The 57,671-nt window shown below is 65.0% G+C and carries 17 protein-coding genes (1 of these 17 only partly in view); 14 read left to right on the forward strand and 3 right to left on the reverse strand.

Annotated elements, in window-relative coordinates; all coding sequences use genetic code 11:
• Nucleotides 1-188 precede the first annotated feature (188 nt).
• The 6 genes from AT302_RS12350 to AT302_RS12375 all read left to right on the forward strand — a co-directional run bounded on the left by AT302_RS12350 (nt 189) and on the right by AT302_RS12375 (nt 5,585).
• Entirely contained in the window at nt 189-1,100 is a 912-nt protein-coding gene (locus AT302_RS12350; protein ID WP_058378701.1) for a LysR substrate-binding domain-containing protein, read from the forward strand.
• Between the two features lie 58 nt (nt 1,101-1,158).
• A complete protein-coding gene (locus tag AT302_RS12355) occupies nt 1,159-2,487 on the forward strand; it encodes an LLM class flavin-dependent oxidoreductase (RefSeq protein WP_058378702.1) in 1,329 nt (442 codons plus the stop codon).
• 8 nt (nt 2,488-2,495) lie between these two features.
• The gene (locus AT302_RS12360; protein WP_058378703.1) at nt 2,496-2,996 is read left to right on the forward strand and encodes a flavin reductase family protein; all 501 of its coding nucleotides are present in this window, start codon (nt 2,496-2,498) and stop codon (nt 2,994-2,996) included.
• A gap of 151 nt (nt 2,997-3,147) precedes the next feature.
• Nucleotides 3,148-3,843, forward strand: a complete 696-nt coding sequence (locus tag AT302_RS12365; RefSeq protein WP_058378704.1) for a helix-turn-helix domain-containing protein — start codon at nt 3,148-3,150, stop codon at nt 3,841-3,843.
• A gap of 66 nt (nt 3,844-3,909) precedes the next feature.
• A complete protein-coding gene (locus AT302_RS12370) occupies nt 3,910-5,181 on the forward strand; it encodes an NAD(P)/FAD-dependent oxidoreductase (RefSeq protein WP_058378705.1) in 1,272 nt (423 codons plus the stop codon).
• Nucleotides 5,182-5,219: 38 nt separating this feature from the next.
• On the forward strand, nt 5,220-5,585 hold the full coding sequence (locus AT302_RS12375) for a cupin domain-containing protein (protein ID WP_058378706.1): 366 nt from the start codon (nt 5,220-5,222) through the stop codon (nt 5,583-5,585).
• Here the strand turns inward: AT302_RS12375 and AT302_RS12380 are convergent.
• Genes AT302_RS12380 through AT302_RS12390 form a run of 3 tightly spaced genes read right to left on the reverse strand, consistent with a single transcriptional unit; the run spans nt 5,528 to nt 10,271 of the window.
• Nucleotides 5,528-7,018 (reverse strand): efflux transporter outer membrane subunit, encoded by a 1,491-nt coding sequence (locus tag AT302_RS12380; protein ID WP_064675077.1) that lies wholly within the window; start codon nt 7,016-7,018, stop codon nt 5,528-5,530. The two genes, AT302_RS12375 and AT302_RS12380, sit on opposite strands and share 58 nt — an antisense overlap.
• 5 nt (nt 7,019-7,023) lie before the next feature.
• A complete protein-coding gene (locus AT302_RS12385; protein WP_237172142.1) occupies nt 7,024-9,084 on the reverse strand; it encodes a MacB family efflux pump subunit in 2,061 nt (686 codons plus the stop codon).
• Complete coding sequence (locus tag AT302_RS12390) at nt 9,078-10,271, reverse strand: efflux RND transporter periplasmic adaptor subunit (protein ID WP_058378707.1); 1,194 nt, start codon at nt 10,269-10,271, stop codon at nt 9,078-9,080. Before AT302_RS12390 ends, AT302_RS12385 begins: the two co-directional genes overlap by 7 nt.
• Before the next feature lie 377 nt (nt 10,272-10,648).
• Here AT302_RS12390 and AT302_RS12395 point away from each other — a divergent pair, with 377 nt between their 5' ends.
• The 8 genes from AT302_RS12395 to AT302_RS12430 all read left to right on the forward strand — a co-directional run.
• Nucleotides 10,649-10,897, forward strand: a complete 249-nt coding sequence (locus AT302_RS12395; protein WP_058378708.1) for an MbtH family protein — start codon at nt 10,649-10,651, stop codon at nt 10,895-10,897.
• A 39-nt stretch (nt 10,898-10,936) separates the two neighbouring features.
• A complete protein-coding gene (locus AT302_RS12400; RefSeq protein ID WP_064675078.1) occupies nt 10,937-11,698 on the forward strand; it encodes a thioesterase II family protein in 762 nt (253 codons plus the stop codon).
• A 13-nt stretch (nt 11,699-11,711) separates the two neighbouring features.
• On the forward strand, nt 11,712-13,172 hold the full coding sequence (locus tag AT302_RS12405) for a cupin domain-containing protein (RefSeq protein WP_058378710.1): 1,461 nt from the start codon (nt 11,712-11,714) through the stop codon (nt 13,170-13,172).
• 215 nt (nt 13,173-13,387) lie between these two features.
• Complete coding sequence (locus AT302_RS27275) at nt 13,388-14,482, forward strand: YqcI/YcgG family protein (protein WP_084656190.1); 1,095 nt, start codon at nt 13,388-13,390, stop codon at nt 14,480-14,482.
• A gap of 91 nt (nt 14,483-14,573) precedes the next feature.
• The gene (locus tag AT302_RS12415) at nt 14,574-42,779 is read left to right on the forward strand and encodes a non-ribosomal peptide synthetase (RefSeq protein WP_084656191.1); all 28,206 of its coding nucleotides are present in this window, start codon (nt 14,574-14,576) and stop codon (nt 42,777-42,779) included.
• A gap of 22 nt (nt 42,780-42,801) precedes the next feature.
• Complete coding sequence (locus AT302_RS12420; RefSeq protein ID WP_058378712.1) at nt 42,802-46,038, forward strand: non-ribosomal peptide synthetase; 3,237 nt, start codon at nt 42,802-42,804, stop codon at nt 46,036-46,038.
• A gap of 297 nt (nt 46,039-46,335) precedes the next feature.
• Entirely contained in the window at nt 46,336-48,537 is a 2,202-nt protein-coding gene (locus AT302_RS12425) for a TonB-dependent siderophore receptor (RefSeq protein ID WP_058378713.1), read from the forward strand.
• Between the two features lie 121 nt (nt 48,538-48,658).
• Nucleotides 48,659-57,671, forward strand: the 5' portion of a protein-coding gene (locus AT302_RS12430; RefSeq protein ID WP_058378714.1) for a non-ribosomal peptide synthetase. The gene runs 4,667 nt beyond the window's last position; the window shows 9,013 of its 13,680 coding nt (coding positions 1-9,013); the start codon lies at nt 48,659-48,661; the stop codon falls past the right edge of the window.

Consider the following 57,671-nt stretch of genomic DNA (forward strand, 5'->3'; position numbering starts at 1 on the left):
TGCCGGGTTTTTGGCTTTGGTGAGGCCACAGCAGATCAACGGGTACTGGTGCGCCGATCGTATGCAGTTTCTGCAACAGCAACGCTTATTGATGCCATTGTCTGCACGGCAGTGCTGCGCCAAGATGGTTTCACGTGCTGCCCCCTGATGCCCCGCACCGCACGAGGGCAAGCCCTTTGGAGTTCACGATGAATATTCGACAACTAGAAGCCTTCCGCGCCACCGTCATGGCCGGCACCGTCAATGGGGCGGCGGAAATGCTCGGGACGTCGCAATCGACCGTCAGCCGGCTGATCGGCCACCTTGAGCGTTCGCTCGCGCTGCCGTTGTTCGATCGGGCCAATGGCCGTCTCGCCGTCACGCCCGAGGGCCAGTTGATCTTCGAGCAAGCCGAGCACGCTTACCGGTCGTACGAGCGCATTCGGGAGTTGGCTGGCGATGTCAGGCAAAACCGCGTCGGCCACATCGCCATCGCGTGCATGCCGGCGTTGGGTCTGAGCTTTCTGCCGGGCGTCATCAAGGCGTTCTGCGAGAAGTACCCGGGCGTGACGATCTCGCTGGAGATCCAGTCGTCGACGCGTGTGGAGGACTGGATTGCCGCGCAGCAGACGGATTTCGGTCTGGCCGAGCTGCCGTTCTCACGCGCCGACGTCGCCGTCGACGAGTTCTGCCGGGTGCCTTACTACGCCATTCTGCCGCCGGGCCACGCGCTGGCGGCCAAGCGTGAGTTGCAGCCGCGCGATGTCGACGGCTTGCCGTTCATCTCGATGACCAGCGTCTGTCAGGTGCGCCATCACGTCGACCAGTTTTTCGACGCGCATGGCGTTCGCCGCGTGACGTCGCTGGAGACGTCCTATCTGCAAGCGGTCAGCGAATTCGTCCATCTGGGCATGGGTGTTGCGTTGGCCGATCCGTTCACAGTACATGCCAATCTCGATCGGGTCGTGGCAAGACCGATGCGTCCAAGTCTCGATTTCGGCGTGGGCCTGCTGTATCCGCGGCACCGGCCACTACCGAAGGTTTGCCGCACCTTCATTGCGTTCATGCGCGACTACCGCGACCGGTGTTTCGCCGAGGTTGCGGCGCGCTGCGGTGTTTAGCGTGCTACCAGTCAATCCATCACCCCCATCCGTCAGCTTTTGAAAAGAGACCGCCCCCATGACGACTGATCGCAAAATAAAACTCGGCTTGTCGATGCGCTACCTCGGCTACCACGTAGCCGCGTGGCGCCACCCAGACGTACCGGCCGCGGGCGCGCTCGACTACCGTTACTTTCTGGCGAATGCGCAGAAAGCCGAAGCCGCCAAGTTCGACATGATCTTCTTCGCCGACGGGCTGGGCATCCGGGCGCAGGACAATCCGCGCGGCGCACTGGCCCGGGACATGCGCAACGCCGAGCTGGAGCCGCTCACGCTCTTGGCTGCGATTGCCGCGCACACGTCCAATATCGGTCTGGTTGCGACCGCCTCGACAACTTACAACGAGCCGTTTCACGTGGCCCGCAAATACGCGTCGATCGACCACATCAGCGGCGGGCGTGCCGGCTGGAACGTGGTGACGTCGTGGTCGAACGAGGAGGCACGCAACTTCGGCCGTGACGAGCATTTGGGCTACGAGGAGCGCTACGAGCGTGCCGACGAGTTCGTCGAAGTCGTCAAATCGCTGTGGCAAAGCTGGGAAGACGATGCGTTTGTCCGAGACAAGGCGAGCGGCGTGTTCTACGACGAAGACAAGCTGCATGTGCCGAACCACGCGGGGAAACACTTTCAGGTCCGTGGCCCGCTGAATTCCGCGCGAACGCCGCAGGGGCGGCCGCTCATCGTACAGGCGGGCGCCTCGGAAGCCGGGCGGGCGCTGGCAGCGCGCGAAGCCGATGTGGTCTACAGCAATTCGCACAACCTCGCGCACGCACAGGCGTACTACCGGGATCTGAAGGGGCGACTTGCCGCCCATGGCCGCGCGCCGGACGATCTGCTGATCATGCCGGGACTGACGCCATTCGTCGGTCGAACCCGGCAGGAAGCACAGGACAAGTTCGACCAGTTGCAGGCACTCATCGACCCGATCAGCGGGCTGGCCAGCCTGTATGACGCGCTGGGCGATTTGTCGGGCTATCCCGTGGATGGACCGGTGCCGCAGGTCGAACCCAGCCGCAACATCCGCAGCATTGCCGACAACCTGCTCGCGATGGCGCGCGACGAGCACCTGACGATCCGTCAGTTGTATCAACGCGTGGCCGCGACTTACACCGTGCGAATGGTGATCGGCACCCCGGCGGATGTCGTCGATCAGATGGAGGAATGGTTCAGCAACGAGGCCGCCGACGGTTTCAATATCTGCCCGGCCACACTGCCGCACGGTATCGACGACATGGCCGAGCTGGTCGTGCCTGAGTTGCGTCGCCGGGGACTGTTCCGCAGCGAGTACGAAGGCACAACGCTACGCGGCAACCTCGGGCTGAAGCCGCTGACGCACCGGCAAGGCTGAACGACATCATGACTTCCACCGTCCAGATCCCAGATTTTCAGCAGGCAATGGCGTCGTTCCCCGGCGGCATCACGGCCGTGACGACGCGTAGCGCCGATGGCCCCATCGGCATCATCGCCACCGCCGTATGCAGCCTTTCGGCCGAGCCGCCGTCGATTCTCGTCTGCGTCCACAAACGTGCGTCGGTGCACGACGTCATTCTCGAGGCCGGGCGTTTTGCGGTGAATCTGCTATCGACTGGCCATCGCGAGCTCGTCGCGCGCTTTCAGCAAGAACGTGGGGCAGCGCGCTTCGAGGCCGACCTATGGACGCAACTCGAGACGGGGGCGCCGATTCTCGCCAACGCTGCGGTGGCGCTCGACTGCACGCTGCTCAATACACACGACGGCTACTCCCACACGATCATCGTCGGCGCGGTCGCGGCCACCCGTGTCGGCACGACGCCGGACGCCAGTTGCCTGCTCTGGCACGACAGAACTTATGCGCAAAGCAAACCGCTGACAGTGTGAGGTGACAAATAACGACAGAGGGGTGGGGGGATCCGGATTGACGCCATATCGAAATCACTCTAATCTTTTTGAAGTGTGATTGAAATTCGTCGGACGTACGTTTCACACGTCCTCGTTTGCGTCTCTCTGGTGTTCCCGATCCCTTTTTGCCATGTCATCGAAGCCGAAAGCCGTCACCGCCGCACCGCTGTCCGCGTTCTCCGAGTCTGACCCCGAGGCGTCCGGCCGTGTTGCCGACGAACTGGACCCCGAGGTGCAGGCCAGCGATATGGAGTTGGGTATGCGTTTGCGTGCGATGCGCACCGAGCGCAAGTTCACGCTCAAGGACCTTGCGGCACGCGCCAACATGTCGATCGGCATGCTGAGCCAGATCGAACGTGGCGTGAGTTCCCCGTCGATGCGCTCGCTGCGTCAGCTCTGTCATGCGCTGGGCGTGGATGGGGCGGCGCTGTTCACGTCGATGCCCGCTGTGGCAGAGGACGCGCCGAGCACCACCACCGAGCCAAGCGAGTTCGTCGTCTGGGCGAGCCAGCGCAAACCGCTGCGACTTGCCGGATCGGGCGTCACAAAGTCACGCATCACGCCGCTCAATTGCGCGTCGCTCGAAGCTTTCATGATGGAGCTCGAACCCGGCGCAGCGTCCGATTCGAACCTGTTGGTGCAAAGCGGCGACAAGGTGGGCTACGTGCTCTCCGGCAAGTTGCGCGTCTTCATCGACGACACCACGCTGGTCCTCGGCCCCGGCGACACCTACGGCTTCACTGGTAACCGCCCGTATCGCTGGGAGAACGCGTGGGACGAACCCACGGTGTTCATGGTCGTGAACAGCAACCACTTCTACGTCTGAGCGCAGTAGCAGTGCAGAAGCTGCGCGAACTCCCGGATTCTTTCTCCTATTGTCGGCAGGTAATTTATGGCTAGCGTTCTCCCCAAACAGGTCGATGTCGCGATCATCGGGGCAGGCATCATCGGAATGAGTACCGCGTGGGCGTTGGCCAAAGCAGGCTTGCGCGTGGCGGTGTTCGAGAAGGGCGTCATCGCGGGCGAGCAGTCGTCGCGCAACTGGGGCTGGATTCGTACCGTCGGCCGCGACCATAAGGAACTGCCGCTGGCGATGCAGGCGATTGGTCTGTGGAAGGAGATTCAGGCGCAGCATGACGTGGGCTACCGCCAGACCGGCGTGGCCTATTTAGCGGAATCGCAGGACGATCTGGATGGCTATCGCAAGTGGCTCGACAAGGCGTTGCCGCTGGGCGTGCCCGCCGAATTACTGAACCGCGACCAGTTGCCCGACTTGTTCAAGTCGCGCTCGGCGCGTCACTGGATTGGCGCGCTGCACTGCGCGTCGGATGGTGTGGCTGAGCCCGAACGCGCGACGCAAGCGATTGCCAAGCTGGCGATCGCGGCCGGTGCGCAGGTGTTCGAACAGACCGCCGTGCGCGGTCTCGATCGAGAAGGCGGACGCACGAGCGGCATCGTCACCGAGCAGGGGCGCGTCGCGGCAGATGCCGTGGTGCTGGCCGGTGGCGCGTGGTCGCGTCTGTTCTGTGGCAATACGGGGGTGAGCTTCCCGCAGTTGAAGGTGCACGCATCGGTGCTTCGCACGACGCCGGTGGACGCCGGGCTCGATCTCGCGATCAACGGCAAGGATTTCACGTGCCGCAAGCGCGCGGACGGTGGCTATTCGGTGTCGCAATTGGGCGCGTCGGTCGCTGACCTCACGCCGGACAGCATTCGTCTGTGCCGCCAGTTTTTCCCGGCATGGCTCTCGGAAAAGAAGTATCTGAAGCTGCGCGTCGGCAAACGCTTTCTCGACGAATTGATGATGCCGACCCGCTTTGGGTCGGATGCCGCGACGCCGTTCGAAGCGCATCGCACGCTTGATCCGGCCCCCGGTATGAAGTCGATTGGCGTCGCGCTCGACAAGCTTAAACAGGCCTTCCCGGAATTCCAGCCCGCGCAGGTCGCGCACGCTTGGGCCGGTTTCATCGACGTGACGCCCGACGCCATCCCGGTGATCTCGGGCGTCGACAGCGTGCCCGGCTTTTATCTGGCATCCGGCTTTTCGGGCCACGGCTTCGGTATCGGGCCTGCCGCCGGTGCACTGATGGCCGATCTCGTGCAGGGCAAGACGCCGTTGGTCGATCCGCATCCCTTCCGCCTGTCGAAGTACGACAGGCATTGATTCCTACGTCATTCCCAATTGATAGAAAGAGGTGAGTTGTGGCCGAAAGTCATTCGCATCTGGTGCGTTTCAGCGCGGGTCCTTTGCAGAACCCAGAGATCGGCAAGCCGCGCCGTCCGATGGAAGGCGATACCGTGTTTCGCAGCATGACGGGCTTCGAGGGTAACGGCGGCCGTGCGTCGTCCGGTATCTGGGAAAGTACGGCGGGCAAGTTTCGCTCGGATACCACCGGGTACATCGAATTCGGGTACATCCTCGAAGGCAAGTGCCGCATCGTCGACCCGGATGGCACCGTGCATGCGCTGAAAGCCGGTGATCCGTTCGTGATGCCTGAAGGCTACAAGGGTCACTGGGAAGTCGACGCGTTCGTCAAAAAGGTCTGGTTTGTCTCGCTGACGAACTGACGAGTTTCACCTGCCGGTGGCGGCTGCCAGCCGCCGCCGAGCGCCTTGTATAACGCGACCGATGCCTGAAGTCTCGCGAGTCGCAACTGCACTTGCAGATCCAACGAGGCAAACAAAGTGCGTTGCGTATCAAGCAATGTGAGCATGGTGTCGGCACCGGCACGGTAGCGCGATTGCGCGAGTGTGAACGCCGTACGCGCCTGTGCAAGCTCGCGTTGCTGTGCCGCTTGCTGACGGTCGATACCGTCGATGGCGTTGAGCGACGCCTCGACGTCACCGAACGCCGCAACGATCGTGCGCCGGTAGTCCGCCAGCAGCGCCTCACGCTGCGCAACCCGCAGATCACGCGCGCCCGCCAGCGCGCCGCCATGAAAGATCGGTGCGCTCAAGGCAGCCGCGACGCTGTACACCGGATTCTCCAGCACCGTATTCAAGCGACCACCCGACAACCCAATGCCGCCCGTGAGCGAGACGGACGGCAGCATGCGCCCGCGCGCTTCGAGCACGTCGGCGTCGCTGGCGGCTAGTAAGGCTTCAGCACGCGCAATGTCAGGACGTCGCGCAATCAGATCACGGGGCAGCAATGCCACCGTGGGCGGCGCCGTCAGTGCGTCCAGCATCGGCGTGCTCAGGGCAATATCGCCGAGGTGGTGACCTATCAGGACGGCCAGCGCGTTCTCGCTATCCGTCGCGTCTTGGTTTCGGGCCGCGACATTACGCAACTGCGCCTCGTAAAGCCCTTCCTGTTGGGCGAGATCGAGGGTTGTGGCCTGTCCGGCCTGCGTCTGCGAACGAATGAGGCGCAACACCTGTGCTGCGATGTCGCGTTGTTGCATGGCGATGGACACACGCTCGCGTGCCGCCGCCAGCGATAGCCAAAGATTGGCGGCGCCTGCCGTCACGGTCAGTCGAACGGTGTCGCGGTCGAATGCACTGGCCCGCAGTTGCGCAAGTGCGCTGTCACGGGCGGCGCGATTGGCGCCCCAGAAATCCAGTTCGTAAGTCGCGGTCAATCCCAGTGCTAGCGTGGTGCCGGTCACGTCGGCCTGCCCCCCCATGCGTCCTTGTCTTGACGCGGAGCCTGTACCGTCGAGCGCGGGCAGCAGCGGTGCGCCCGCAATCCGTGCCAGCGCCAGCGCCTGCCGCACACGGGCATAGGCGGCGGCCACATCGAAGCTGTCGCGCTCGGCGAGCGCCACGACCTGATCGAGCGATGCGCTGCCAAAGGCATGCCACCACATTTGATCGACAGGGGCGATCTGCAACGGCACCGCCGACGTCGCGCCGGACTGCCAGACGACAGGCGTTGCGACTTCACGTGGTGCGGGTGGCTCGTGCAACGCGCAGCCGCTGACAAGCAGTGCCGCGCACGCGAGCGATAGGGGGTGCGCTGTGGTATGGCGAGTGATGAATGAAATGAGCTGGCGGCGCATGGCGGTCAATCGCTGGCAAGCGCGACGATAGGATCGAGGCGTGCGGCCTGACGTGCGGGCATGTAGCCGAACACCAATCCGGTAACGAGCGCGCACCCGAAAGCGGCGAGCATGGCCCGCACGGAGAAAACCAAATCGACGCCCCAGAGAATGAGCGCCACGCCGAAGGCAAGTCCGACGACCGTACCCAGCACGCCGCCAACCGTCGATACCATGACTGACTCTGTCAGGAATTGACGCAGGATGTCGGCCTGCCGGGCGCCCGTGGCCATGCGAATGCCGATCTCACGTGTGCGTTCGCGCACCGTCATGAGCATGATGTTCATCACGCCGATACCGCCGACGACGAGTGAAATTGCGGCAATCAGGCCGAGCGTGAGCGTCAGCGTCTGCTGTGCCTCGCTCTGCGCCTTGAGCGAGGCGGCTTGGTTATAGACCTGAAAGTCCTTCACATGATGGGCGTCTGTCAGCACCCGAGTGATCTCCGCCGCCGTGTTGTCGACCTTGTCGAGATCGTGCACGAGCACAGAGATCCACGAGAGGTTTGCGGTGCCGAAAACACGTCGGCTGCCGGTGCTGGAGGGCACGAGCACGACGTCGTCATCATTCGACTGACCCGATGTCGCGCCTTTTTCCGTTAGCACGCCGATGACCTGAAAAGGCACGTTGTTCACCAGTACATATTGGCCTAGCGGATCGGCCGGACCAAACAACTTCATGCTGATGCGCTTACCCAGTACGGCGACGGTCGCCAGTGTGCGTACGTCCTGACGGGTGAAGAACGTGCCGCGCGACACATCCCAGTTCAGCACGTGGGGGGCGTCTTCGGTCACCGCCCACAAGCGTGTGCCGACGTCGACATTGGCCGCACGAACCGTCGTTTTTCCAGCAAAGAAGGGCATGGCGACATCGACATTAGGCACCTGCGCGAGCAGCGCGGCATCTGCTTCGGACAATGTGCCGCCGGGGCCTCGCTCGGTGTCGCCGCCCGGGGTCACATACATCCGGTTGGTGCCGAAACTCGCAATCTTGGCCATGACGGTGCGTTGCGTGCCGGTGCCGATGGCGAGCATCACGATCACAGACGCCACGCCGATGATGATGCCCAGTAGCGTGAGCAGCGTGCGGAAGCGATTGACGAGCAGCACCTGCCACGCGGCTTGCACGGCTTCATGGATATCCGCCCATGGCGACGCGGAGCGTGAAAGCCCGTGGGCCATGGTGGTGGCGAAGTTCTGCGCGTTGAGGGTCCATCCAGCGCCGTCGCTTGGCGCGGAAGAAGACGACTCGGCAGGCGAGGGGAGGGACTCGGCGTCTCGATTCGCTTCACCGGTGTCGGAAACGATCAGCCCGTCACGAATTTCGATGACGCGTCGCGCCTGACTGGCGACGCCCCGATCGTGCGTGATGAGAATCACAGTGTGACCCGCGTCGGCCAGCTCGCGCAGCAATGCCATGACCTCGGCGCCGCTGCGCGTATCGAGCGCCCCAGTCGGCTCGTCCGCGAGAATGATGCGACCGCCATTCATCAGCGCGCGGGCAATCGAAACCCGTTGCTGCTGACCGCCTGAGAGCTGGTGTGGCCGGTGATGAATCCGCCCGTCGAGACCCAGACGCGTCAACAATTCCGCCGCCCGGCGGTGACGATCCGTGCGGGACATACCGGCGTAGACGGCGGGGACTTCGACGTTGTGCAAGGCGTCGAGCGTGCGAATCAGGTGGTAGTTCTGGAATACGAACCCGAACGCCTCGCGGCGCAACCACGCCAGCTCGTCCGCACGGAACGACGCGATGTCCTGACCGGCAAAGCGGTATTGCCCGGAAGTCGGCCGGTCGAGGCAGCCGAGCAGGTTCATCAGTGTCGACTTGCCCGAGCCAGAAGCGCCGACAATTGCGACGAACTCACCTGCATCGATTTGCATCGATACGCCACGTAGCACTTGTGTTGCCGGTGTGCCGCCGGCGCCGCCGTAACTGCGGCAAATGTCGACCAGTTCGATCAGCGGGATACGTGACGTGAGCGGTGATTCGGCGGTTGCCGCCGGGGCGTTGGTTTCGGTTACCACTGGAATCTCCCGGCGCCCGCGCGGACGTTGCTGATCGAGGTGATCAGCGCGTCGCCCTGCTGGAGCCCCTCAAGCACTTCACCATCGAGCCGATCCCGCAAGCCGATGCGTACCTTGCGCTCGACGCGTTTGCCATCGACGAGCACCTTGGCCGTGAAGAGGCCGGCCTGCGCATTCACGGGGACGAGCGGGGTCATGGGCGACAGCAGCACATTCTTCGCCGAGGCGATGACGAAGAACACCTGTGCCGTCATCTCCGGCATGAGTGCGCCGTCGGGGTTGTCGACGTCGACCAGCACGGTATAGAGCACCACCTTGCCGGTGCTGCCCGTCGGACTCTGCTGCGACGCATCGCCACCGTTCTTGTCGAGTGGCGTGGGCGGCGCGGGCAGCACCTGCCGCACCGCGCCGTGCCAGCGTCGCGGCCCGCCGTCGGTCTGGCCGCCCAGTGTCGTGAAATAGACCGGCATACCCGCTTTCACGTGACTGATGTCGGCTTCGGAGACTTGCGTCCACACGGTCATGTGCGACAGGTCGGCGATGCGCATGATCAGCGGCGTCTGGTAGGTGGCGTTCAGCGTCTGGCCCTCGCGGGCGTCGAGTGTGACCACGGTGCCGGTCATGGGCGCGTAAATGCGCGTGTAGCCGAGTTGGGCCTCGTCCCCCTTGAGCGTGGACGTTGCGCCGTTGATCTGCGCATGCAGGTTGTCGATCTTGGCGAGGGCGACATTCAGGTTGGCTTGTGCGGTCTGAACGTCTTCGAGGCGTGTGGATCCGTCGGCCATCATCTGCTGTTGACGCCCCGAACGCTGGCTAGCCAGCACACGTTCGGCCTGCGCCTGCGCAAGCTGCGCATGCAGGCTCGCAAGACTGGCGCGATCGGCGTCGACCTTGGCCTGCTGGACCGCAGGATCGATCTCGACGAGTAGATCGCCCTTGTTCACGCGCGCCCCGGGCTGCACATGGAGGCGGCGAATGGCGCCGGACGCCTGCGCCCCGACGTCGACGTAGCTGCGCGGGCGCAGATTGCCAAGCGCCGTGACGGTCAGCTCCAGGTTGCCCCGGTTGACCGTGGTGGTTTCGACCTGTTCCACGCTGCGAAATATCGTGAACCACAGCACGAATGCCAGCAGCACAACAACGAGAAGGATCAGGGTGCTGCGAATTCGCTTCGGTTTGAATGGCATCGGCTTCGATAGCGTGCACAGCCAACGCCATCGAGGCGCCGGCAAATCATTTGGATGGCGAAGCGGTGGACGGCAGCGGACACCGCACGAGCGGCGCCAAGTATAGAACGATTCTCATTTACAGAGAAATCCTATCGTGCTTGCAGTTTCGATATCCACGGCGTCTTGTCATAAAAATATGACGAAGATGAAGGATATTTAGGCCGAAATGATCAGAATTCGATTGACAGTCGTGGTGTCTATTTTGTAGATTCACCATCTCTAATGAGTAATGATTCTCATTAACTAGCCATAAATCGTTGGCTGATTCGGTACGTTTCCGGGTGATATCCGGATGTCAAAGTACTAAGGAATTCGAACCTTCTGGGAGCAACGCAATGAGCTGGGACGACGAAAACGCAGAATTCGAAGTTGTGATGAACCACGAGGCGCAGTATTCGATCTGGCCGAGCTACAAGGCCATTCCGGGGGGCTGGCACGCGGTCGGCATGAAGGGCAACAAGGCGCAATGCCTGGCCTACATCGAGGAGCATTGGACCGACATGCGCCCGCTGAGCCTGCAAAAGGCAATGGCCGAGCAGGCTGGCCAGCCGGCGAGTGCCGGTGCTTCTGCCTCGGTGCACTGATTGCGCCCGAACCCTGTCACGCTGACTGGCGCCGCCTGAATGCCTGCTCCTCTCACCTTGTTCTGCCTGCCGTATGCCGGGGGCAGTGCCGCGATCTTTCGCGATTGGTCTCGCTCGCTACCCGGCGCGGTTCGTCCCGTCATGCTGCATCCGGCAGGGCGGGGCGTGCGCCACGGTGACGCCCCGGTGCATCGTTGGCCCGAATTCGTCGACGACATGGTTGCGCAGGCGCTGACGCACCTCATGGTGCCGGGGCAGGCGCCGCTGCCGTTCGCAATCTTCGGGCATAGCATGGGCGCCCTCGTGGGGTTGGAACTGGCGCATGCGTTGCGTGCACGGCTAGGCGTCAGCCCGCGCTGGTTTGGCGCGTCGGCAAGTCTTGCGCCGGCGTTGCGCCAGCGTGAAACGCATTGGCTGACCTGCGACGACGCCACCTTCATTGCCGAAGTCCGGCGACTGGGCGGTATGCCGGACAGTCTGCTGAACCACCCCGAGTTCATGGCGCTGGTCATGCCGGCGCTGCGCGCCGACTTTCACCTGTGCGGCACCTACGATCCGCCTGTGCGCGCGCCATTGGCGTGCCCGTTGCTGGCGATCAATGGCGACGACGATGCGCGCTGCGTCGCGCCTGCCAACGACCCGGCCTGGGCCAGCGAGACGACGGGGCCATTTGCCTCGGCGCGAGTGCCGGCCGGGCATTTCTTCATCAATACCCACCGCGACACGCTACTCGCACACGTCATTGCGCAATTGCGCGAGGTGGCCGGTATCACCGAGACGCCTGTCCGGGCGCTCGTCTGACGTCAATACGGAGATGGACATCGTGCAAGGCCTCCCCCCGCTGTTCGATTTCGCCCCCTATCTCGAAGTCCGCGACGACACGTTGCCGCTGATTCGGGAATTCGCGTCGCATATGGCGTTTCGTAGCGCCGTCGTCGAAGAACTGGAACTGGACGAGGATTTCTACCGTCGGCCGTTGCGCCCGGAAGATCTCGAGTTCCTGCAATTCAAGAAGGCCGTGCGCGCCGAGACGGTGAGCCGTCTACCCATGCTGGCGTCCCAGCGCCTGCTCATGTGTATCAACGAGGTGGGCATCGCCCGCATGCCGCGCCCCGGCGATGCGGACGGCTTTGCCAGCGCCGACGCGTTCTATAGCGAGCGCAACCAAGTGCTGGGCGCTCGCATCCGGCCCTACCTTGAGAACTACGCGTATGCGTTTCTCGGCAACGAAGGCAAGGCAGACGCCACGCCTGAATCACTGACGGATGCCCTCGATGCCATCGTGCGTACCGAACACGCGTGGTGGAGCGACATTTTCGCGCTGCTGCAACGCAACGACTATCTGCCCGAAGGTCTGCGCTTCATCATGATTCAACGCTGGAGCCTCGCACCGTCGCGGCGCGCAGCGGTTGGGCGTGCGGTGGCATCTGGCTATTTCGACGCGGTGTCGCCCGACGCTCGTCCGGTCATGACGGACGCAGCGCAAGACGCGCTGTTGACCCGTGTGGCCGGCGCACTCGACCTGACCCGCCGCGAGCATTCGTACTGGCAGTTCTACTTGCCGACCAGTCTCGCGAAGTGCAATTTGCTCTACGCGCTCGGCGCGCGCCCGGACCGCGCTTTCGCGCTGCTCGGCGCGGCGTTTGTCGCCGAAGCCGAGATGCTGGCGTTCTGTCAGGCCGCCGCGGCTGCGTGCCCGCATATGCTGCACGGTTTGCCGATTCAACAACCGCCGCTGGAAGACGCCGTCGCTGACCTGTTGCGCCGAGCGGCCGCTGCGACGACGCAAATCGGCGCGCAGTACGGCGAGCAAGGACTGGGCCGCGTGAGCCAAGGACTTGGCGCAGCCGAACTCATGGGCGCGCGCGGGCGTTGGGATCTCGGCGAACAACTGCGCTGGCTTTCTGCGATTGAGCGTTATGTGGCTTTCGCGAAGCAAGTGGAAGGGCGCATCGAAGCTGAGTGCCCGGGCATCGACCGTGAGACGTTTGTCGAGCCGCGCGAGATGTGTTCCACCACGCACGTGCACAACGACCACCGGCTTGTGGTGATCGAGTCGGGCGACATGATCTTCTGGGGCAATCTCGGCATGCAACTGAAGATGAAGCAGGGCGACAGCGTGCTGATTCCCGATGGCCGTCTGCATGGCTCGACGGTTGTCTCGCACGAGTGCACCTATCACCAGCCGATCATTCCTGACGCGTGGTTCGAAGCCCTGCATACCGGCAACGCGCCGAACGCCCCGGCACCGAAGTCCTCTGCCGCGCTCGCCTGAGCCGGTGCACCCCATGCCCGTTCGCGGCGACGCCAGCGCCCCCACGTAGCGCCGGCGACCTGATTGTCTCAAGGCTATCGAATCGAATAGCCGATTACTGATTTCCTAGGCACGTTCATGCGTCCCGCCGCGACTCGTTTCGACTCGCGGTGGTCGATGCGTGACGCAATGACAGCCGGCCCGGGCCGGCACGCGCAGTTTCGACGGAGAAGCTCATGCAGCTCGACCCCCGCGATGTTCTTGATTCCCCCCGTTCGACAGAGTCTTCCCCTGCGCCCCGGCGCGCCACCGCGAGCGATTGGCGCTCGCGCGTCATTCTCGGTGAACAGGTCGGCGGCATCGACCTGCCTGATTGGCTGGAGACGTCCTACGAAACGCTTCGCTCGCAGGTCATGCACCCGGAGTACCCGTGCTTCTTCGGCACCATTGCCGAGCGTCGCGGCGAGATGTTCTACACGTTCGTGAACGGCAAGGACAACGCGACGCTGCCCGCGACGATGCTCACGTTCGCGCGGCTCGCATCGCAACCGGAGTTCCGGCGCAACAACATCGCCATCTTTTATGAACCCGACGCCACGCCGCTGACGCACAACGAATATCACGACCTGTTCTGGGGCACGTTGCAGTATCTGCATGACGTCGATCCCGATCCGGAAGCCGACCAGCAGGTGCCGCCGTCGCACGAAGACTGGGAGTTCGGCTACGGCGGGCTGCAAATGTTTGTGGTCTGTGCGTGTCCGTCGTTCTCGCACCGGCACAGCCGCAACCTCGGGCCGGGCATGGTGCTGCTGTTCCAGCCGCGTGCGGTCTTCGTGGACACCATCACGAACAAGGTAATCGGCCGTCAGGCGCGCGAACAAGTGCGCGAGCGATTGCGCAAGTGGGACGCCGTCGGTCCGCATCCGGACCTCGGTTTTTATGGCGACCCGGGCAATCTTGAATGGAAGCAGTACTTCCTTGAAGACGAGAACGTTGCAGCGGCGGACCAGTGCCCGTTCCTCAAACGGATGCGCCGTGCCACCGAAGACGCGACGGCCGCATCACCCCCCGCCATCGCTGCGCCGCCCGCACCGATGATCGGCAAGATCCCCGTGCATCCGAAACCGCATCCGATCGAAACGCCGTCCGTCGCGCATGCCGTGCATCTGTCGCACGCGAATCATGTGGCGCGCCAGATGCACGCCGATGCCGGCCACGCCCGACTGATTGAGCAGGGTGACGCGAGCTTGCGTGAGAGCGCATCGCATGGCCAGCACGCGGGCTCGCAGGCCCCCGCGCCGTCGCGCAATGACAACGAACAACCCGAGTAGCCGACGTTCCCCCTAGTGGGAATACAAAGCGCGGCCGGTGGGCTGCGCGAATCGTCCAATCCTCGAAACGCAACGAATTTCAGGCATACCGATGTCCCAGACTCCCAAGCACATGGTCGAGCGGCTGCAATCGCTCGCAATCGAACGCCCTGACGATATCGCGCTGATTTGCGTGCAGACCGGCGGCGAGACGTCGCACAGCTACGCCGAACTCGATCAGCGTGCCAACGCACTGGCGCAGCGTCTGGGCGGCGGGGCACGCAAGGGCGAGCGAGCGATTCTGCTGATGGACAGTGGCCTGTCGTATTTCACGGCGTTCTTCGGCTGCCTGTATGCAGGCGTGCTCGCCGTGCCCGCGTTCGCGCCCGGACGCACTCGCGATGCCTACGCCGAGCGCCTGCGAGTGATGCTTGCCGACGCCGAAGCCCGATGGGTGCTCGTGACTCCCGAACACGCGCAAATCGCCCGTTCCCTGCTCGATCTGTATGGCGAAACGGCGGAGTTGATCGTCATCGACGACGCGGTCGCGCCGAAACCCTCAGAGCGCGTCGCCATCGATCTGGCGTCGGACGACATTGCGTTTCTCCAGTACACGTCTGGCTCGACGTCGGCGCCCAAGGGCGTGATGGTCACGCACGGCAACCTGATCGCCAACGAAGTCGCGATTCAGGAACGCCTTGGTGTCACGGCATCCGACGTCTTCGTCAGCTGGCTGCCGCTGCCGCACGACATGGGCATGATCGGCACGATGCTCCAGCCCGTCTACACGGGGATTCCGCTCGTGCTGATGTCGCCGAATCACTTTCTGGAACAGCCGATCCGTTGGCTCGAAGCCATTTCGCGCCACGGCGGCACGATCTCGGGCGGGCCTGACTTCTCTTACCGGCTGCTGACCGAGCGCGTCCGCGATGCGCAGATGGAGGGGCTGGACCTGTCGGGATGGCGGGTGGCTTTCTCGGGGTCAGAACCAGTGCGTCACGACACGCTGTGTGAATTCGTCGAGCGGTTCAGCGCCTGGGGTTTCGATGCGGCGGCAGTGTATCCCTGCTATGGACTGGCCGAGGCGACTCTGCTGGTCACGGGGGTGACGCGTGCGGGCGGCATGTCGGCTTTCAACGTCGACGGCGCAGATGGCGAGCCAAAACATCTGGTGAGCTGCGGCGACGTTGCGCGCGATCACGAGGTGAGAATCGTCGACCCGTCCAGCGGACAGACGCTTGGCGACGGTGAGACCGGCGAAATCCGCTTCCACGGGCCGAGCGTAACGGCAGGCTACTGGCGCAATCCGGCTGCGAGTGCAGCAACGTTTGTCGAAGACGACGGACGTCGCTGGCTGCGCACAGGCGATCTGGGCATGACGCAAGACGGGCAGTTGTATGTGACCGGCCGCGTGAAGGACATGATCATTGTGCGGGGCCAGAACGTGTATCCGCAGGACGTCGAGCAGGCGATCGAGGCGGAACTCGACATCGTTCGCGCAGGCCGCGTCTCGGCATTTCCCGTCGAATTCAACGGACGTGAAGGTATCGGGCTGGCGGCCGAAGTCTCGCGCCGCACGCAGAAGTTGCTCACACCGGCGCAGATCGTCGACGAACTCGATGCTGTGGTCGCCCCGCGTTTCGGCGAAGCCTTGGGCGTCGTGGTCCTGCTCAATCCGGGCGGTCTGCCGAAGACGTCGAGCGGCAAGTTGCAACGCTCTGCGGCGGCGCGCGGCTGGCGCGAGCGCACGCTCGACGCTTGGGCAGTCTATGCGAACGGTGCGTTCGACGACGCCTATGGCGCCTCGCACAACCGTGGCCCGGCGGCTGAACCGCAAGCCGGGCAGGGCCACGCTGACAATGTCGCTGCCGCAACCGTCGCAACACGACTCGCCGCGATCTGGGCAGACGTCCTCGGCGGGCAAATTGACCCGGCCGAGGCGCATTTCTTCCGTCTCGGGGGCAACTCGATTCAAGCCGTGCAACTGGCTGCACGTGTGCAGGCAGCGTTTCACGTGCCATTCGATGTGCGCGACGTCTTCGAGCAATCCAAGCTGCGCGATGCGGCGCAAACCATTGCGCAGCGCCAAGGGGCGGCGGGACACATCGACGCCGCGGCTGCCATACCGCAGATTTCCCGGCACACGGAAAGCGACGCGGTCGCACCGCTCACCCACGCACAGCACCGTCTCTGGTTTCTCTGGAACCTCGATCCGTCGGATACGGCTTATCACGTGGGCGGCCGGCTGACGTTTGATGCCAGCCCCGACGTGCCAGCATTGCAGGCGGCGTTGCGAGCCGCCATCGCGCGGCACTCCGCGTTGCGCACGACCTTCGACACAGACGCAACGGGCGAACCTGTCCAACGCGTCGCCGATGCCAGTGTTGCGTCGCAATTTGAACTGACGCATACGCCACTCGAGAACGACAACGCCATCAACGAAGCGGCTCAGGCATGGATCGACGCGCCTTTCGATCTGCGCGGTGGCCCGATGATGCGGGCCACGTTGTTCGAGACACCGGATCACCGGGCGCATCTTGTCGTAGCGCTGCACCACATCGTGTGCGACGCATGGTCGATGCAGGGTTTCGTCGACGCACTGGCGGACGACTACCGCACCTGCCTGTCCGGCGGCTCACCTTCGGCGCTACCCGAAAGTGATCTGAAGTACACCGATTTCGCTGTCTGGCAGCGGGCGTTGCGCGACCACGAATCGCGCAAGCGTGAACTGGCTTACTGGTGCGCGCGACTGGGTGACGATCCTGCTCCGGCCATCCTTGGCGATCGCACGCGCATCGGCAATGCGCCACGACGCGCCGCAACGCACCCGTTCGACCTTCCGCCATCGGTGCTCACGGGGCTGGCTGCGGCAGTGGCATCGAATGGCGTGACCCCGTCGATGCTGATCCTCGCTGCGCTGGGTCTCGTGCTGCGCCGGCACACGGCCAGCGATGACGTGAGAGTCGGCATGCCGGTCGCAAACCGGCAACACGGCGGTACCGCCTCGCTCATGGGCCTGTTCGTCAACACGGTGGTCATGAAGCTCGACGTTCAGGCGTCGGGTACCTTATCGGCGCTGATCGCGCAGGTGCGCGAGACGGCGCTGGAAGCGCAGCAGCATCAGGACCTGCCGTTCGACGTGCTGCTCGATACGCTGGCGCCGCACCGCAGTCTCGGCCAGACACCGCTGTTTCAGGTGATGTACAACCACGTGCAGCAGGACGAGCGCTCGCTCGCACGCTGGCCGGCGCTAAGCACCACGCTGCATGGCCTCGATGCGAGCGCCGCACAATTCGACCTCACGCTGGACGTGCAGGCGTACGCCGATGGCCGTCTCACGCCGAAATTCCGTTACGACGCGGATACGTTCGACGCATCGACCGTCGCTCGGCTCGCGGCCCACTTGTGCAACGCCTTGCAGGCGCTGGTGCAGCATGCTGACACGACCGTCAGTGCCGTTGCCCTGATCGAACGCGACGAACGGGATCGACTCGTGCAATGGAGCGCCAATGCACAGGTATCGCCGGGGTTGCCGTTGCATCGACGTATCGAAGCACACGCGGCCCGAACGCCGGAAGCCGTGGCGCTGACGTTCGAAGACACCGCCATGACCTACGGCGAGTTGAACGCTCGCGCCAACCAGCTTGCCCATGCGCTGATCGCGCGGGGCGTTGGGCTGGAAGCCCGTGTCGGTATTGCGCTGGAGCGCTCGCCCGAGATGGTGGTCGCCATTCTGGCGGTGCTCAAGGCCGGTGGCGCGTACGTGCCGCTGGACCCGCAGTATCCGTCCGAACGGCTGAGTTTCCTGATGTCGGACAGCGGCATGACACTGCTGCTGACCCGCGACGCCTTGCGCGGCGAGTTGCCGGTGCCGGAAGGCGTCGCCACCTTGTTGCTGGAGGATTTCGCGACGGAGACGAACCGCACGCGGGAAGGCGTTGTTTCCAATCCCGATGTGCCGGTCTCGCCGTCGAATCTGGCGTACATCATCTACACCTCAGGTTCGACGGGCAAACCGAAGGGCGCGCTGGTCACGCACGCGAACGTCGGGCGTCTGCTCGATGCGACACAAGCGGACTTCGCCTTCGGCCCGCAGGACGTATGGACGTTGTTCCACTCGTACGCCTTCGACTTCTCCGTATGGGAAATCTTCGGCGCGTTGTGTTACGGCGGCCGTTTGGTCGTCGTGCCGTACCTCGTGAGTCGCGCGGCCGACGACTTTCTGACGTTGCTGCGCCGCGAACGGGTGACCGTACTGAACCAGACACCGTCCGCGTTCCGGCAGTTGCTGCAAGTTCCGGCGCTGGCAGAGGCTGACGATCTGGCGCTGCGATTCGTCGTCTTCGGCGGTGAAGCGCTGGAGCCGCAGACGCTGAGGCCGTGGTTCGACCGCTTCGGCGATACCGCGCCGCGCATGATCAACATGTACGGCATCACCGAGACGACGGTTCACGTGACGTTCCGTCAAATCAACCGCAACGATCTGAGCGTGACACGCAGCCCGGTGGGGCGAGCCATCGGTGATCTTGGACTGTACGTACTCGATGCGCAGGGGGAGTTGGCACCGATCGGCGTGCCCGGTGAGCTGCATGTGAGCGGCGCGGGCCTTGCGCGCGGGTACTGGCATCGCGCAGCGTTGACTGCACAACGGTTCATTCCCGATGGCTTTTCGGGCGATGGCGGACGGCTCTATCGCACTGGCGACCTCGCGCGCTGGCGCGCAGACGGTGAACTGGACTATCTGGGGCGCATCGACCATCAGGTCAAGATTCGGGGCTTCCGCATCGAGTTGGGCGAGATCGAGGCGCAGCTGCTGGCGCAGCCCGGTGTGCACGGCGCGGTTGCGAGTGTTCAAGAGGGGCCGGGTGGGGCGCGTCTGATTGCCCACGTGGCGGGTGACGCACACGTACCGGTGCTACGCGCCGCGCTCGGTGCCGTGCTGCCCGACTACATGGTCCCGAAAGCCATCGTGGTCATGCCGGTGTTTCCGTTGACGGCCAACGGCAAGGTGGACCGTCGCGCCTTGCCGGCCCCTGAATTTGGCCGGGGCATCGACGCCGCGCCGCGTGCGGGGACCGAAGCCACTCTGGCGCACGTCTGGCAGACCGTGCTGGGCGTGCCGTCGGTCGGGCGTCATGACAATTTCTTCGCCATCGGTGGCGACTCGCTGCTGACACTGAAAGTCGTGAACCGGGCAACGCTCGCCGGGCTAACGCTCTCACCGCGCCATCTGTTCGAACATCAGAGTCTGGCCGATCTGGCGGAAGCCCTCGATAGCGCAGCGGCTGCGACTAACGAGACCGCCCCGCCCGCGCTGGTCCCGGTGGAAAGAGCGGCTGGCCTCTCGCTGCCGCTGTCGTACGCCCAGCAGCGGCTGTGGTTCCTGTGGCATCTGCAACCAGAAAGCTCGGCGTACCACATCGCGGGCGGGCTGCGGCTGCAAGGTGCGTTCGATGACAACGCCAAACAAGCGGTGCAAGCCGCGTTCGATACGCTCGTCGCACGCCACGAGTCGCTGCGTGTCACGTTTGCACCGGGAGATAGCGACGGCGATGAGGGCGAGTTGGCCGTGCCGGTCGCCGCACGGCAAATCGTGCACGACACGATGTCGATTACCGTACGGCATTACGATGTCAGCCACGCCGACGACCCCGAGGCCGACGCTGCGGCGCTGGCCGATGCGTTCGCACGCGAGACCTTCGATCTCTCGCGAGGCCCGCTGTTGCGTGTCGGCATCGTGACGCTGGGCGAGCAAGCGCACCAGTTGCTGGTCTCGATGCATCACATCATCTCGGACGGCTGGTCCGTCGACCGCATGCTCGACGAGTTCGTCGCCTGCTATCGTGCCCATCGGGATCACGTGACCGCGACGCTGCCTGTGTTGCCGGTTCAGTACGCCGACTACGCCGTGTGGCAACGCCGCTGGCTCGATGCCGGTGAACGGGATCGTCAACTGGCGTGGTGGCGTGGCGTATTGGGCGATCAACATCCGGTGCTGGCGCTCCCGGCAGATCGCGAACGCGCCGAACTCGCCGATTACACCGCTGCTCGGCATTCGTTTGTGCTTCCGGCCCAGTTGACCCGCCGCCTGAGGGCCTGCGCCCAACGCCACGACAGCACGCTTTTCGTCGCCTTGCTCACGGCCTACATGGCCATGCTGCATCGGCATGCCGGTGCACACGACATTCGCGTCGGGGTGCCCGTCGCGAATCGCGAACGGCCGGAAATCAGCGACGTGCTCGGCTGCTTTGTGAACACGCAGGTCATGCAAGCGCGGGTTGGCCATACGCAGCCGCTAGGCACGTTACTGCAAGCCGTCCGCGCTCACGTTGCGGGTGCGCAAGCGCATCAGGACTTGCCTTTCGATGTCCTCGTCAACGCCTTGCAACCGGAGCGAAACCTTCGGCACACGCCGATCTTTCAAGTGGTGCTGAATCACCGTCAGCCCGACCATCGGGTCTTCGATGCGCTCGATGGCCTCACGGTGTCCCGTATGGATATCGCGGGCCGCAATGCCCAATTCGAACTGACGCTCGATACGGAAGAGGCGGACGACGGCTCGGTGTGCGCCGCGATGACCTACGCGCGGGAGATCTTCGACGAAGCGACCGTGGCCTTGTGGGCGGATCACTTCGTGACGTTCTGTGAGGCATTGGCAGCGGATACCTCCATCTCGGTAGGGGATGTGGCGCTTCACTACGCCGATGGCAGCGTCATGCCGGTGGCCACCGATGCGCTTGTGGGAGATCGGGGAGAAAGCGGCCGCGAAGTCGCTGTAGCCATTCGATCGACGCAAACGCAGTCCGGGCGAAACGCCTTTGAAGCGCCCGTCTCGCCCGCTGAGCAGGCCGTCGCAGCAGCATGGCAAGCCGTGCTGCAAATCGACCGTGTTGACCGCCACGACAACTTCTTCGAGATCGGTGGCGACTCGATCCTGAGCCTGCAAATCGTCTCCGCTCTGGCACGACAGGGCTGGAAAATCACCGCGCGCCAACTGTTCGAAGCCCAAACGGTGGCGACACTCGCGGCGTTGGCGCAGCCACTGGCCGAGGGTTCGCGGTCCGTTGTTAAAGCAAAATCTCAAGTGCGGGCGCCGGTTGGGCAGGCCGACGACAACGTCGAAGCGACCTATCCGGCGACGCCGCTGCAAAGCGGTCTCTTGTTCCATAGCCTGATGCAGTCGGGGCGCGGTGTTTACGTCAATCAGAAGCGTCTGACGTTGCGCGGTTCACTGGATCACGAACGCATGCGGGACGCGTGGACGCGGGTAATGGCCCGCCACGCGATCCTGCGAACGCACTTCAGTTGGGCGCACGGCGGCGATGCGATGCAAGTCGTCTCCCGTCACGTTGCGCTGCCTTACACCCGGCATGACTGGTCCGCTGGCCCCCAAGCGACTTACGACGCGCGCCTGCACGCATGGCTTGCCGACGACCTCGCGCAAGGCTTCGACCTCGCTGTCGCGCCGTTGCTGCGAGTGAACCTGTTTGCCCGTCCCGACGGCCTGACCGACCTCGTCTGGACCGACCATCACGTGCTGCTCGACGGCTGGAGTGCTGCGCAACTGCTCGCCGAAGTCCTCGCAATCTACCGGCGCGAGACGTTACCCGAGGCCGCGTCGACGCCGCAGTATGGCGATTACGTGCACTGGCTCACGACACAACCAGACCATGCCGACTACTGGCAAGCTCGCATGCAGGCGCTGGATGAACCGGCGACGCTCGTCGCCAGCCTGCCGTCCGCTCAGGGCGGGCACGATGCGACGTCGGGTCCGTTGCTGCAAGTCGACGACGTGCTCGACAGCGCGATGGATCAACGGCTGCGCGAGGCCGCTCGCCAGCACCGTGTCACGCTGAACACGATGATTCAGGCCGCATGGGCGCTGCTGACCTCGCGTTACGGGCATCGGTCGCAAGCCGCCTTCGGGGTCACCGTTTCCGGCCGGGAGAACGATCTGCCCGGCATCGACCGCACGCTCGGGCTGTTCATCAACAGTTTGCCGATGTGGGTCGACGTGCCCGCTGCCGCGACGATTTCAGCGTGGCTACAGGACGTGCAGCAGCGCGGCACGGCATTGCGCGCGGTGGAAACCACGCCGCTGCGTCAGGTGCAGCAGTGGAGCGGGCGCGCTGCCGAGGCGCTGTTCGACACCCTCGTCGTGTTCGAGAACTACCCGATCGACGCTACCGTACGGGCCGACGACGCGTCGCTCTCGCTGGCGGCCTTCGCCACCACGGAACAGACGCATTACCCGCTCGTGCTCGCGGTACTGCCCGGCGACACGCTGACGTTGCGCTGGAAGGCGAAAGCGTCGCGCATCGACGCGCGCACGTTGGCGCAATTGCAGGCGGATCTGCGCGCAATTCTCGATCAACTGTCGAGCACATTGGACGCCGGATCGACACATGTCGGCACGATAACGCTGGCCGGTCAGACCGTGCCGTCGTCATTGACCCGTCATGAATTCACACCGGTCATGCATCGCATTGCCGCGCAGGCAAAGGCCACGCCGCAACGCCCGGCCATCCATTGCGAAGGGGTGCGTTGGTCATATCGCGAACTGGACGCTGCCGCCAACCGCATCGCCGTGGCGCTTGTCGCGGCTGGCGTGCGCGCCGACGAACGCGTGGGCCTGTGCGTCGAGCGTTCGCCGTGGATGACCGCTGCGCTGCTCGGCGTCCTGCGGGCAGGGGGCGCGTTCGTGCCGCTGGACCCGTCGTATCCGTCCGATCGTCTGGTCTTCATGATGGAAGACGCGGGCGTACGCCGTGTACTGACCGACGCCGCTACGGCGCAGGCGATGGCCTCGGTACTCGACGGGCACGAGGTGATCGTGGTCGACACGCTGGACCCGGCCGATAGCGCCGTGGTGTGCCACGACGTTCATCCCGACCAACTGGCTTACGTGATCTACACGTCGGGATCGACCGGCCGGCCGAAGGGCGTGGCGATCCCGCACGGCGCCTTCAGCCAGCACATCGATGACTTCCTGAACACCTATGCGATCACGCAAGACGACAAGCAGTTGCAATCGTCCACGATCAACTTCGACGTGGCGTTGCACGAAATGCTGCCCGCGCTGTGCAAGGGCGGACAGATCGAAATGCGTGGGCCGCAGGCGTGGGATCTGGCCACCACGAGCCGCCATCTGAGCGAGGAGGGCGTGACCTTCTCGCGCATTCCGACCGCCTATTGGCAACAGTGGTTGCGCAATCCGCCGCCGCGCGAGGCACTTGCCGCGCTGCGTCAAATCACGGTGGGCGGGGAAGGGCTGCCGGGCGACGCATTGCGTCAGTGGCAGGACGGTCCGCTTTCGGGCATTCAACTCGACAACCTGTACGGTCCGACCGAAACCACGGTGGCCTGCATGTATCGGCGCACCTGCGAGGACGACACGCAACACGCCATCGTCTCCATCGGCGTACCGTATCCGTCGCGCCGCGTGTATGTGATCGATGCGCATGGCAACGAGGCACCGGTCGATGCGCTGGGTGAGCTGTGCATTGCCGGACACACGCTGGCGCGCGGCTATCTGGGCCGGGCGTCATTAAGCGCCGAGAAGTTCGTGCCGGACCCGTTTGCGGGCAATGGCGCGCGGATGTACCGCACCGGCGATCTGTGCCGGCGTCGCGCGGATGGCCGGATCGACTTTCTGGGCCGTCTGGACGCTCAGGTCAAGCTGCGCGGTCTGCGCATCGAACTCGGTGAGATCGACGCCGTGCTTCGGCAGGTGCCGGGCGTGCGCGACGCTGTGGTGGCGTTGGTCGGCGCAGGCGAGGGCGCGCGGCTGGCCGGTTACGTGGTCGGCGACGTGGCCGACGTGGTGCTGCGCCGCTCGCTCGAACGCAAGCTGCCGGGGCATATGGTGCCGTCGGTGTTCGTCCACCTCGATGCCTTGCCGGTCATGCCGAACGGCAAGACCGACCGTGCTGCATTGCCGCTGCCGCAAGACATGGCGTCGCGCGAACGGCAAGCGCCCGTCGGGCCCGTGCAAACGGCGCTGCGTGACATCTGGCGCGACGTGCTCGGGCGCGACGACGTGGGCGTCACCGACAATTTCTTCGAGATCGGTGGCGATTCGATTCTGAGCTTGCGTGTGATCGCGCAAGCGGCACTGGCCGGACTGAAGCTCACGCCGCGACATCTCTTCGATGCCCCGGATATCGAACGTCTCGCCCTGTTAGCCGAGCCGCTGCATGCGAGACCCGCGCATGTCGAGTCTCGCGAACCGTTGCCGTTGACGCCGATTCAGGCCACGTTCTTCGATCGTCACCCGCACGGCGAGGCGCATTGGAATCAGGCCGTGCTGCTGCAAAGCGAATCGCTGCCCGATGCCGCCGCGCTGCGCCGCGCCTTGGATGCCCTCGTTCAGGCCCACGACGCGCTACGGCTGCGTTTCGTGCGCACGCCTTCGGGTTGGCAGCAGCAGGTGGTTGCCGTGGATGCGCACAATCTGCTCGAAACGCTCGACCTTCGCGGCGAACCCGACTGGCGTGCTGCCATCGAACGCGAAGGCTCGCGTGTTCACCGGTCGCTCGACATCGGGCAAGGGCCGTTGCTCCGGGCGTTGCTCATGCATGCCCCGGATGGCGCTTATCTGCTGATTACGATTCATCACCTCGCCGTGGACGGCGTGTCGTGGCGCGTGCTGCTCGATGAGCTTGAGCGTGGCTATCATGCAGCGCACGAAGGCCGGGCCATCGAGCTTTCGGACAACACGCCGTGGAGCGTGTGGGTGCAGGCGTCGACCGCCCATGCGGCGTCGGCAGACGTCATCGACGAGCTGCCGTGGTGGCGCAATGCACTGAGCGGCGCGAGCCCGCTGTTCGGCGCCACGTCGAAAGGGCGGCCGCGTCAGACCCGCCACGCGTTGCTGGGGGCGCAAGCCACGCGCCAACTGGTCGCGCAGACACGCAGCAGTTTCGGGCTGCAAGTCGACGAAGCGCTGCTGGGCGTGCTCGCTCGCGCATTGGGCGACACCTTCGGTTGCCCCGACGCGATCGTGGCCGTTGAAGGACATGGGCGTGAATCACTGGGACGCGAGTCCAGCGCCGATCTGGATCTGAGTGGCACGATCGGCTGGTTCACGACCCGATATCCGGTCCGTCTGCCTGTGAGCGGCGCGCTTGCCGACCAGCTCATCGCGACAAAAGATGGCCTGCGCGACGTACCGAACAAGGGGCTGCACTGGGGGCTTCTGGCGTGGCATGCGCGCGACGACGTCCGCCGTGCCGCAGCCGCGCTGCCCGTGGCACAAGTGGGCTTCAATTATCTCGGCAATCTGGATCGGGCGGTCGCCACCGGCAGCACGTTTGCGCTGTCCACACTCCCATGCGGGGAGATGGCCGCCCCGGCCCCAGCGCCGTTCGCGCTCGATCTCAACGCCCGCATTCAGGACGGCGCGCTGTCGATCACGTGGGACTTCGATCCCGATATCGTCGGCGCTACGCAGGTGGAACGCTGCATCGAACGCTTTGATGCCCGCTTGCAAGCCTTCATCGAAGCGACCCGGGACCGCGCGCGAATCTTCTCCCGCAGCGATTTCCCGCGCGCCGCGCTGAACGCCGAACAATGGCGGCGGCTCGCGCTGGACGCCACCGGGGTAGAGGATGTTTATCCCGCCACGGCGGTGCAGCAAGGGCTGCTGTATCACGACCTTTCGCTGCCCGGCGAGGGCATGTACATCACGCAGAAGCGCGTGACGCTGATCGGCGACCTGAACATCGCCGCGCTGCGTCAGGCTTGGGAGCGGGCAGTCGCCCGCCACGCCGCCTTGCGGACTCGTTTTGCATGGCACCACGGCGGCCCGATCCTGCAAATCGTGCAGTCACAGGCGACATTGCCGTTCACGGTCCATCCGGTTCCGGCGGGCAGCACGGATATCGGCGCTTACGAGCGTGGTTTCACCCAATGGCTTGCGAGCGATCTGCGCGCCGGTTTCGATGTAGAACGTGCGCCGCTGCTTCGCGTCAACGTCTTCATGCGCCCCGATAATGCCGCTGATTTGGTGTGGACAGCACACCACGCCATCACCGACGGATGGAGCAGCGCACTGCTGATGGCCGAAGTTGTCGGCACCTATCGCGCCGTGCGTGGCGGCGACGAACGGCAAGCGAGCGCGGCACCGGCCGTGCCCTACAGCCGTTACGTCGACTGGATTGCGCGTCAACCGTCGTCGCGCGACTGGTGGGTCGAACAAGCCGGAGAGGTTGCGGATCGCGGGCAGTTGCTCGCTTATGCGTCTTCCGTATCCCCCGAGGCAAGCACGGATGCATTGACCTTCGAAGACGTCTTGCCCGACGCACTGGGCATCAAGCTGGTCGAAGCCGCGCAACGTCATCAGGTCACCATCAATACGGTGATGCAAGGCGCATGGGCGCTGCTGATCGCACAACACAGCTTCCGTCAGGACGTGACGTTCGGCGTCACGGTCTCCGGGCGTCCGGCCTCGTTGCCCGGCGCGCAGGAAATGCTGGGGCTGTGCATTAACTCGCTGCCGCTGTTCGTGACGGTGAAGCCGTCGCAGGACGTTGGCGTTTGGTTGCGCTCAGTGCAGGCGCAGAACGTTTCGCTGCGTGAGCACGAACACACGCCGCTGGCGTCCGTCCAGCAATGGCTCGGTTTGAACGGTACGGCGCCGTTCGATAGCCTGATCGTGTTTGAGAACTACCCGGTCGCGGCCGGTTTGCTCGACGGCGACGCCACGCTGCGTGTGGGGCAGGTGCAAGGCTGGGAGCGTACCCACTATCCCGTCACGCTGACGGTCGCCACACGCGGCACGCCCACCTTGGGCTGGCGCTTCGACACGAGCCGTTGCTCAGGCGAAGACGCCGCGCAGTGGCGTCGTCAGTATCTGTGTCTGCTGGAGGCGATGGCGAACACGCCGGTAGTCGGCAGCCGAGTGGCTGACTGCCTGACGCCGACGGTTGACACGCTTGGCGAATTGGGTGTTGTGCAGGCCACGGCCTTCGACAATGCAACGGTGCCCGCACGCATCGCGCGTCAGGCGAGCCTGACGCCGGATGCCGAGGCTTTGGTGCTCGATGACCGGACCCTGACATTTGCCGGTCTCGACGCCGCCGCCAATGGCTTGGCACGTCGCCTCGCCGGAATGGGCATCACGCCCGAGGCACGCGTCGGTGTGGCGATGACCCGGTCCATCGACATGGTGGTCGCGTTGCTTGCCGTCATGAAGGCGGGTGGCGCCTACGTACCGCTCGACCCGGCGTATCCGCCGGCCCGCATTGCCCACATGATCGAGGACAGCGGCGTGTCGGTCGTGCTGTCGCAGGCGGCAGTATCGCTTGCGTTGGCCGACGGCGTGCGACGTCTGGACATCGACGACGCCGTACTGGCCGTGCGGCACACGCTGCCGCCGGAAGTCGCGCTGCATGGCGACAACCTCGCGTATGTCATCCATACGTCCGGTTCGACGGGCGTACCGAAGGGCGTGGCGGTCTCGCATGGCGCACTCACGTGCCACGTCGACGCGACGATTGCGTATGCAAAGTTGAGCGCCGCAGATCGGGTGCTGCAATTCTCCACCGTCAACTTCGACGGGTTCGTCGAGCAGCTTTTCCCGAGTCTGTGCGTGGGCGCGACGGTCGTGTTGCGCGGCCCGGATGTCTGGTCTAGCGACGAATTCGTTGCGCGCGTGCGCCGTCATGGCATCACCGTGGCGCACTTGCCCACAGCCTACTGGCATGCGCTGACGCAAGACCTCGCTGACAGCACCGAAAGCCTCGCGCCGTTGCGCGAGTTCCACGCGGGTGGCGAGGCCATGTCCGCGCAGGCGCTGCGGCGCACGCGGGAAAGCGCTGCGCTGGCGCCCGTCACGCTCATCAACACCTACGGTCCGACCGAGGCCACGATTACGGCAACGGTCTTCGATGCCGATGAGATCGGAGCAGACGCGCTGCCGTCGCTGTCGGCCTTTGTACCGATCGGACGTGCGTTGCCGGGCCGCCGCCTGTACGTGGTGTCGCCCGATCTATCGCGGGTGCCGCATGGCGCACCGGGTGAACTGCTAATCGGCGGCGAGCTGCTCGCCCGTGGCTATCTGAACCGCCCGGGGCTCAGCGCCGAGCGGTTCGTACCGGATGCGTTCGGCGGCGAGGGCGGCCGTCTGTACCGCACGGGCGATCTGGTGCGCTGGCGTGACGACGGCGCGCTCGACTACCTCGGGCGGATCGATCATCAGATCAAGCTGCGCGGCTACCGGATTGAACCCGGCGAAATCGAGGCGGCATTGACCGCGCAGGCTGGCGTACGCGAAGCCGCCGTCGTGGTTCGTACCGAAGGGACGCGAGCCCGTCTGATCGCCTACATTGGCCGTGACACCGCGCAGCCAGTCGACGGGGCACAACTTCGCGACGCCTTGGCCACGCGGCTGCCGGAGTACATGGTTCCTGAGACGGTCGTGGTGCTCGATGCATTGCCGCTCACCCCGGGTGGCAAGGTAGATCGTGTCGCGCTGCCGGACCCCGGCTCGGCCTCAGCGACATTCGAAGCGCCGCAAGGCGAGGCCGAACGCGTGCTGGCCGACCTGTGGCAGACGGTGCTGAGCGTGCCGCAAGTGGGCCGTCACGACAACTTTTTCGCCCTCGGAGGCGATTCGATCCTGAGCCTGCAAGTCGTCGCGCGTGCCCGTCAGGCCGGGCTGACGGTATCGCCAAAGCAATTGTTCACCGCGCCGACGCTCGCCGCACTCGCTGCCGTTGCCACGCAGGCGGGGACGACCGGTGCGGTGCGCGCGCCAACCGACGACGCCCCCGGCCACGTGCCGCTGCTGCCGATTCAGCATGCGTTCTTCGCCACGGGCATGCGTGCCGTCCACCACTGGCATCAGGCGTTGTTGCTGACACCTGCCGAGCCGCTCGACGTCGAAGCGCTGCGGCAGGCGCTCGTGAGTGTCGTTGCACATCATGCGGCGCTGCGGATGAGATTCGTGCCGGATACGGCTGCGGCGGGTGGTTGGCGTCAGTCGTACACCCCGTTCAATCGCGAATCTGCCGAGGGCATGCTGTGGACCCGGGTGGCGGCAAATACCCATGACGTCGAAGCTATCGGGAATGAGGCGCATGTCAGCATTCATCTGACAGATGGCCCGGTACTGCGCGCAGTGCTGATCGCCATGCCGGATGCCAGCCAGCGTCTCTTGCTCACGGCACACCATCTGGTGGTCGACGGCGTGTCGTGGCGCATTCTGCTGGGCGATCTGCGCACTGCGTATGACGCGTGGCGCGCTGGACGGGCGCCTGCGCTCGCCGCAACCGGCACGAGCTATCGCACGTGGGCGGAGTCCCTTGTTGATGGCGCGTCGCGCAGCGAACAGCGTGACGAACTGGCCTACTGGTCGAGCCTTCGCGGCGCAACACACCTGCCTGTTGTCGATACTGACGCACCGTCGCTGGCCGGTGATCTGACGCGTGTCGAGCGTCGTTTCAATCGCGACATCACCCAACAGCTTTTGCAAGACGCCGGTGTCGCCTATCGCACGCAAACCGGCGAGCTTCTGCTTGTCGCTGTCGCTCGCGCATTGCAGGCGTGGACCGATGCCCCGGACTATGTCATCGCGCTGGAAGGTCACGGCCGCGAACCATGGAGCGACGACGTCGATCTGTCGCGCACCGTGGGTTGGCACACCAGCCTTTATCCGTTTGCGGTGCAGGCGCAGGGCGATCTGCGAGACGCGATCCTCCGGACCAAATCGGCCCTGCGTGCCGTGCCGCAGCGCGGTCTTGGCTTCGGCGTCATGCGATGGCTTGGCGACGACGCAACCCGCGAAGCGTTGGCCGCTGTGCCTGTGCCGGCGGTCGTCTTCAACTACCTCGGCCGCTTTGACAGCGCATTGGGGCAAGACTGGCAGCCCGCCGGGGAAGCCCTCGGACAGACCGTTGCCAGCGACACGCCGCTCACGCATGACCTCAGCATCGATGCCAAGGTCGTGGGCGGTGAACTGAACGTGGCGCTGTCGTTCAGTGCCCGCCGTCTCAAGCCGCAGGGCGTGGAGGCGTTGGCCGCTGCCATCGACACCGAGTTGTCCGCCATCCTCGCGCATTGTCTTGACGAGACTGCCGCTGGTGTGACGTCAGGCGATTTCCCGCTGGCGGCCTTGGACGATGCGATGCTTGCGACGTTGCCGCTGGCATGGCGCGACGTCGACGATCTCTATCCGCTGGCGCCGATGCAGGCAGGGTTGTTGTTCCACGCCATGGTTGACGGGCAGGGCGGTGCGTATCTGAACCAGATGCGCGTCGATATCGACGGGCTCGACCCGGCGCGCTTCGAAGCGGCGTGGCAGACGGTTTGCGCACGGCATCCGATGCTGCGCACCGGTTTTGTCACCACGGGCAGCAAGTTGCTGCAATGGGTGGCCCGCCAAGCCCCGGTGCCGTTCCTGCATCTGGACTGGCGTGAGCAGAACACCGCGCCGTCTGACGCGACAGATACGCTCGACGCCCTCGCATTGGCCCAACGTGAGCAACCCTTTGATCTGGCGGTGCCGCCGCTGCAACGCGTTGCACTCGTTCGAACGGGCGTGGCGAAATATCACCTGATCTGGACTTGTCACCATCTGCTGCTCGACGGCTGGAGTACGTCTCGCCTGATCGGCGAAGTCATGCGGCACTATCACGGCGAGCCGGGCAGCGCGCCGACGGCAACGTTCCGCGACTATGTCCAGTGGCTGGCGGGACAAGGCGCCAGTACCTCAGGTAGCGCGGCGGTGTTCTGGCGGGACACGCTGGGCGTGCTGGACGAACCAACACGTCTCGCGCCCCGCGAGTTGCCGCCTGCCGCCGCCCGTGACGACTTTGCAACGGAAGTCACAGAACTCGATGCCGCCACGGTCAGCCAACTGAATCGCTTCGCCGCGCGCGAGCGCGTCACCGTGAACACCCTCGCGCAAGGCGCTTGGGCGCTGATGCTGCATCAGGCTACAGGCCATCAGCACGTAGCCTTCGGCACGACAGTCGCTGGTCGTCCTGCATCGCTGCCGGGTGCCGATACCATCGTCGGTCTGTTCATCAACACCGTGCCGGTGGTCAGTCAACGCCCGGAACGCGATGCGGCAGGCGACTGGCTGCGTGACTTGCAGTCGCGCCGGGCACAAGCGGGTGATTTCGAGCACACGCCGTTGCACGACATTCAACGCGCTGCCCTGGTGACGGGCGCGCTGTTCGACACGCTCTTTGTCTTCGAGAACTTCCCGGTGGATGGCGCACTGGCGGAAGCGGCGGCGCATGGTTTGACGCTTACGGGCGCCAGCACTGACGAGTCCACCCATTACCCGTTGGCCGTTACGGTCGTGCCGGGCGATCAGTGGCGCATTCGATGGAGCTACCGGACACAGGCGTTCTCGCGCGCCGACGTCTCGGCGCTGTCATCGCGCTTCGCCCAGACGCTCCGGGCCTTGTCGGGCGACGGGTTACTTGCCGCCGCCGATGCATTGCGGATGACATCGGACGCCGCCCAGCACGTTGCCGCATTGGGTGCGCCACAGCCGCTGCCGATACATGACGCACGCTGCCTGCACGAGCGGATTGCCGCGCATGCGTTGCAATCACCGAATGCGACGGCCTTGCGCGACGGCGACACGATCGTCACTTACGGCGAACTCGACGCGCAGGCGAATCGTCTTGCGCATCGTTTGCTGGCACGCGGGATCGGTCCCGAGGCACGTATCGGCATCGGCATGACGCGTTCGCCGCAGATGATCGTAGCGATGCTTGCTACCCTCAAGGCAGGTGCTGCCTATGTGCCGGTCGATCCGGCGTATCCGGCGGAGCGGTTGTCGTATCTGATGGCCGATTCGGGCATGCGCTGTTTGCTAACGCGTTCGGTGGATCGCGATCTGCTGCCGGTGCCGGAGGGGCTGGCAGTCATCGATGTCGCGGACGAGGCGCTGCCTGACGACGTAGCATCGTCCAACGCACCAATGGTCGCCGTCCATCCGCGTCAGCTCGCGTATGTGATCTACACCTCGGGCTCGACCGGCAAGCCGAAGGGAACCCAACTCACGCACGCCAACGTCATGCGGTTGCTTGACCAGACGCAGGCACGCTTCGGGTTCGGCGAGCGCGACGTCTGGACGCTGTTCCATTCGTTCGCTTTCGATTTCTCGGTGTGGGAAATCTTCGGTGCGCTTTGCTACGGCGGCACGCTGGTCATCGTGCCGCATGCCGTGTCGCGTGCCCCCGCCGAGTTCGCCGCCTTGTTGCGCGACGAAGGTGTGACGGTGCTGAACCAAACGCCGTCGGCGTTCCGTCAGTTGTTGCAGATCCCGTCGATGTACGAACCCGGGCTGCGTCTGCGCACGATCATCTTCGGCGGTGAAGCGCTGGAAGTCAGAGCGCTTGCGCCGTGGTTCGCCCACTACGGCGACCATGGTCCGGCGCTGGTCAACATGTATGGCATCACGGAAACCACGGTCCACGTCACCGCCCGCGAACTGACGCCACAAGACGTAGATGCCGAACGCAGCCCTGTGGGGCGCCCGATCGGCGATCTCGGCCTGTACGTGCTCGACGCTTGGGGCGAACTTGCGCCGCTGAACATTCCCGGCGAACTCCACGTGAGCGGTGCCGGGCTAGCGCGCGGCTATCTGGGGCGTGCCGGACTCACGGCGGAACGGTTTGTACCGAATCCGTTTGCGCATGACGGCGGCCGTCTGTACCGGACGGGCGACCTCGCTAGTTGGACCGACACGGGCGAACTCGTCTACCTTGGCCGCATCGATCAGCAGGTCAAGATTCGCGGGTATCGCATCGAACTAGGCGAGATCGAGGCGCAACTTCTGAGGGTGCCGGGCGTCACGAATGCTGCGGTCATTGCGACCAGCGGCGCGGCCGATGCCCGTCTGCTCGCCTACGTCTGCGGTGCCGACACGCTCGACCCCGCCTCAGTGCGTGTCGCGCTGTCGCAGCTATTACCCGACTACATGGTGCCCGCCAGCGTAAGCGTGCTGGCAGCGCTGCCATTGACCGCCAACGGCAAGCTCGACCGTGCCGCACTGCCTGCGCCAGAAGCGCAGCACGCCGCAGGCCCGGCACCGGCGGGCGAAACGCAGGTTGCCTTGGCGGCCATCTGGTCCGACTTGCTCGGCGTGGCGAAGGTGGGTCGCGACGACAATTTCTTCGATCTCGGCGGCGACTCGATTCTTGTGCTCAAGGTGGCCGCCCGCGCCGCACAGGCCGGTATTACGCTCACCGCCCGGCAATGCTTCGAAGCGCCGACGCTGGCGGCACTCGCGGCGGCCGCTGACGTTGCCCTCGGCCTCGGACTGCCGGTCGACGAAGCCGCCGCACCAATCGTTCGCCTGACGGATCGCACACATTTGCCGCTCTCGCACGCGCAGCAGCGCTTGTGGTTCCTGTGGCAATTGCAGCCGCAAAGCACGGCCTATCACGTCGGCGGTGCCTTGCTCATGCGCGGCGCCTTCGATGCCGCAGCGGCGCGCAACGCCTTCGGCTGGCTTGTGCAGCGCCATGAAGCGCTGCGCACGACGTTTGTAATGTCCGAACGCGGCGAAGCGACGCAGGTCGTGCACGACGCGCTGCCTTGCGCGTTCGACCATCGCACGGGGGATGAAGCCAGTGCCCGCGCCTTCGCCGCCACATGGATGGCTGCGCCGTTCGATCTCGTGAACGGGCCGCTGCTTCGCGTCGGTGTGGTGAGCATGGCCGACGACGCGCATGTGCTCGTCGTGGGCATGCACCACATCGTGTCCGACGGCTGGTCGATGGACATCTTGCTGAGTGAATTTGTCGATGCCTATCGTGCCGCGTTGGCGGGCGAAGCTGGCGTGGCACCGGACTGGGCGCCGTTGCCCGTGCAGTACGCCGACTATGCCGTCTGGCAGCGTGATTGGCTCGACGCCGGCGCGCGCGATGCCCAACTGACGTGGTGGCGCGACGCGCTGGATGGCGCGCCGGGCCAAGTACAACCGGTGCTGGATCTGCCGACGGACCGTGCCCGTCAGTCGCTCGGCGACTATCACGCGGCGCGCGTGTCGGTCGATCTTCCGGCAACCGTGGCGTCCGGCGTCCGTACCTTGGCCCGTCGGTTCGCCACCACGCCTTACGTCGTGCTGCTCGCGGCGTTCCACGCCTTGCTTCATCGCCATACGGGACAGGACGACATTCGTGTCGGCGTGCCCGTCGCGAATCGCGAGCGTGCCGAGGTCGCCGGTGTCATCGGACTGTTCGTCAACACACAGGTACTGCGCGCACAACTGGATTCGCGTGTGACAGCGGCCACGCTGATCGGGCAAATCGACGAACGGGCCCGGCAGGCGCGTCTGCATCAGGACCTGCCTTTCGATGCACTGGTCGATGCGCTTCAGCCCGAGCGCAGCCTGTCGCACACGCCGCTGTTCCAAGTGATGTTCAACCACGAGCGCGATGACCAACGGGCGCTGGCGCAATTGCCCGGCGTTCGCGTGGAGCCGTTCCCGCTCGGTATTGGTATGGGCGAAGCGCAGTTTGAACTGTCCTTGACGACGAGTGAAACGCCGGAGGGGGCAATCCGCGCCGATCTCGACTATGTGCGCGAATTGTTCGACGCCGAAACGGCGGAGCAGTTGGCCGCGCAATACGTGCGCCTTCTGTCGGGATTCGCCGAGACACCGGACCGGGCGATCGGTGATATTGCCCTGCACGACGTACAAGGGCTCGACGCTTTGCTGGCGTGGGGGCGCAACGACGAAGGCCCGGCCTGCGCTTCACCGGTGCACGAGACGATTGCCCGTCAGGCGGCAGCAACACCCGACGCCATCGCGGTGATTCTGGACGACACCCGGCTCACCTATGGCGAGCTGGCGTTACGCGCCAACCGGCTTGCCCAGCACTTGCGCGGCGTGTGCACCGCAACCGGGGAGGTGCGGGTCGGCATCGCAATGCGACGCTCGCTCGATCTCGTCGTGGCGGTGCTGGCCGTGTTCAAGGCGGGGGCGGCTTACGTGCCGCTCGATCCGGATTACCCCCAGGCGCGGCTGGCCGATATCGTGTCGGACAGCGGACTGGCCGCCATTCTGGCCCATGCGAACGTGCTCGACCGGTTACCGGCGAACGTGGCATTGCCGGTCCTCTGCGTCGACACGCTGGCGCTCGATCAGGGCGACGACGGCAATGTGTGCGCACCGGACGTGCGCGTCCATCCGGCACAGTTGGCGTACGTGATCCACACATCGGGGTCGACCGGCAAACCGAAGGGCGTCGCCATATCGCATGGCGTGCTTGCACGTCACGTCGACGTGTCGGCCCGCTTCGCAGGCATCAGTGCCGCCGACCGCGTGCTCCAGTTCTCGACCATCAATTTCGATCCGTTCGTGGAACAACTATTGCCGTCGCTTTGCGTCGGCGGCACGGTCGTCCTGCGCGGACCCGCCGTATGGAGCGCTGCGGAGTTCCGTGAGCAGGTCGAACAGCACGGCATTACGGTGGCCGACCTGCCGACGGCGTACTGGCAGATGATCACGCGCGAACTGGGCGATGGCGAAGCCCTTGCCGGTCTGCGCGAGGTGCATGCCATGGGCGAGGCGATGCCGCTGGAGACGTTGCGGCAATGGCGCGCCAGCCGTGCCTTCGGCGGCGTGCGGTTGTTGAACACCTACGGGCCGACCGAAGCCGCTGTGACGGCAACGTTGTTCGACGCGACCGCTGCCGACGTTGATGCGTTGCCCGCCTTGGTGCCGATCGGCGTGCCGCTGGGCCAACGCTCGTTGTATGTGGTCGATGCGGACTTCCAGCTTGTACCCGCAGGTGCAATCGGCGAGCTGCTGATCGGTGGCGACTTGCTCGCGCGCGGCTATCTGAATCGCCCGGACCTGACGGCCGAGCGCTTCGTGCCCGATCCGTTCGGGGGCAGCGGAGGACGGCTGTACCGCACCGGCGACCGGGTGCGCTGGCGTGCCGGTGGCCAGCTTGAATACCTTGGCCGTACCGATCATCAGATCAAGATTCGCGGCTTCCGTATCGAACCGGGCGAAATTGAAGCGGCATTGCTCGCACAACCCAGCGTCGGTCAAGCGGTTGTGTTGGCGCGGGACGTCGATGGCGCGACGCGTCTCGTGGGCTATGTCACGCTCGCCAGCGACCACACGGGCAGTGAGCCCGATGCGGCGTCGCTGCGACTCGCCCTCGGCGCCGTGCTGCCGGACTACATGGTGCCATCCGCATTGATGGTGCTCGACGCGCTGCCACAGTTGCCGAACGGCAAGCTTGATCGTCATGCACTGCCGGTGCCGACGTTCGCGAAGCAAGCGTTCGAAGCCCCGCAAACGGCACTCGAACAGTCGCTGGCCGATCTTTGGCATGAGGTGCTGTCGGAGGGCCGTCGCGACACGGCCAGCGTTGTACGCGTAGGCCGTCACGACAATTTCTTTGCGCTCGGCGGCGACTCGATCCAGATTCTGAAGATCGTGGCACGGGCGGCCAACCGTGGGATCGCACTTTCCCCACGCCAGATGTTCGAGTCGCAGACGGTCGCGGCACTTGCCACATCAGTGGTGTCGGCGCAGGGGCAACAGACCGGCAGCGCATGCCACACGACGGCGTCGCCGATGCTGCCGCTCATCGACCGGTCACACCTGCCGGCGTCGCACGCCCAACGGCGCATGTGGATACTCTGGCACCTCGATCTGCAAAGCAGCGCGTATCACATTGCCGATAGCGTGCGTGTGCGTGGCAAGCTCGATATTGGTGCGCTTCAGGCGACGTTCGACGCCATCGTGGCGCGACATGAGAGCTTGCGGACGACGTTCTCGCAGGACGCCGATGGTGACGTGCGCCAGCTTGTCCACCCGGCGACGCCGGTAGCCATCGTGCGCGACACGCATGCCCCGGCACAAGCCCGCTCATGGGCGGCCGCATTCATGGCGCAGCCGTTCGATCTCACACAGGGGCCGCTCTTGCGTGTCGGGCTCGTCACGCTCGGGACGGACGACCACCTGCTGGTGGTGGCGATGCATCACATCGTCTCGGATGGATGGTCGGTGGACGTCATCCTCGACGAGTTCGCCATCGGTTACCGGGCAGCGATTAGCGGCGAGTCGCCTGAATGGCGCGCGTTGCCGGTGCAGTACGCCGACTATGCATCGTGGCAGCGCACTGTGCTGAACGACGCTGAGAAGGAACGTCAACTGGCGTACTGGCGAGAGGCGCTCAATGACGGTGCGCAGACGCTGGCGCTGCCCACAGACCGTGCGCGTCAGGCCCTCGGCCGCTATCGCGCCGCGCGGCTCCCGATCGCGTTGCCGCCTGCATTAGCCACACAACTCGGGGCGTTGGCCCGTCAGTACGAAACGACAGTGTTCACGGTGCTCCTCGCGGCGTTTCAAGCGGTGCTGCATCGCCACACCGGGCAGCAGGCGATTCGCGTCGGCGTGCCGGTCGCGAACCGTGATCGGGCGGAGGTACAGGGCCTCATCGGACTGTTCATCAACACGCAGGTGCTCGGCGTCACGATCGCGCCGCGCATGACCCTCGACGCATTGCTGCGTCAGACTCGCGAGCGTGTGAGCGGGGCGCAGCAGCATCGCGAATTGCCATTCGATGTCCTTGTCGAAGCCTTGCAGCCCGAGCGCAGCCTCGTGCATTCGCCGCTATTTCAGGTGATGTTCAATTTCGAGCAGGAAGACCGCCGCGCGCTGTCGTCGCTGCCCGGCCTGACCACCGAGCGCTTTGACGCGGTCGACCAAGCGGCACAGTTCGATCTCACGCTGAACCTGCGCAGCACACCGGACGGTGTCATCGACGGCAGTTGCCAATACGCCCGGGAATTGTTTGACGAAGCCACGGTGGCGCGCTTCATGACGCATTACGTGGCCGTGCTGACGGCGTTGGCGACGTCGTCCGGGCAGACCATCGGCGAGATTACGCTCGCCGACAAGGCCGAAGTCGAACGGCTGCGGGCTTGGGGGCAGGGTGAAAGCACGGCCACCGGTGAGGTCAGGCCGATGGCCGTGCACGTCGCGATTGCCGCGCAGGCGGCTCGCACGCCGACGGCCATTGCGCTCGTGCTAGACGACGACAGCCTGACCTATGCCGAACTGGACGCTCGCGCCTGCCGTCTTGCGCGGCATCTGCACGCGGCGGGCGTGACCCCTGACACGTGTGTCGGTATTGCCATGACCCGTTCGCTCGACATGGTGGTTGCCATGCTGGCGATCCTCAAGGCGGGCGCCGCCTACGTGCCGCTCGACCCGGACTATCCGCTGACGCGTCTGACCTACATGATCGAGGACAGTGGCATCCGGGTGCTGGTGAGAGACACGGCGGTCATCGGCAAGCTGCCGCAACTCGCACAAGTGCCGGGTGTGAACACACTTAATGCCGATTCGCTGGATCTGCAATCCGGCACTGGTGCAACCACCGCACCGGCGACACCGGTGTTGCCGGCGCAACTGGCGTACGTGATCTATACGTCAGGGTCGACGGGGCAACCGAAGGGCGTGGGCATTGCTCACGCGGCGCTCGCCGGGCATATCGACGCGACCATCCGCTATGCGCGTCTGACGCCGTCAGACCGCGTCCTTCAGTTCTCGACCGTCAACTTCGACGGCTTCGTCGAGCAGCTATTCCCGCCGCTCTGTCTGGGTGCGACCGTCGTCATGCGTGGCCCCGATTTGTGGACGACCGACGAGTTCGTGGCACGCGTGGCTCGTCATGGGCTGACTGTGGCGCACTTGCCGACGGCCTATTGGCACGTGCTCACGCAAGATCTGGCCGACAGCAAAACGTCGCTGGCACCGCTGCGGGAATTCCACGCGGGCGGCGAGGCGATGTCGGCACACGGCTGGCGGCGCACGCAAGCAAGCGCCGCGCTCGCACCGGTAACGTTGATCAACACCTACGGGCCGACCGAAGCGACGATTACTGCGACGGTGTATGACGCCACCGCGGTGACCGATGTCACCGCCGCGACGTTCCCGGGCACGGTGCCGATCGGACGGCCGTTGCCCGGACGCAGCGTGCAGGTGGTCGGCCCCGACATGGCCGCGGTGCCACAAGGTGCAGTGGGTGAACTGGTCATCGGCGGCGATCTTCTGGCGCGCGGCTATCTTGGCCGACCGGCGCTGACGGCAGAGCGCTTTGTGCCGGACCCCGAGCGCACCGATGGCGGCCGCTGCTATCGCACTGGCGATCTTGTGCGCTGGCGCGCCGACGGGCAACTCGACTATCTCGGCCGTATCGATCAACAGGTCAAGATTCGCGGCCTGCGTATCGAACTGGGCGAAGTGGAAGCGGCGCTGCTGGCGCTCGCCGGTGTGCGGGAAGCCGTGGCGTCTGCCGTGCAAGCCACGTCCGGTGAGGGCAACCGGCTGGTCGCGTGGGTAGTGGCAGAGGCGGGTGCCTCACTGGAAGCCTCGGTATTGCGCCCGGCACTGGCCCGAACCTTGCCTGCATACATGGTGCCGGAAGCCATCGTGGTGCTCGATGCGTTGCCCATGACACCGGGCGGAAAGGTCGACCGTCGCGCGCTGGTGATGCCGTCGGGCGATGCGTCGCAATCTGTCACGATGGCAGCGATCCCGAGGGGGGACACCGAAACCGCGCTCGCCGCGCTGTGGCAGTCGCTGCTCGATGTGCCGTTCGTGGGCCGCGACGACAACTTTTTCGCGCTCGGCGGACACTCCCTGAGCGCGCTGCAACTGGTTTCGCGTGTGAAGTCGGCACTGGGCCGCCAGTTGTCGTTGCGCGATGTCTTTGCTGCACCGACGCTCACAGCGCTGGCGCAGCAACTCGAATTGGCGCCTCGCGTTGCGGTTGATGGGCCTGCGCTGGTCAGCGTGCCGCGCGAAGAGCGCATGCCGCTCTCGCCGACGCAATACCGCCTGTGGCTGGCCGACAAGCTGGCCAGCCCTGACGACGCTGCGTCGTACACGCTGGCGACCGCCATGCGGGTCACGGGCAATTTCGACGTGGACACCGCCCGGGCGGCGATGGCCGCGCTCGTCGCGCGTCATGAAGTGCTTCGCACGTGCTATCCGGATGACGACGGCGTGCCGTATGCGCGCATTGCGCCGATGGGTGAGGCGGATATCGAGGTTGTCGATCTGGACGGGGAGTCGGCAGACGCGCAGGAAATTGCCATTGCTGACGCGATGGCCGCCCAGTCGCGGCACCGGTTCATTCTTGCCTCGGGACCGCTGGCCCGCATTCGGCTGCTGCGGTTGGCGCAGAACGATCACGTCGTGCTGTTCGCCGTGCATCACATCATCGCGGACGGTTGGGCCATGAGCGTGCTCGTCGGCGAGTTCGCGAACGCCTATGCGGCCATTCGCGACGGCGTGGCGCCGGCGTTCGCGCCGATGCCAGTGCAATACGTGGACTACGCCGACTGGCAACGCAAGGCTGTGGATGGTGCGTCCGGTGAGGTGTTGCGCAACTACTGGCGCGATGCCTTGCAAGGTGCGCCCGCTGCGTTGCGTCTGGACACGGATCACCCGCGTCCGGTGGCGACATCGACCGCAGGCGCGGGTGTGCCGTTCGTCCTCCCGCAATCGCTCAACGCACCGCTGCAAGCGTTCGCCCAACATCACGGCACGACACCATCGACCGTGCTGCTCGCCAGCTATCAGGCGTTCCTGCACCGGTTGACCGGCATGGATGATCTCGTCGTCGGGGTGGATTCGGCTGGCCGTCACGATGAAGCGCTCGAACCCATGCTCGGCTTCTTCGTGAACGTGCTGCCGGTGCGCTCACGTGTCGATGCCCGTGAACCCTCGTTCGGTGCACTCACGGGCAGGACGCATGACGCAATGCTCGGCGCCATCGCCCACGAAGCGCTGCCGTTCGAGCGCATCGTCGAGGCGTCGGGCGTGGGCCGTGCATCAGGGCGCAGTCCGCTCGTCCAAACCCTCTTTGTCATGCAGAACACGCCACGCGGCGCGCTCGCCATTGACGGTCTGCACATCGACCCGATCAAGCAAGCGAGCGCGTCGTCGAAATTCGACATGGCGCTATTTCTGCATGAAACCCCGCTCGGCTTTGCCGGCGAATGGGTGTTTGCGACTGATCTGTTCGTGCACGCCAGCATCGAACGCTTTGTCGCCACCTGGCTCAAGCTTCTGGAGACCTATCTCATGGAACCCGATACCCCGACACCCCCGACGCCTCCGATGACCCCGCCGCTGGCACAAGACGCCGCACGCACGCGTGACGCCGCGCGCGCCGCGAAGCTCGAAAAACTCGGCGCACTGGGCGGTGGACGCAAGCCCGCCCGTCCAGTGGCGGGTGCTGCCCTCGGCAACACCGGCAATGGCACCACGCAGGACTATCAAGTCCGCATCACGCCGATGCAGGCAGGCACGGGCTTTCCTGCCTTGATCGAACCGCAGCATGCAGACCTCGACCCGTTTGTGTGGGCGGCGCGGCATCGCGAGCAGATCGATATCTGGCTGGCCCGCCACGGCGGTCTGCTGCTGCGCGGCTTCGCCATCGAGGGACCGCGCCAGTTCGAGCGCTTCGTCGAAGCCATCGTGCCCGAGCTTTACGGCGACTACGGCGATCTGCCCAAGAAGGAAGAGGGGGACCGGACGTATCGGTCGACGCCTTACCCTGAGAAGGAAATGATCCTTTTCCATAACGAGAGCTCGCACCTTGAGCAATGGCCCCGCAAGCAGTGGTTCTATTGCGAGTTGCCCTCGCAGGTGGGCGGCGCGACACCGATCGTCGACGGCCGCGAGATGCTGCGCCGGTTGCCGCCTGACGTTGTAGATCGCTTCGCGCGGCTCGGCCTGTGCTACGTGCGCACGTTCATCGAAGGGCTGGACGTGCCGTGGCGTCAGTTCTTCCATACCGACAGCCGGGAAGACGTCGAAGCCCGCTGCCGCGCCGTCGGCACACAGGTGCGCTGGTTTGGCGACACGTTGCAGACGGTCTCGCGCGGCCCGGGTGTGCTGCGGCATCCGGTCACCGGCGAACTGGCGTTCTTCAATCAAGTGCAACTGCATCACCCGTACTTCCTCGCGCCGGACGTGCGTCAGCATCTGATGGACATTGCCGGGGAAGACCGGTTGCCGCGCAACGTCCTGTATGGCGATGGCACCCCCATCGACGACGAGACGATGGCGCTGATCGGCAAAGCCTACGAGGCATGCGCGTTCCGCTTCGACTGGCAACGGGGTGACGTCGTCATGCTCGACAACCTGCTCGTCGCTCACGCACGCGACCCTTATCAGGAGCCGCGCAAGATCGTGGTCGCGATGGCGCAGATGATGTCGCGCGACAGCGTTCCCGCGACGAACGTGGATAGCGGCGCGGCGAGTACCGTCAACCCGCCGATCTCGATGCCGCTGGGTGATGACCATGCATGAATCCACCCCTACACCACAAGCCATGACAGATACGGGATTCGCACTGACGCCGGAACAACGCGCACGAATTGCGCTCGGCATGGAGACGGCTTGCGTGGCCGTCGTTGTGGAACCCGGCGCTGGGCTCGGGCCGGATGCGGTGCGCGCCGCGTGGGCCGCGCTTCCGGCACGGCACGAGATGCTGACGATGGCTACCGGTCAGGTCGAGGGCTTTCGGGGCGTACGCCATTTGCCGGATGCGCCTCCGAAGGGGCTGCCGTGGAGTCAGATTCAAGCGCCGGGTAACTCGGCAGACGTCGCTGCGCTGGCCGTGGCGGCAGGGCCAATGCCTGCGCAAGCCGCATCGCAGCACGCCAATGCCTGCGCCATCTGGCTCACTTGCGATGCCGCCGCCGAGGCAACGGGCAATGGCACGCGGCTCATCCTGATGGGCCGCGCGTGGATGTTCGACGAAGCCAGTCTCGTCGCGCTCGCGCACGAAGTCCTTGCCGATGCGCAACATGCGCATGGACACGCGGCAACGGACGACGACGCGCCGTTGCGCTACGAAGACTTCGCATCATGGCGAGACAGCCTCGTCGAGGGCGAGGATGGACTTGACGGTCAGGCCTACTGGCGCCGCTATCTGGATGAAGGCGGCACGCCGCACGACGGCGTACGGCTGCCGGCACGCCATCACCCGGGGGCATCTGCCGCGGCGTCTCAAGACACCCCATTGCATGCCGCACGGCGCACCGTACCGGAGGAGGTCGGACACACGTTGGTGTCGATCGCGCAAGCGCGAGGCACCGGCCCCGAATTGTTGTTGCAAGCCGCATGGTGGGCACTGCTCGCACGCATCGGCGGCCAGACGGCGGTGGACGGCACGGTGTGCCACGACTGCCGCACGGACTACGGACCGCTCGCGGGGTCGATCGGTGTTTTCGAGCGTCGGCTGCCGGTGCGCGTTCGCCTAGACGATACGTTTTCGCTGGTGGACGCGGCTTGTCACTTGAACGAGACCATCGAGGAACATCGTCATCGGCAGGAGACGGTGCCGGCCAGCGTGACTTGCCACGGGCTCGCCTCGTTGCGCACGCTGGTGTGGGATTCGGCGGGTGAGTTGGCGCGTTTGGTTGGCGTTCACGCGCCGCTCGGCAAGGCCGAGTGCCACCTTGATCTGGTGACGGATACACGAGGCGCGCTCACGCAATTCGCGCTGACCGGTGACGCGACGGCTTATCCCGCCGAGGCTATCGAGGTGCTGGCCGACCAGTATCAGACGATGCTCGCATCGCTGGCCGGACAAACCTCGCGAGCCGATGCGCCGTGGCGGCAACTCGATGTCACGTCGAGCGTTCAGCAGTCACGCTATATGAGTTGGACAGGGCCGGAACTGACCGTGCCCGACGAGACGGTGATTCACACGCTGCTGCGTCACGCGCAGGAGACGCCCGGCGCCAATGCCATCGAAGGCGGGGACAAGCGGCTCACATGGTCCGAACTGGCGAGCGAGGTATTGACCGTGTCGGCCAACCTTCAGGCTCGCGGTGTGCGCTCGGGCGACACCGTGGCACTCGCCATGCCGCGCACCGTAGACATGGTGATTGCCTTGCTGGCGACGATGCGGGCAGGCGCTGCTTATGTGCCGCTCGATCCCTCATGGCCGGCGGCCCGCATCCACGCGGTGCTGTCGCAGGCCAAGCCTGTGCTGGCGGTCGCCGCGCCGCCGTTCGAACCCGAGACGGAAGGTGTGCCAGTGCCCGTCGTATCGTTCGCGACGCTGGCGCTGCCCATGATCGGTGACGCCACGTTGCCTGCGCCTCGTGCGTCAGATTGCGCCTATGTGATCTTCACTTCAGGATCGACTGGTGTACCGAAGGGCGTGCCGATCGGGCATCGCCAACTGGCGAACTACGCCCATGCGATCGCCGACCGGCTCTCGCTCGCCCCCGGCCATCGCGTCGCCCTGACCTCGACGGTGGCGGCCGATCTCGGCAATACGGCACTGTTCGGTGCTATTGCCGCCGGGGCGTGTCTGGTCGTCGCTACGGAAGTCGATATGGCGGACGGCGCCGCCTTCGCTCGATTCATCGCCCGCACTGCGGTCGATCTCGTCAAGATCACGCCGTCGCATCTCGACGCGCTGGTGCAGATTGCCTCGCCCGTGTTGCCCGCCACCGTCGTGCTCGGCGGCGAAGCGACGCCGCAGTCGCTGGTTCGAGCGCTGCGGCAAATCCGTGCGGACGTACGCGTCGTCAATCACTACGGACCGACGGAGACCACCGTCGGTGTGCTGACCCACGTTTGCGGTGATGAATCGCCTGCCGATCACGATCACGACAGCGCCACGCTGCCTTTGACCCAGCCGCTCGCGAACTGCTATGCACGTGTGCTTGACGACGACCTGTCGATTACGCCGGTCGGCGCACGCGGGATGCTCTATCTCGGTGGCGCGCAGTTGACGGACGGTTACCTTGGTCGCGACGCACGGGAAGGGTTTGTGGAAGACCCGTTCAAGCCGGGGGCGCGGCTCTACCGCACCGGCGACGTCGCCCGGTGGTTGCCGCAAGGCGGGATTCAATGGCTTGGCCGTGCCGACGAACAGGTCAAGATCCGTGGCCATCGCGTGGAGCCTGCGGAAATCGAAGCTGCGTGCCGCGACATTCCGGGCATCGCACAAGTGGCCGTACGCACATGGGGCAGCGGCCCACAGACGCTACTCGCGGCCTATGTGGTGGCGCCGGGGGTAACCGATGCGCCAAAGCTCGTCAGCGAGACGCTGGCGGGTCGACTGCCCGGCGCATGGGTTCCCGCGTTTGTCGTGGCGCTGGCGACGATGCCGCGTCTGGCCAACGGCAAGGTCGATCGGCTGGCCTTGCCTGACCCCAGCGTTGCGGAGCAAGGCGGCGAGGGCGCCGCCGTCGATGAACCACCCCAGACGCCGCTCGAAATCTGGCTGGCCAAGCGGCTTGAAGATTTGCTGGGCCGCGCGCCCATCGGGGTCACGCGCAGCCTGTTTGCGCTCGGCGGTGATTCGCTGACCGTCATTCGCTTTGTCGCCCGCATCGGCGAAGGGCTGCATATCGAAGTGTTGCCCGGGCAGGTCTTCGCCACGCCGACGATTCGTGGGCTGGCTGACGCCCTCTATGCGCGTGCGGACGGTGGCGATGGGCTCGTTCGCCGAGCACAGGCCCGGCTGGCGTTCGACGCGTTGCCGCCCGAAGCCCAGGCGGCATGGCTGGCGCGTGCCCGTCAGGCGAGTAGCGCGGCGACCTGAACGGCGGCGCAATCCCTCAACCCGTGAGATTCCCCGGGGCAGCCCCCGGGGGAGAAGTCCGAAATCATTTCGTTGTCATGAAGGTCCGGCCCGTTTTCGTTGTGAATGCAAATGAGAACGGTTATTATTTCACTTCTATTTTTACGTCGGGCGGAACTCCTGATCCCGATGCAGCATGCGCCGCTGAGAGCGCGCCACCACACGTCAAGGGGAAGGTTGCACATGAAGTCGATTCACGGGCAGTACCAAACAATACGGAGGGGCGCACTCACACCGAGTCGTACAAGTCTGGCGGTTATGTTGCTGCTTCTGGGGCAAGCCGCTGCGGCACAGGCGCAGTCGCAATCGCAGTCTCAAACTGCACCGGGCAGCAGCGCGGCGCAACCGGCGAACAATGCCGCAGGTGACACCGCAGCAGCGCCCGGGGCCGCACCGGTTGCGGCACTGCCTGCGACCAACGTGGAAGACCAGCGCGACGCGGTGGCCGAAGCGCTGAACCCGCCCACGACGGTTGGTTCGAAGATTCCGATGACGGCGCGCGAAATCCCGCAATCCGTGTCGGTGATCACCCAAGAGCAAATCAAGGAACAGAACTTCCAGACGCTCAAGGACGCCATGCAGTACGCGCCGGGCATCACCACGTTGCAAAGCGACTCGGATCGTGTGCAGTACTACGCACGCGGCTTCCCGATCACGTCGTTCCTCGTGGATGGCACGCCGTCCTACGTGAACAGCAGCATGTCGGTCACCGCCGATACGTTCCAGCCGAGTCTGGCGATCTACGACCGGGTCGAAGTGCTGACCGGGCCGTCGGGTCTGCTCAACGGCTTCGGTGCGCCGGGCGGGGCGGTCAACCTTGTGCGCAAGCATGCGCAGAAAGAATTCGAGGCTAGCGCGACGCTCAGCGGTGGCACGCGCGGTAACAGCGGCGCCACCATCGACGTGGGTGGGCCGCTCAACCCGGCAGGGTCGCTGCGTGGGCGCGCCGTCGTGTCCTATACCGGCGCCGATGGCGTGCAGGACACCACCAACACGCGCAACAAAGTGCTGTACGGCACGTTGGAAGCTGACCTGACGTCCACGACGCTGCTGCGCGTGGGAGCGAGCTACAACGAGTACACCTCGAACGAGCCGTGGATCTGGGGTATCTACACCAACGGCACCTACGGCAATCTGCCGCGCGGTCATTACTACGGCGCCGGCTGGAACCGTGACACGTTCCGCACCACGGACCTCTTTGCCGAATTGCACCAGAAGCTCGGCGGCGGCTGGACGGCCAAGGCCGTGTTCGATTACGTGTACTCGCGCTCGACCACGCTGCAAGCCAGCCAGTTCAACGCATGGGATCCGGCAACGTACACCGGCGACATCAGCGCGACAAACAACGTGGTGAGCGAGGGCAAGACCAATATCGACGTGTCCGCGACCGGCCCGTTCACGCTGTTCGGGCGCACGCATCAGGCCACCATCGGCGCCAACTACATGCGCATGGTCGAGCACCAGTCGCAGTACTACGGCACCCCGGACAACCTGTTCAACGTCTCCAACGTCAACCTGCTGAACATTCTGTATCCGATGCCGGTGTTCCCGGGCACACCCGACACTGTGAGCCGCAACAACACCTATGCCAAGCAATACGGCATCTACGCGCAGACGCGTCTCTCGCTGCTCGATCAGTTGACCCTGATTCTCGGCGGGCGCGTGAGCTGGTACCAGTCGAAGTTCGCGGTCGATCCGACGTACAACGTGTTCAACATGAACGGCAACTCGCTGGGCAACGCCGGCAAGTTCACGGGCTACGCGGGGTTGGTGTACGACCTGAACAAGACGTGGTCGGTCTACACCAGCTATACGAGCATCTTCCAGCCGCAGGACAACTTGCTGACGACCTCGGGCACGCTCATCAAGCCGATCACAGGCGACCAGTACGAAGCGGGGATCAAGGGCGAGTTCATGGACGGCCGCTTCACGACGGCGTTTGCGGTCTATCAGATCAACCAGTCCAACCGGGCGATGATCGACCCGAACGACCCGACCCAATCGCACTACGTGGCGCTGGGCAAGGCACGCACGCGGGGTTTCGAAATTTCGGGCACGGGTGAGTTGCTGTCCGGCTGGAAACTGTTCGGCAGCTATACGTACAACAACAGCCAGTTGGAAGACTCGAACAGCTTCGACACGATCGCGTCGCCGTTCTCGTCGATCTCACCGCACAACATCTTCAAGCTCTGGACGAGCTATCGCCTGCCGGGCAGTTGGAATGGGCTCACCTTGGGGGCGGGCGTCACTGCCGTGAGCGAGACCTCGACGACACGTAACGGCTATACCGCCAATCAGGGCTTCTATGCCGTGGTCGATGCGTCGATCAGCTATGCGTTCACGAAGAAGACCTCGTTGTCGCTCAACGCGAACAATCTGTTCGACCGCGACTACTTTGCTGCGGCTTACGCACGCGGCCAGCCGCGCACCGTAATGCTGACGCTGCGAACCGCCTATTGATCGAATGATCGACCGATCGACGGTTTGAAATGAGTGCAGGACCTCTGGCGCGCGCCAACGTGCGCCAGATTGCTGTTCAGGCCCGTGCGCGTTGCGCGGGCCGTCACCGGAGGATGCTGGCATGGCCATGGAAGATCTCGACCGCGCGCTGCTGGAACTGTTGATGCTCGACACGCAAGCGTCGGCGGCCAGCGATTCTGAGAGCGAACGCGAGAGCACGGGCCATCTCGCCGCCCTCCACGCCGAGCCTGCGCCGCCACTGGCAGCCGTGCCGCTGTCGTTTGCACAACGCCGGCTCTGGATGGCGCAGCAGTTCGCGCCGGACGACGACGCGTATCACGTCGCGCGCATATTCCGGTTGAGCGGCGGCACGGCGATTGATGCGAACGCCGTGGAGCAGGCGATCCGCACGGTCATCGCCCGCCACGATGTCTTGCGCACCGCGTTTGCCATGCATGATGGCGAGCCATCGCAAACGGTACTGTCTGAAGTGCCGTTCGCCATGACACGTCTGGACTGGCGCAACCTGCCGGCCTCTGACATCGACACACGCGTTGCCGCGTTCGCCTCGGAGAGCGCCCGAACGCCGTTCGATCTCGCCGCTGCCCCCTTGCTGCGCGTGAGCTGGATCGATTTGCCGGACCGCCAGCACGTGCTGGCCGTCACCATGCACCACCTGATCTCGGACGCCGTATCGAACGACGTCTGGGCGCGCGAATTCGCGCAGACCTATCTAGCCGTGGTGCAGGGCACCGACCCGATGGCGGCGCTGCCGTCGCTGGCCATTCAATATGCCGACTATGCGCAACGCCAGCACGCGGGGCTTATCAGTGGGCGATGGCAGGCAGCGCTCGACGGGTGGCGCCGCGATCTCGCGGATGAGTACGGGCCGTTGCAACTCCCCGCGCCGTTGGCACGTGAGCCCGGGGTGCGTCGCGGTGTGTTGCGTCATCCCCTCGACGCGTCCCGGCACGCCGCACTGACCGCGTGGAGCCAGCAAGCGGGCGTGACACCGTTCGTCACGCTGCTCACGCTCTGGCAAATGACCCTGCGCCGGTATCACGGCGAGGGCGATTTCCTCATCGGCGTGCCCGTTGACGGGCGGCATGTCCCCGGCACGCCCGATCTGATCGGCTGCTTCGTCGGCACACAGGTGTATCGGGCCAGCCATCGTCCGGCACAGTCGTTGCGCACTTGCGTTGACGACGTGAATCGCACGCGGGTGGCGGCGCTTGATCGCCTCGATGTGCCGTTCGAGCTGGCGCTGGATGCAGCCCGGCGTAGCGGCGGCAGCATTTTCCAGACGATGTTCAACTTCAGCCAGTCGGACGCTGCACCGCAACTGCGGGTTGGCGACGTACAGGTGGACGTGCTGACGCTTGCCAACGACACGCCGCAGTTCGACCTGACGCTGGCGGTCGACTGGCATCGACTCGGCGCGGATCTCGATCTCGAATACGATCGCGACCACGTCGATGGCGCGCTTGTTCATGCGCTGCTCGATGACGTCGGCCACTGGCTCGATGCACTGGTGAGTACACCCGACAGGGCGACGGGCGCGGTTGTGCTGACGCAACGCGCTTCGGTGCACCTTGAGGCGGATCGCCTCCCGGATGAGGTCGAGGCAGCCGCACACGATGCGCGGCTCGACCCGGTGCCTGTACGCATTGCGTCGCGGGCGGCGCAAGATTCATCACGATTGGCGGTCGTCTGCGGCGAATCGCGGCTGACGTACGGCGAGTTATTGCATCGCGCCGATGCGCTGGCGCGACGTCTCATCGCGGATGGGGCCGGGCCGGACACCTGCGTCGGTGTCGCGCTCGAACGCTCGGTCGATATGGTCGTGGCAGTGCTCGGCGTACTCCGCGCAGGTGCCGCCTATGTGCCGCTCGATCCTGAATATCCCGCCGAGCGGCTGGCCTATATCGTGGCGGACAGCGGCTTGCTGCGGATCGTTACATGCCCAGAAGTCGCCACGCGGCTGGCATTTCCGGCGGAAATTCGGACCTTTGAGGTGATGTCGGCAGACATTCCGGCCAACGAGGAAGAGGTTGCCGCAGAAGCCCCGAACGTGACCGTACTGCCCGAGCATCTGGCTTACGTGATTTACACGTCGGGATCGACCGGACGCCCCAAGGGCGTCATGGTGCGGCACGCCGCGCTATCGAGTTTCATCGCCAGTCTGCGCGAGCGGCCCGGGCTGACGGCGGAGGATCGCTGGGTTGCCGTGACGTCGCTCTCCTTCGACATTGCCGCGCTGGAGCTGTACCTGCCGCTCGTCACCGGCGCGCAATTGATCGTCGCGGACAAGCACACGACCCGTGACGGCGTGGCGCTTTCGCGACTGCTCACGGATTCCCGGGCCACGGTACTTCAAGCAACGCCAGCCACGTGGCGCATGCTGCTCGATGTCGAAGTGCATGCCACGTCAGCCGGAGGGTCGACGCGTCAGGCCCTTCAGGGACTGAAAGGGCTGTGCGGCGGCGAAGCACTGCCGCCCGATCTTGCGCAGTCGTTGCTCGCTCGAGGCGTGGCGCTCTGGAACATGTACGGACCTACCGAGACGACGATCTGGTCGTTAATCGCTCGTGTAGAAGGAGACAAGACCACGCTCGGTGCGCCGATTCGTGCGACGCAAGCGTGGGTGCTCGATGCCAGTCTCAATGAGACGCCGACCGGTGTTCCGGGCGAGCTATATCTTGGCGGCGAGGGGCTGGCGCGCGGCTATTGGCAGCGCGCCTCGCTCACGGCGGAGCGCTTTGTCCCGCACCCGTTCGCCGCAGAGGGCGCGCGGCTGTATCGCACCGGGGATCTGGTGCGGCGTCGCGCGGACGGCGATATCGAGTTCATCGGCCGCATCGATCAGCAAGTGAAGATTCGCGGCTTCCGCATTGAATTGGGCGAGATCGAGGCGGGGTTGCTGGCCTGCGACGGCGTGCGCGAAGCGGTGGTGACGGCACACTCGGGACCGGCCGGTGTGCGTCTGGTCGGGTATGTGACGGCGTTGCCCGGCACCCAGCCCGATGAGGCCGCATTGCGCCGTGCTATCGGCCGCACGCTGCCCGACTACATGGTGCCGGGCCGCGTGCTGGTGATTCCTGCCATGCCGCTCACCCCCAACGGCAAGATCGACCGGCGAGCCCTTCCAGTACCGCAGCAAAGCGACACTGCCTATGAAGCGCCGACAGGAAACATCGAAACACGGCTTGCCGACGCGTGGCGTTCGGTGCTGCGTCTCGCAGACGACACGCCCATTGGGCGCGACGACAACTTCTATGCGCTCGGTGGCGACTCGATTCTGACGCTCCGGGGTGTCGCCCATGCGGCAGCGGCAGGCGTTGCATCGACGCCTCGTCAATGGTTCGAGGCGGCGACGCTGCGTGCGCTGGCGGCGTCGGTAACTCACGATGTGTCGCCGCAGAGTCGCCCCGAAATGCTGGTTCGCGAGGATGGCCGATTGTGTGTCGCCGCCTCACACGCTCAGCAGCGACAATGGTTCCTGTGGGCGCTGCAACCCGAAAGCTCGGCGTATCACATTACCGGTGCCATGCGGTTGAAGGGCGCATTGGACGCCAACGCCGTCCGTCAGGCATTCGCGAGCATGGTGGCGCGGCACGAAGTGCTTCGCACCACGTTCAGCGACAAGACGGTCGACGGCGATGACACCGACTTGCTTCAGATCGTGCACGCCGACCTGCCGTTTGAATGGCAGCACGTCGCCGTCGCCACGCAAGAAGAGGCGAACCACAGGGCGCAGGCGTTCAACGACGCGCCGTTCGACCTTCGCACCGGGCCGTTGTTGCGCGTGGCAGTGCTGGCACTACCCGGTGAGCCGGTCGCCGAACACATCCTGCTGGTCGCGATGCATCACATCGTCGCGGACGGCTGGTCCATCGATATCGTGCTTCGAGAATTTGTCGCCGGATATCAAGCCGCCGTGGCTGGGCAAGCACCGGACCTCCCCGCGTTGACCCTGCAATACGCCGATGTCGCCGCGTGGCAGCGGGGCCGACTCGCAGCGGGTGAACAACAGCGCCAGCTTGATTGGTGGCGGGCTGCGTTGGGGGAAGGCGAGACAGCGCCCGTGTTGATGCTGCCGTCGGACCACCCGCGCGAACCGCTGGCGCAGTACACGGAATCGTCCGTGCCGTTTTCGTTGCCGCCCGCATTGACGGCCGGTGTTCGCGAACTGGCTGCGGCCCATCGTGCGACACCGTTCATGATCGTGCTCGCGGCGTTCCAACTACTGCTCTCGAGACACAGCGGCCTGCGCGACATTCGTGTGGGCGTGCCGATTGCCGGACGAGAGTTGCCGGAAAGTGCGCCACTAATCGGTTTGTTCATGAACACGCAGGTGTTGCGCGGTCGGCTCGACGCGTCACAAACGGTTGCAGAGCTCGTCGACCGAACCCGCACGCACGTGCTTGAGGCCTCGGCCCATCAGGCATTGCCGTTCGAAGCGCTCGTCGAAGCACTGGCGCCCGAGCGCAGCCTGACGCACATGCCGTTATTTCAGGTGCTGCTCAACTATCAACGCGATGACGCAAGTGCCGTGCAGGCGCTCGACGGTCTTCACGTCGAGCGGTACTTGCCGCGCACGCGCGCCGCACAATTCGAATTGACGCTGAGTGCGCATGAACTGGCGTCTGGCGGACTGACGGGCAGCTTCGACTACGCCCGGGAGCTTTTTGCGCCGGAAACGATGGCTCGCCTGTGCGGCCAGTTCGTGTCGCTTCTGGCAACGTTCGTCGCCGCACCGGACACGCGGCTGGGCGATCTCGCGATACTGACGGGCGATGCGCACGAACGTCTTGTCGAACATGGAGAAACACGGCTCGCACTGGAAACGTTCCTGCCGGTGCATCGCTGCTTCGAGGCCCATGTGGCCGGTGATGCCGACGCGCCAGTGCTGGTACACGATGGCGTCACGCTCTCCCGCGGGGCGCTCGACGCACGCGCGAACCGGCTGGCCCATCATCTGATCGCGCTGGGCGTCAAACCGGATACCCGCGTCGGTGTGGCCCTGACGCGCTCGGTTGACATGATCGTTGGCATTCTCGCCGTGCTCAAAGCGGGCGGGGCGTACGTGCCACTCGATCCGGACTATCCGCCGCAACGGCTCGCCGACATGCTTGAGGACAGCGGCGCGGTTCTCGTGCTGGGGCATACGGCCAGTTCTCACGTCGCGCTGCCCGAGGGTGCCCTGCGTGTCGATGTCGACGCGCCGCTGAACACGCCCGATACCTCCCCCGACGTGCCGTTATTGCCAGCGCATCTGGCTTACGTCATCTACACGTCAGGATCGACCGGCAAGCCGAAGGGCGTTGCGCTCAGCCACGGCGCGCTCGCTGCGCAGGCGCGGGTCTGGGCGTCGCTGTGCCAGTTGTCTGCCACCGACCGGGTGTTGCAGTTCTCGACGATGAACTTCGACGGTTTCGTCGAACAGCTTTTCCCGGCGCTGCACGTCGGGGCCGCCGTCGTTCTGCGCGGTCCGCAGTTGTGGAGCGCGGACGAGTTTGTCGCCAACGTCGCGCGTGACGGCGTCACCGTGGTCGATTTGCCGACGGCGTACTGGAATGTGCTGGTTCAGTCGCTTGATGAAGACTTCGGCCATCGGTCCGACGCCGTGCCGCTGGCGCAAGTCCGCCAACTGCACGTCGGCGGTGAGGCGATGTCTGCACAGGGGTTGCGGCGCTGGCGCGACCATGCGCACCTCCGGCACATCCGTTTGCTCAACACCTATGGGCCGACCGAGGCGGCGGTGACGGCATCCGCGTGGGTTGCCTCTGACGAGGCCGACGGCACAGCCAGCGGCGTACCGATCGGACGCGCGTTGCAAGGGCGACGGTTATACGTCGTCACCCCCGAAATGACACTGGCGCCGCAAGGCGCGATCGGCGAACTTCTGATCGGTGGCGACCTGCTGGCGCGTGGTTATCTCGACCGTGCCGCCCAGACCGCCGACCGCTTCGTACCCGATCCGTTCGGTGCCCCCGGGAGCCGGGCCTACCGCACCGGCGATCTGGTTCGCTGGCGCGCAGACGGGCAACTGGACTATGTCGGACGTGTTGATTTCCAAGTCAAAATCCGCGGCTTCCGCGTTGAACTCGGCGAAATCGAGTCAGCGTTGCTCGCGCAGCCGGGTGTGCGAGAAGCGGTCGTAACCGCATTCGAAAGTGACGCCGGCACACGATTGGCCGCGTACGTCACGGGGCAGGGCGGTCGCACGCCCGACGCCACGGCCCTGCGCGCCGCGCTCGAAGCTGCCTTACCGGCACCGCTCGTGCCCTCGGCCATCATGCCGCTCGATGCATTGCCGATGACGCCGGGCGGCAAGCTGGACCGTCGCGCCTTGCCCGCACCGTCGTTCGAACAGCACGCCTACGTTGCGCCCATCGGTGAGCGCGAATCGGCGCTGGCGGAAGTCTGGGCCGAGGTGCTTGGCCTCGCGCGCGTTGGCCGCAACGACAACTTCTTCTCGCTCGGCGGCGATTCGATTCTGGTACTGAGGGTGGTGGCACGTGCCGCCTCGCGCGGTATTGCTGTCTCGCCCCGGCAAATGTTCGTCCATCGTTCACTGGCGGCGTTGGCTTCGGGGTCGCTGGAAATGTCCGAGGCTGCGCTGCCGCCCATCGCGCGCACCCGCCAGTCACGCTCGGCACTGCCTATGTCGCACGCCCAGCGCCGGTTGTGGTTCCTCTGGCATCTGCAACCGGATAGCAGTGCCTATCACGTTGCCGGTGGTATCGGCTTGCGCGGCACCTTGAATGAGACGGCCGTCCGCCATGCCTTCAGGGATATCGTGGCGCAGCACGAGGTGCTGCGAACGACGTTCGAAGTGCCGGAAGGTGCAACTGAGGCCGTACAGGTCGTTCACGATCTGCCGGATTTTGCATGGCAGGTGTTCGACGCGCACCCTGACGATGCGCCTGCCCGCGCACAGGCCTTCACCGATGCCCCGTTCGATTTGCAGCGCGGGCCTTTGCTGCGCGTGGGCGTCCTGCGACTGGTGGGCGCGGCGTCCGATGCAGACACGGCAGACTATGTGCTGCTGATCGCCATGCACCACATCGTGGCGGATGGCTGGTCGGTCGGCGTGCTGCTCGATGCGTTCGTCGCCGCCTACACGGCGCATTGCCTTGCTGGCGCTGAAACACTCGCATTGGCACGTACCGAGTTACCTGTTCAGTACGGCGATTACGCCGCTTGGCAGCGCGAGACGTTTGACGGTGCCGAGCGCGACCGGCAACTGGGGTACTGGCGCACGGTGCTGGGCCACGTCCATCCCGTCACCGACCTCCCACATGACCACCCGCGTCTTCCGACCGGTGTGTATAAGGCCGCACGCCACTTGTTCCAACTCGATTCGGCGAGCGTCACGGCAGTACGCGAGGCAGCCCGTCGCCACGGCGTCACGCCCTATGTCCTGCTCTTGTCGGCCTTTCAGGCGCTGCTGCACCGTTGGTGCGCGCAAGACGAGATTCGTGTCGGCGTCCCGGTGTCAGGTCGTGACCAACCGGAAGTTGCCAATCTGATCGGCGTGTTCATCAATACGCTCGTGATGCGAGCGGACTTCCCGGCCCGCATGCGTGTAGCAGAACTGGTGAGCATGATCGGCGAGCGCACGCAGCAGGCGCTCGATCACCAGACGCTGCCGTTCGACAGCCTCGTCGATGCGCTGTCTCCCACACGCAGCGTGAGCCACACGCCGTTGTTTCAGGTCATGTTCAATCACCAGCGCGAAGACTATCGCGTGCTGCGTGATCTGCCCGGTCTCACGACCCATCATTTCGACACAGGTGGCGAGGCCGCCCAATTTGAGCTGACGCTGAACGTCAGTGAAGCGTCCGACGGCGCCATCGCGGGTAGCTTCACGTATGCCCGCGAGCTGTTCGAGGCGTCGACGATGGCACGTCTGTCGAGCCAATACGAAACCATGCTGTCCGCCTTGTGTGCCTCGGACGATGCCCTGATTGACGACATCGCGCTCGTTGACGCTGAGGCCACGGCGCAACTCGACGCGTGGGGCGTTGCAACCGACGATTTCGCGGCCGACGCGCCGGTGCACGTCCGCATTGCGGCGCAAGCGCGGCGAACACCGAATGCCATTGCCGTGCGTGGGGATGACGACTCGCTCACGTATGCCGCGCTGGAACGCCGCAGCAATCAGTTAGCGCATGCCCTGATCGCGCGAGGCGTCGGGCCGGATGTGCCGGTGGCCATCGCGCTCGAACGGGGCGCCGGCATGCTCGTGGCGCTGCTTGGCGTGCTCAAGGCGGGCGGCTGCTATGTGCCACTCGACCCGGCGTATCCGGCAGAACGTCTGCGATACATGCTCGACCACAGCGGCGTGACGCGGCTCATTACGCAGTCGTCACTTCAGGCAACGCTGCCGTTGACTGCGGGATCGGAATATTTGCTGCTGGATGCCTTCGACGGCGGGCCGTACGCCTACACGGCGCCCGACGTTCAGGTCGGGGCGGACCATCTGGCCTATGTGATCTACACCTCGGGCTCGACCGGCAAACCGAAAGGCGTGATGGTGCGACACGGCGGACTATCGAACTTTCTGTCCAGTCTGGCACAGCGCCCCGGGCTCGCCGCAGGTGACCGATGGATCGCGGTGACGTCGCTTTCGTTCGACATTGCCGCCCTCGAACTCTTCTTGCCGCTCACACTGGGTGCGCAAGTGATTGTGGCGTCGCGCGAGACCGCCCGTGACGGTTTTGCGCTCGCCGCATTGTTGCAGGAAAGCGGTGCAACGGTGCTGCAATCGACGCCCGCGACATGGCGCATGTTGCTCGCGGTAGACCAGCCGTGGCCTGCGTTACGCGCGCTATGTGGAGGCGAAGCACTGCCGCCGGATCTGGCCGATGCCCTGCGAGCGCGTGGGTGCGAACTCTGGAATCTGTACGGGCCGACGGAGACGACGATCTGGTCGATGCTTGGCCGCGTCGTCGGCAAGCCGGTGTTGGGCAACGTCATCGCCGGTACGCAGGCGCGCGTGCTCGATGCCCGGCTTCAACCGGTGCCGCCGGGCGTGGCGGGGGAGCTATACCTTGGCGGCAGTGGTCTGGCACGCGGCTACTTCGGCCGGGCGGACCTGAGTGCCGAGCGCTTCGTCCCCGATCCTT

The organism is Pandoraea norimbergensis (assembly GCF_001465545.3).
GTDB classification, from domain to species: Bacteria; Pseudomonadota; Gammaproteobacteria; order Burkholderiales; family Burkholderiaceae; genus Pandoraea; species Pandoraea norimbergensis.

What these genes read in the sequence shown, in the direction of transcription:
- AT302_RS12420 (WP_058378712.1), top strand. Translation starts at nt 42,802, where the DNA reads ATGACAGATACGGGATTCGCACTGACGCCGGAACAACGCGCACGAATT.
- AT302_RS12355 (WP_058378702.1), top strand. Translation starts at nt 1,159, where the DNA reads ATGACGACTGATCGCAAAATAAAACTCGGCTTGTCGATGCGCTACCTC.
- AT302_RS12360 (WP_058378703.1), top strand. Translation starts at nt 2,496, where the DNA reads ATGACTTCCACCGTCCAGATCCCAGATTTTCAGCAGGCAATGGCGTCG.
- AT302_RS12365 (WP_058378704.1), top strand. Translation starts at nt 3,148, where the DNA reads ATGTCATCGAAGCCGAAAGCCGTCACCGCCGCACCGCTGTCCGCGTTC.
- AT302_RS12380 (WP_064675077.1), bottom strand. Translation starts at nt 7,018, where the DNA reads ATGCGCCGCCAGCTCATTTCATTCATCACTCGCCATACCACAGCGCAC.
- AT302_RS12350 (WP_058378701.1), top strand. Translation starts at nt 189, where the DNA reads ATGAATATTCGACAACTAGAAGCCTTCCGCGCCACCGTCATGGCCGGC.
- AT302_RS12400 (WP_064675078.1), top strand. Translation starts at nt 10,937, where the DNA reads ATGCCTGCTCCTCTCACCTTGTTCTGCCTGCCGTATGCCGGGGGCAGT.
- AT302_RS12370 (WP_058378705.1), top strand. Translation starts at nt 3,910, where the DNA reads ATGGCTAGCGTTCTCCCCAAACAGGTCGATGTCGCGATCATCGGGGCA.
- AT302_RS12390 (WP_058378707.1), bottom strand. Translation starts at nt 10,271, where the DNA reads ATGCCATTCAAACCGAAGCGAATTCGCAGCACCCTGATCCTTCTCGTT.
- AT302_RS12405 (WP_058378710.1), top strand. Translation starts at nt 11,712, where the DNA reads ATGGACATCGTGCAAGGCCTCCCCCCGCTGTTCGATTTCGCCCCCTAT.
- AT302_RS27275 (WP_084656190.1), top strand. Translation starts at nt 13,388, where the DNA reads ATGCAGCTCGACCCCCGCGATGTTCTTGATTCCCCCCGTTCGACAGAG.
- AT302_RS12425 (WP_058378713.1), top strand. Translation starts at nt 46,336, where the DNA reads ATGTTGCTGCTTCTGGGGCAAGCCGCTGCGGCACAGGCGCAGTCGCAA.
- AT302_RS12395 (WP_058378708.1), top strand. Translation starts at nt 10,649, where the DNA reads ATGAGCTGGGACGACGAAAACGCAGAATTCGAAGTTGTGATGAACCAC.
- AT302_RS12415 (WP_084656191.1), top strand. Translation starts at nt 14,574, where the DNA reads ATGTCCCAGACTCCCAAGCACATGGTCGAGCGGCTGCAATCGCTCGCA.